Raw genomic sequence first — 57,671 nt, forward strand, 5'->3', positions numbered from 1 at the left:
CCATGGTTCCGGTCACGCCGGGGGAGGAGAGGCCCTGCGCGATGTCGGTCGGGTAGAGGACCTGAAGCCCGGCGGCCTGACCGTAGGCGGCGAGCACGCCCGGCAGGGGACCGCCGGCGATGGCGAAGGCGCGGGTGCCGGTCTGCTGCGCCACCTGCGGAACGGCCGCGGCGGTGGACGCCGCCTGTGCGCCATGCAGCGCGGTCGATGCCAGCAGCATCCCCATCATGACCGGCTTCCAACCGATCCGGCCGGCTGCCCGTTCCATGACCGCCCGTCCCCCGTCCACCCGTCCGCCGACCGCCCGTCCTGTCGGGCGCCCCCCAGTACCAACCATCGCTACGACCCCCAAAAAATGCGAATGAGTTGCATTTGCCATTCGGTGAGTCAGGACGCTGGCCGAAGGGCGGTCCCTCACCCCCCTTCGCAAAAAAACTCTCCGGATCCGGCTAGACGGAACGGATGATGACCAATCCGGGAAAAGGCCGCATCGTGCGCACGGGCAGGGTGCGGATGATGGCGTTAAGCGCTGCGTCCGGGCGGGCGATGTCGACGCTGCCATCGACCCGCAGAGCGGCGAGCGGACGGTCCCACAGCAGGATGCGGGCGGGATGGTAGCGGTTGAGGTCGGCGACCACCGCATCGAGCGGCTGGGCCTGGAAGACTAGGCGCCCCTGCCGCCACGCGGTCTCCGCCGCCAGCCCGTCGCGCAGCAGGGGGCCGGGCCCGTCGGGGCCGTAGCTGCGGCAATGGCCGGCGGCGAGATGGACCGGCGGCCGGTTCCCCGCCGCCAGCGTGGCCGTGCCCTTTTCGACCGCGACCACCACATCGTCCGGCCGGCGGTGCACGGTGACGGTGGCGTCCACCATGGTGACGCTGCCGTCGGCGCAGGCCACCGCGAAGGGGCGCCCGGATCGGGCGCGGCGGCGAAGCGCGCCCGGCCGTCGATCAGGCGGACCCGGCGCTCCGCGGCGGAAAACTCCACGGCGAGCGCGCTGCCGGCGTCGAGCTCGACCGACGAGCCGTCGGCAAGCGCCAGCGAGCGGCGCTCGCCGGTGCCGGTGCGGATCTCGCCCGGCCAGCCGGTCAGGGCCACCGTGCCCCCGAGCCCGGCGGCGCAGGCCGCGGCACCGCCCACGCCGAACGCCAGCAGCCGGCGCCGGGTCGGCTGCGGGCGGACGGCGCGACGCGGGTCCGGCAAGCGCGGTGTCGGCATGCGCGGGTCTGGCAGGCGATCAAGATCGTCCCAGACGCCGGACAGCCGGTCGAACTCCTGCCGATGGGCGGGATCCCGTGCCAGCCAGTCGGCGAAGGCCGCCCGGTCGGCGGTGTCCGCGTCGCCGGACTCCAGCCGGACGAACCATGCCAGCGCCGCCTCGCGCGGGTCGCCGGACGGCTCCGGCGGTCTGCCGTCGCGACCGCTCACAGAGCCAGCCGGTCGCGGCAATGGGCCAAGGCCTTCATCACATGCTTCTCCACCATGCTGCGCGAAATGCCCAGGCGCGCGGCGATGTCGGCATGGCTCAATCCGTCGAATTTGTGAAGCAGAAACACTTCCCGGCAGCGCGGCGGCAGTTCGGCCAGCGCGTGGCTCAGCCGTTCCAGCCGCTGCTTGTGCTCCAGGGCGGTTTCCGCGTCGGGCTCCTCCAGCGGGCGCTCCATCCCCAGCTCGGCCGGGGCGAAGCGGCGTCCGCGCCGGGTCTCCGCCCGCAGCCGGTCGAGCGCGATGTTGTCGGCCATGCGGAACAGGTAGGAGCGCGGGTTGTCGATCTCCGGCAGGGCGGTCAGGCTGCGCAGGCGCAGGTAGGTGTCCTGCACGACGTCTTCGGCAAGGCAGAGCGATCCGAGGCGCCGGGCCAGATGGCCGGTCATCTCCTCGTAATGGACGATCAGCAGACCCAACAGGGAAGACCGGTCTCTTTCAGCCATGACCTCGGCGACACCCGTTCCAGCGATCCATCGGAAATCCAGTCCTAACCATGAATGAGAATCATTCGCAATCAATACATCGTCCTTTGGAAAAAACTTTGCGAAACGGGGGTGAGGGGGTGACCGGCGGCGGTCGTCATGACGTGGAGGCGCTCTGTGCGCCCGTTTCCGTCCGGTGGATGGCGTCGCTTCAGGGGTGAGGATCGAGGGGCCGGCAAACGTCTATGGTTGAGAACGATACGCATTCGCGCATTTCATCTCCACCAGGGACAGCGACCGCCGCCATGACCAGATCACCCCCGCCCGCCCGCCGCCGGTACAGGGCCGTTCTCGCCGTCGGGGTGGTCGTCGCCGGCTTCGCCACCGCCGCCCTGCTGCGACCCGGCGACCCGGCGGCGTCCGCCGAACTGGCGGCGATCGGGCGCGGCACGGTCGAGGACACGGTGACCGCACTCGGCAAGATCCAGCCGCGCGCCTATGTCGATGTCGGCGCCCAGGTGTCGGGGCAGCTGATGCGGCTGCATGTCAAGGTCGGGCAGATGGTGCGCGAGGGCGACCTGCTGGCCGAGATCGACCCCGCCCTGCAACAGGCCAAGGTCGAGGCCGGCCGCGCCGAGCGCGCCCGCCTGACCGCCCTGCTGGACGAGCTGCGGGCGCGCGCCGACTTCGCCCAGGCCCAGCTTGCCCGCCAGACCGCGCTGCGCCGGGTGGAGGCCGGGCGCGGCGAGTCCTACGATCAGGCGCGGATGGAGGCGCGCACCGCCGCCGCCCAGGTCGACGCCACGCTCGCCCAGATCCGCCAGACGGACTCGACCCTCCAGGCCGACGAGGCGCAGCTCGGCTACACCCGCATCTACGCGCCGATGAGCGGCACGCTGATCGCGGTGGACGCCCGCCAGGGCCAGACCATCAACTCGACCTACGAGGCGCCGGTCCTGATGCGGATCGCCGACCTGTCGGCCATGACCGTCTGGACCCAGGTGTCGGAGGCCGACGTCACCCGCCTGACCGACGGCATGCCGCTCTACTTCACCACGCTCGGCCATCCCGGCCGGCGCTGGACGGCGCGGCTGCAGCAGATCCTGCCGGCGCCGCCGAAGCCGGTGACCGGCGGGTCCGCCAACGGCGCGGCCTCGTCGGGCGGCGGGACGGGGGCCAGCACCGTGGTGCTCTACACCGCCCTGTTCGAGGTCGCCAACGAGCGCGGCGAGCTGCGCCCGGAAATGACCGCCCAGGTCTTCTTCGTCGCCGCCGAGGCGAAGGACGCGCTGACCGTCCCGGTCGCGGCGCTCACCGCGACGGACGAGGCGTCGGGGCGGCACAGCGTCGCGATGATCGGGGAGGGCGGCGCCGTCGTGACGCGCGAGGTGCGCATCGGCGTGCGCGACCGCTTCAACGCCCAGATCCTGCAAGGGCTGGCCGAGGGCGAGCGGATCGTCGTGGGCTGGCGGACCGACGACGGCCGGCCGCCCCGCATCGGGTTCCGGCTGTGAGCGCCCCCCTCCTCGTCCTGGAGGACATCCGCAAGACCTACGCCACCGGCGGCGGCGTCGCGGTGGAGGTGCTGCGCGGCGTCTCGCTGACCGTCGAGGCGGGGGAGTTCGTCGCCATCGTCGGCAGCTCCGGCTCGGGCAAATCGACGCTGATGAACATCCTCGGCGGGCTCGACCGCCCGACCTCCGGCAGCTATCGGGTCAACGGGCGCGACGTGTCGGAGCTGGAGGGCGACGAGCGCGCGGCGCTGCGGCGCGACGGTTTCGGCTTCGTCTTCCAGCACTATCACCTGATCCCCGGCACCTCGGCGCTGGAGAATGTCGAGATGCCGGGCCGCTATGCCGGCCTGCCCGCCGCTGTGCGGGAAAGCCGCGCCGCGGCGCTGCTCGGCCGGCTCGGGCTGGGGGAGCGCCGCCACCACCGGCCCAACCAGCTGTCGGGCGGCCAGCAGCAGCGCGTGTCGATCGCACGGGCGCTGATGAACGGCGCGCCGGTGATCCTGGCCGACGAGCCGACCGGCGCGCTCGACAGCGCCAGCGGCGCCGAGGTGGTGGCCCTGCTGCGCGAACTGGCCGCCGAGGGCCGCACCATCGTCCTGATCACCCATGACCGCAAGGTGGCCGAAGCCGCCGACCGGGTGGTGGAGATGCGGGACGGGCGGATCGTCGCCGATACCGTCGCCGATACCGGCACCGATGGCGGCCGGCGGTCCAGACCCGCCGCCCCTGTTTCCGCTCCGGCTCCGGCGGAGCGTCATACCGCCGCGTCCGTCTGCACCAGCGCCGGGGAGGCGTTCACGGCGGCGGTGCGCTCGTTGGGGGCGAACGGTTTCCGGACGGCGCTCACCCTGCTCGGCATCGTCATCGGCGTGGCGTCGGTGATCGCGCTGCTCGCCATCGGCGAGGGCGCCAAGCGGGCGGTGATGGCGCGGGTCGGTGCGCTGGGGGTTAACCTGGTCTATGTGCTGGCCGGCAGCGGCGATCCCCGCCTGCCGACCACGCCGCTGACCGAGGCGGACGGCGAGGCCATCCTGCGGCTTCCCAACGTCGAGAGCGTCATGCCCTATCTCGACATGCCTGTGATGGTGCGGTACGGCAACATCGACCACCGCACCAGCGGGCTGGCGACCTCGGCCTCGCTGCCGCTGACCCACCGCTGGCCGGTGGCGCTCGGCTCCTTCTTCACCACAGCCGACGAGCGGGCCGGGGCGGCGGTCGCCGTGCTCGGCCACAATGTCGCGAAACGGCTGTTCCCGAACGGGGAGTCGCCGCTCGGCCGCCATGTGCAGGTCAACAACATCCCCTTCCAGGTCACCGGCGTGATGGGACAGAAGGGCGATCTCACCGGCAGCCAGGACACCGACGACTGGGTGTTCGTGCCACTGTCCACCGGGGTGCAGCGGCTGGTCGGCAAGCCCGACCTCCAGCTGATCCTGGTGTCGGTCCACAATGTCGGGCGCATCGCCGAGACCCGCGACGCCGTCAAGGCCCTGATGACCAAACGCCATGGTCAGGAGGACTTCCAGATCCGCGACGTGACCGCCCGCATCAGGACGGCGACCGAGACGCAGGACACCATGACGCTGCTGCTCGGCAGCGCCGCGGTGGTGACCCTGCTGGTCGGCGGCATCGGGGTGATGAACATCATGCTGGTCAGCGTGACCGAGCGGACCCGCGAGATCGGCATCCGCATGGCCGCCGGGGCGCGGGCCGCCGACATCGAGCGGCAGTTCCTGATGGAGGCGGCGCTGGTCGCCGGGCTGGGCGGTCTGGTCGGGGTGGCGCTCGGGCTGGCGAGCGGGGCGCTGGTCGGGCTGTTCGTGATGCCGGTGCTGTTCACGGCGACCGCCATCGCCGGGGCGGTGACCTCCGCCGTGGTGACCGGGCTGGTCTTCGGCCTGATCCCCGCCCGCCGCGCCGCCCGCCTCGACCCGGTGGCGGCGCTGTCGAGCGAGTAGGGCGGGGGGAGAAGGCAGGGAGGGGCGGGGCTCAGCGCAGCCCCGCCTCCAGCTGTTCGGCGATCTTCGCCAGGGCGGTGTCGATGGCGGCGGGGGGGCCGCTTTCCAGGCTGTCCAGCACGATCAGGCGGGCGCCGCCGTCGGCGACGGCCTGGGCGATCTCAGGGGCGGGCCGGCGGTGGTGGAGTACCGCCGGGATGCGCTCGGCCCGGAGGAAGGCGGTCAGTTCGGCCAGACGCTCCGGCGTCCAGTCGCGGTCGTCGCGGGTCCAGACCTTGCGCAGGTCGAGGCCGAAATCGGCGGCGAGCATGGCGAAACGGTCGGACAGCGCCGCCACCGACGGGTCGGGCAGCGCGGCGAAGCTCTGCGCCGTCCGCGAGGACAGCGCCAGCAGGCTGCGCTTCACCGTGGCGAGGTTGGCGTCGATGGCGACGGCCGAGGCCGGGTAGAGCCGCCGCAGGTCGGCGGCCAGGATGTCGGCCATCCGCCCGGCGTTGGCGACGCCCAGCCAGGGGAAGGCGGCGCCGTCGCGCAGCGCGATGCCGGGCAGGGCGCCGTCCAGCGGCCGGGCGGCGTCGATCTCGACCAGCCGGATGTTGGCGCGCCGCGCCAGCGGATAAAGCGGGTCTTCCGCCCAGACCGAGCGCAGGGTCAGCACCGCGTCGGCCTTGCGAGCCGCCTCGGCGAACCTGGCCTCGCCGCGCCCGCTGAGGAAGGACTGCTGGCGGCCCATCGGGATGGCGGGCGGCACCGCCGCCTCGACCTCCACCGCCGTGCCGCGGGTCAGCGCTTGGGCCAGCCCGGCGGTGACCGGATGCCCGGCCAGCACGGTTTCGGCGCCGGCGGTCTGCGCGACCGGGGCCGTCGCCAGCAGCAGGAGCGCCGCGAGCGTGACACGTTTCATCCCTCGTCCCCTCTCATGACCAGACGCGCCAGAAGCGCGCCGAGGAACAGCAGCCCGGCCGCCAGGATGATGGCGCCGCCCGACGGCACCGGCAGGGCGAACTGCACCGGCAGCAGGATGCCGGCCACCGCCGCGATGCTGGCGAAGGCGACCGACAGCAGGAAGAAGCCGCGCAGCGACGTGGCGACGACCCGTGCGGCGGCGGCCGGGATCACCAGCAGGGCGCCGACCAGGATGGCGCCGATGATCTTGACCGAAGCGACGGTGACCACCGTCACCAGCACGATGAACAGATAGTCGAGCCCCTTCACCGGCACGCCGCGCACCCGCGCCAGCGCCGGGTTGAAGCTGGCCAGCAGCAGACGGTTGAACAGCGCCAGCATCGGCAGGGTGACGCCCAACGCCACCGCCAGCAGCACCGTCAGGTCGCGGTCGTCCACCGTCAGCACCGAGCCGAACAGCACGTTTTCCAGAATGTGGATGTTGACCCGGCTCGCCAGGACCAGCAGCAGGCTGGCGCCGAGCGCCAGCGACACCGACAGGAAGACGCCGATCAGCGTGTCCGACGTCAGGTTGCTGCGGTTGCGCGTGTAGTTGACCAGCAGGGCGAACAGCAGGCAGTAGCCGAACAGGCTGGCATAGGGGCCGGTGTAGGGCTCCCCCACCAGAATGCCGATGGCGACCCCGGTCAGCGCGGCATGGCCGACCGCCTCGGAGAAGAAGGCCAGCCGCTTGGTCACCACCAGCGTGCCGAGCCCGCCCAGCACCGGGCCGATGACCAGACCGGAGAGCAGCGCGTTGACCAGAAAACCGTGGGTCAGTCCGGCGGGGAGCAACCCGGCCGCGGCCCAGCCCTGGATCAGGGCGCGGAGTGTTTCGAAGCTCATGACGCCGGTGTCCCGGCCATGGTGCGGGGGACGGCGGAGAACAGGCCGAGCACCCGGTCGGGCGAGAGCATCTCCGGCGGCGGGCCGTCGAACAGCACGCGCCGGTTCAGCCCCGACACCCGAGTCGCCAGCCGCCGCACCTGGGCGAGGTCGTGCTCGACCCACAGGATGGTGGTGCCGGCGGCGGTCAGTTCGGCCAGCAGGGTTTCGAAGATGGCGACGCCGGCCTCGTCGAGCGCGGTCATCGGCTCGTCGAGGACGATCAGGTCGGGTGCCGGGATCAGCGCCTGGGCGAGCAGCACGCGCTGGCGCTCGCCGCCCGACAGGGCGCCGAAGCGGCGGCGGCCCTTGCCGGCCATGCCGACGCGGGCCAGCGCCTCGCCGTAGCCGAGCCGGCGGTCCGGTCCGAGGAAGGCGGGGCGGCGCTGGCACAGCACGGCCAGGAAATCCTCCACCGTCAGCGGCAGGCCGCGGTCGAACTCGACTGCCTGCGGGACGTAGGCGATGGTGCCGGGACCATCCCTTCCGCCATCCCCTGGCCAGTCGAGCCGGATAGTGCCGCGGTGCGGCGCCTGTCCCAGCAGGGCGCGGATCAGCGACGACTTGCCGCCGCCGTTGGGGCCGACCACCGCATGGACGGCGCCGGGAGCCACGGCGAGCGAGACCTGTTCGAGGATGGCGGTGCGGCCGAGCGTCAGGTCGACCCGGTCGAACAGGATGGCGGGGCCGTTCGCTCTCCTGCCGCTCACGGCTTGGTCTCCAGCATCGCCTGGACCAGCGTGTCCATGTTGCGGGTCATCTCGCGCTCGAACCGGTCGGCGGTGTAGTCGCCATGCGAGATGTGGGAGAAGCTGTAGAGCCGGATGCCGGTCTCGCGGCGGATCGTCTCGACATAGGCGCTGGGGAAGTTCAGCTCCGAGAAGATCACCTGCACGTCGAGCCTGCGCATCGTCGCGATGGTCTCGGCAAGCTGGGCCGGGCTGGGCTCGATGCCGTGGGCCGGCTCGACGACGGCGGAGACCTCCAGCCCGAACTCGCGCAGCAGATAGTCGTAGGCGCCGTGGATGGTGGCGACCCGCAGGCGGGTGTCGCCGGCGCTGGCCAGCTTGCCCAGCGCGTCGGCGCGCAGCTGGCGCAGTTTGCGGGAGTAGGTCCGGGCGTTGGCGGTGTAGGCCTCGGCGTTGGCCGGGTCGAGCCGTCCCAGTTCGCGGGCGATGGTGGCGACCTGAAGCACCGAGCCGGTGATCGACAGGAAGCTGTGCGGGTTGACGACCTTGGCCGCGCCCCGCGCCGCCGACTGCGCCGCCGACTGCGCCATTGACCCGGCAGCGGGCAGCAGCGGCACGTCGGCGTTGGCCTCGACCACCGGCAGGCCGGGCTTGGACGAGGCGGCGATCATCCGTCCGGCGAAATCGTCGTGGCCGATGCCGTTCAGCACGATGGCGTCGAGGCTGCCGATGCGCTGGATGTCCTCCGGCCGCGGCTCGTAGGCATGCGGGTTGAAGCCGGCGGGGATGATCGGCACCACCTCGGCCCTGTCGCCGACGATGTTGGCGACGTAGGAATAATAGGGGTGCAGGGTGATGCCGAAGCGCTTGCGCTCGGCGGCAGCGCTGGCGCCGGCGGGAAGAACGCCGGCCGCCAGGGTGGCGGCGAGGAAGCGGCGGCGGCTCAGGGAAAGGCTCATAAGGGCACACTCATCGGGTCACGCCGGCGGTGAAGGTGGAGGTGATCCGCTTCCAGCCGGCGGCGGCCAGCGACGCCTCGTCGAGGCGGGCGGGCGGTGCTTCTGCGGCGCGCTTCAGCCAGATTCCGTGGCCGTCGCCATGGTCATCGTCGTGCCCGTCCAGCAGCAGGACCAGCGACCCCGCTATTCCGGGATCGGCGGACAGGCCGGCATAGGCGACCGTCCCGCCGGCTTCCGCCAGGGTCCAGGCATGGCCGCCGCGTGCCGCGGCGCTGGCGTCGGCGGCGAAGGGCGGCAAAGCCTGGGCCGCCAGCTCGGCCGGGGAGGGCGCCCGGCCGTTGGACGTGCCGTCGGCCTTGCGCAGGGCGGCGATCTCGGCGGCGATCTCGTAGGCCGCCATTTTGAGGTCGGCGTGCAGCCCCTGTTCGGCGGCGGTCAGGGCGGTGCGGGAGTCGATCCGGTGGGCGGCCAGGGGGGCCTCCGCTTCCGGTGCCGGCCGCAGCCCGACCGCCGCCGTGGCGGTGGCGAGGATTATGCCGGCGGCGAGCAGGACCCACAAGGTCTCGCGCTCGGCGCCGGCGCGGCGGACGATCTGGCGATGCATGGGGTGGAGAACCCTATTTGATGGCGCTGTGCTCGATCTCGACCGTGTGGCCAGGGCCGGCATCGAACAGCACGTAGAAATCCTGGGCCGGGCGCGGGAAGGACAGGGTGGAATCCGCCCCCAGCCTGCCCTTGACCAGCACCTGCTCGTCATAGGTGATCACGTCCAGCACCACGCCGGGCGCCTTCGAGCCGTCGGAGAAGCCGCCGGTGCAGACCACCGTCTGGCCGTCCGCCATCCTGCAGTCGCAGACCGGGTAATGGGCGTGGGCGGCGGTGGCGGCGCACAGGGCCGACAGGGCGGCGGCGACCGCCAGGGCATGAATACGGGCAGTCATCGCTTTCCTCCCAGAAAACCGGCCAGCGGCGTCGAGGTCTGATGGATCCGTCCGCTCCAGTCCTCGACCGTCACCCACAGCTCCTCGGTCCCGGCCGGCTCGGCCGGCACCGCCACTTCGGCCTCGCGCTCGTACGGGTTGCCGAAGCCGAGCGCGCCCGCGGCGCGCAGGTTCCGCGGCTTGCCGACGCGCAGGAAGACGCCGCGCACCTTGTCGATGTCGGCCGGGCGGAGATGGACGTGATACTCCTTCATCCATTCGCCGTTGCCGGCCCAATGCGGCGACTCGTCGTAGGTGACGAGCGTGATCGGGAAGGGGCCGGCGCTGACGTCCCGCCGGATCTCGGGCGGGGCGAAGATCGGCTTCGGGCTGAAATAGTTCGGCAGGAAGGGAAGCGGCACCAGCATCATCAGCGCGCTGAGATGGAATTTGCCGCGGTGCCATAATTTAGGCATTGAAAATTTACGCATTGGAGGATGCCCTCGCCGTCCTCAGCCCGCGCACCGCCTCGACCGTGGCGCGCGCCGTCCGCTTGGTCCAGATCAGCATGCCGCTGAACACCAGCAGGCTCATCAGCGAGCCGAAGGCGAACCAGATCAGCTTGACCGGCAGGCCGCCGAAATCGCCGGTGTGGAGCGCCCGCATGATGGTGCGGGTCAGCTCGACGCCCGACGCGCCCTCCAGCCCGCCCTCCACGGCGATCACCTCGGCGGTGTAGGGGTTGACGCGGACGATGTCCGGCAGCAGCGGCACCTGCCCGCTGGAGCCGATCACCGACGCCGTGTCGTAGGCGGTGCCGGGCAGCCGCAGGTAGCGCAGCCGCATGTCGGGCAGGGCGGTCATGGCCGCGGCCACCACGGCGTCGGCATCGATCTTCGGCCTGACCGCCGACAGTGGAATCTGGTCGCGGGCCACCATCACCGGCGCCTTGCCGCCGCCCAGCCCGATGCCGAGATGGAACAGGGCGATGTAGATCAGGAACCACAGGCTGGTGACGGCGATCACGGCGATGAACCAGATCGACCAGGTGCCGGCGACGCGGTGCAGGTCGCCCCACATCACGCGGGGCGCCTGCTTCCAGCGGATGCGCGGCTGGTATAAGGATTTCCAGAATCGCTTGTAGACCACGAGCCCGGTGACGAGCGAGCCGGCCAGCGGGATGGCCAGCGCCGTCACCAGATACCAGCCGGTCGGGAAGGTCATCAGCCAGCCGTGCAGCGCCCGGATGAACTGGCGGAACGAATTGCCGGGGGACAGGCCCTGCACCGTGCCGGTCACCGGGTTGACCCAGGCGGTGGTGAAGGTGCCGTCGGGCAGCGCCATCTCGGCGCCCACCGCCATGTGGGATCCGCCCCAGTTCAGCGACTCGACCCGCCCGCCGGGCGCCGCCGCTTCGGCCGCGGCGATCAGCGCGCTCGGCGGCAGCGGCTGCCCCTCGCCCGACGCCCGCATCGACGGATCGACCAGCCACGTGATCTCGGTGCTGACCACGGCGATGGTGCCGGTGACGCAGATGAAAAACAGGAAGGCCCAGATCGGCATCGCCAGCCAGGAATGCCACAGGAACCACAGCCGCGTGCGCGACTTGCCACCACTCATCTCGATCCTCTCCGCACGGGACATCCTCGCCCTTCCCCTTCAGACGAACGGGCGGGCCTCCAGCCTCAGGATGAAATGCGAAGGATTCTCATTTTTTCGGATGAGGGTCGAAATCCGGGCGCACGCCCGTCCGTGGCGGCCGCGCCCCGTTCAGCGGCCCGGCGGCGGCACCAGCGCATCCATGGTGCGGACGATGCGGGGCGCATAATGCAGCGAGGCCATCGTCGCCATGCCCTTGGCCACCATCCGCAAGGGGGCCGGCATCGGGCGCGCGACATCGATCATCAGGATCGCGCGCAGTTCCGGGCTGTCGTTGACCACCTCGTGATCCCAGGAATCGTCGAACAGCACGCTTTCGCGCTCCTTCCACTGATGGATCCGGTCCTTCACCCGGATGTGCGGCGGCCGGACCGTCGGCACGCGCAATGCCAGGTGATAGCGCAGATACATGCGCGACGGCCCTTCATGGGCGCGCACGCTCTTGCCCGGCTCCAGAATCGAGAACATCGCCTGATAGACGCCGGGAATATCCCGGACCAGCTCCAGCGTGCGCGGCGCCAGCGTCCGGGCAGCCTGCGGCACACGGCCGAAACAGGTCAGCATGAACACGCTCCACCGCCGGTCGCGCTGCAGCCGGCCCGACGAGTGGATCACGTCGGTGTCGATGCTGTGGTAGGAGGGCAGCCGCTCGTAGGCGGCCAGCACCTGGTCGAATTCGCCGCGGATGGTGTCGTAGGCCGCATCGATCCGGCGCAGAGCGGGCATTTCCCGGTCGATGTCGTGAAACACCGGACGGGAGGCGCCGCCGGTGTGCAGGTCGAACAGCGGGTTGAACAGCGCTCCGGACTTGTAGAGCGACATGTTGCGGCGCCAGCGCCGCAGGGTCGGGATCAGCCCGTTGGGATCGGTCTTCTGCAGGGTCAGCATACTGGAGTCCCCTTGGAAACAAGGATGATGGGAGGCGGGCCGCCGAAGCACCGGCCCTCGCGGCCTCCTGATCGGCCGGGTTGTGCGCTAATCTCCACTATATAGACATATGTTTTGCTTCGATGTCCACGGGGCGTGGAGATATTTCATAATCATACACAGGCATTGATTTCAAGAATTTGCCCACGTTGGTGTGATTTTAAACAGTACATTCGCATGCAAATAGCCTTTTAATTTCAAATTGTTGTCATAGTTCTGATAATCGAAAAAATTATGTTTGTTTGTTATTGACACAATAAGAGCATCAATTGCACACTTTGCCGGCACATAAAAACAAATACTTTCCCACGAAAGCCGGAACCCGATCGTCAGGCAGCAGCTTGTCGAGCCGAAATGCATCGGCGTGTGTCTGACAAACATCCATATATGAATGGGAGAATAATCGTGAGCTTTGCCTCGTACCGCGAGCAGCATGTCGCATTTCTGAACAAGGCGGTGAAGCCCGTCGACCTGACCCTCGATCAGCTCGAAGGCCGGTCCTTCGGTCCGGAGACCCACAAGGGCCCGATGGTGATCTCCTCCGACCCGTCGGAGGACAATCTGGGCTCCAAGCTGGTCACCCTGCAGTCGGTCCAGCATCTGAAGGACATCGCCGGGATTTCCGACGATCATTTCGCGGCGAACCCGCATGCCGACCGCAGCGTCCGCTACCCGACCCAGCCGGTGCAGACCGATTTCGACAAGGCGATCGAACGGGCGCGCAACGACAACTGCGCGCTGGAGAGCCTGATCCATCCCGCCGACCAGAAGACCATCGGCCAGGCGATGATGGCCTTCATCCACGGCAACAGCCAGAAGGTCAAGGCCTTCGAGCCGGTGATCAACGCCCTGCGCTTCCCCAACCAGGTTCTGCTGACCACCGGTCAGGACATCACCGTCACGCCGGGCAACCCCCTGATCATCGGCCCCAACAGCCCGTACGTCACGCAGGACCCGGTCCTCGGCGCGGTCGCCATCTTCGGCACCGTCACCGTGCAGCAGGGCGGACAGATCCAGATCCTCATCCCGGTGACCTTCAAGGCCGCCCAGATCAATATGCTGTGAGGGCTGCCCAATGGGTGTCATCTACAACATCACCGTCACCGGTACCAATGGGACGAACGGCACCGGCGGCAGCCCCGGCGGACAGGGTTACTGGGGCAACAATGCCACCGCGGGCGTCTGCGGCGGCAAGAACAACGCGTCCTGCACCACGGCGCCGACCAGCGCGACAAACGGCGGCACCGGCGGCAACGGGACGTCCGGTTCGCCCGGCAGTGACGGCAGCTGCCCGGCGAGCCTGACCTTCCTCGTCGGGACCGTCTCCGGCGCCTTCAATGCCCTGGTCACCGGCGGCAACGGCGGAGCCGGCGGCAATGGCGGCAATGGCGGCGCGGGCGGCAACGGCGGTGCCGGCATCACCGTGGTCGGGTGCTGCCAGAGCCAGTACGGGTCCAGCATGCCGGCTGGCAAGACCGGCACCGCCGGCAACGGCGCCAATGGCGGCGCGGGCGGCAACGGCGCGTCCATCGGCACCGCCATCCTGGTTCTGTACGACGAGATCGTCGGCTCGCCGACCTACAGCCTCGACGCGACGACGTTCGGCCAGGCTGGCGCCGGCGGTGCAGGCGGCAACGCCGGCGGTGCGGGCGGCAGTCCGGGGTCGCCCGGTGCCACCGGCAAGAACACGCCGGCCGGCCAGGGACCGACGATGACCATGCGGCCCAACAACGGCTGACCGCCATCCCACGAACATCGTCGAGAACGGACACCTGACATGACGAACTCGATCAACGCGCAGATCCTGATCAGCGGATCCAGCGGAACCGACGGCGCGGCCGGCACGCCCGGCGGTACGGGAACTCCGGGCGTGGCCGGGAGCCCCGGAAGCGCCACTCCCAAAAAAGGCTGCTGCGGCACCACCTACACCTGCACCTGCGCCACCAACGGCACGGCCGGCGGCGGCGGTGCGGCCGGCGGCAACGGCACCGCCGGCACCTCGGGCGGGGCGCCGCCGCCCTTCATCCTCCATTACGGCAGCCTGTCCGGCTCGCTCACCGTCCTGTCGCAGGGCGGCAACGGCGGCAATGGCGGCGACGGCGGTGTCGGCGGCACCGGCGGCACCGGGGGCGACGGTGGAAAGAACCAGGCCGTCTGCACCGACAGCAGCGGCAAGAATCCGCAATGCCCGACCTCGCAGGGCGGTGCCGGCGGCAATGGCGGCACCGGGGGTGACGGTGCGAACGGCGGCAATGGCGGGAACGGTGGATCGGTGACCGTCTATTGGGACACCGATCCGGGCGACATCCTGGTGCTGACGCCGGGCGGCAGCGGCGGGGCCGGCGGCTCTGCCGGCGTGGGCGGTGCCGGCGGTGCCGGCGGCGCGAACGAGGCCGGCGGCAACGCCGTGTCCGGTGCGAACGCCGGCGCGGGCCGTGCGGCAACCCCCGGCAATCCGGGCCAGTCCGGCACCCAGACCATCGTCAAGTATCCCACCGCGGCATCGGCGGCCTGATCGACGGCCGGGAGGCGCCGGGCTCAGCCAATCGCTTTGTCCCGGCGCCTCCCGGCGGTTTTCCCCGCCTTCCTTTCCCCATTCCTTCGCCAACATCCTCACGCCGGGAGCCCTGGTGCCATGGGAAGCGTCAGTCAGTATTCTGCGACCACCGCCAACGCCCTGCTCGATCTGGTCGACATTGCGGGCGGAGACCTCAGCCAGGCCTATCTCCCGGCGAACCTGAATCTCGTGACCACCTTCGCCAATGGCTCCGTCACATCGGGCGGCGGCCAGGGATTGCTTGCCACCGGCACGATGCCCGGCATCGACGGGCCCGTCGCGGTGCTGGCGGTCGCGGTCGACTGGCCCGCCTTCATCACGTTCTTCGAGCAGTCCTTCCTCACCACCACCACCACGCCGCCCCCCTATCTGAATGTCGGCAGCAACGACTCCCTGATCGCCCAGGGCTACTCGCTGGCCTACAACGCGATCCACACGCAGATCTGGGCGGCCATCGCCAAGCTGAAGCTCGTGCCCGGATACGCCTCGAACGTGCCGCTTCTGGTGGTCGGCATGGGTCCGGCCGGGCCGCTGGCACAGCTGGCCGCCCTCGACCTGCGGCCCGGACAGACCGGCCCGGACGGCAACGGCGGCTCAATGACCAGCCCGGTCGGCGCGGCCGGCGGCTACGCCTTCTCGACCCCGGCCTACGGCAACGCCTCCTATGCGGCGGCGGTGACGGCGGCGCTGGGGTCGGTCTTCCTGTGCAACCTCGATGGCATCGACTTCTATCCGTCGATCGCCGGGGCTCCTACCGGCTTCGCCTACAGCGGAGCGGTCCAGACGTTGACCGCGTCGGTCCCCACCACCTCCGACGTGCCCTGGCTGGAGCGCACGCCGGCCTTCTACCAGACCGCCTACGGCGCGCCGCAGCCGCAGCTGGCCGGCGGCGGAACGGTGACGCCTGTATCCGGCTACAGCGGCGACCTCGCCTACACGCTGGCTCTGCTGACGACGGCGACCTATGGGCGCTTCCAGCATCCGGATCTGTCGCAGCCGCTGCCGTCGGGCTACACGCGGGCGGCCGACGTCGCGGTCAACGGCGTGGTCTGGGCGTCGATCTACAGCTCCGGAGACCGCACGGTGGTGGCATCGCGCGGCGCCTGCTCGTGGATCGAGCTTCTGGCCTTCATGGGCAACGGGTCCCTGCTGCCGCTGCCCTGGTTCACCTCCGGCGGCCGTATCCTGCAGGGGTTGTACGCCTTCTATCCAAGCTATGCGGCGGCGCTGTTCGCCGCACTGTCGAGGGTTTCCGGCGTGGCGGGCAAGCCGCTGGTGTTCGCCGGCCATGATTTCGGCGGTGCCCTGGCCGCACTCGCCGCCTACAATCTGAAGCTGGCTCCCCAAAGCGGCATCCCCGCCGCGTCCGCCGTCTACGGTTTCGGCACCGTCCGTTTCAGCGACTATGCCTTCCAGAGCGCCTACCAGACGGCGCTCGGCGGCATCAGCTACCAGCTCCTGCGGCCGAACGACGTGATCGCGGCCAATCCGGGACTGTCGCTGATGGCTCCGCTGCCGACGACCATGCGGCTTTCCGGCGGAATGCTGAGCCCGGTCAACAGCACCACCGGCCATGCGCTGGCCCTCTACACCTCGCTGCTGAACCCCCAGGCATCGGCGACCGCGCAATCCTTCGCCGCGGTGCGGCCTGCCGCCGGACCGGTGGCCGCATTGCCGGCGAATGCGCGCCGGCTCGGCCTGCTCGCCGCCACCGCCGCGCCGCGCATCGTCGCGGCGGCCGGGCCGGAGCTGACGCCCTTCCTGTCCCGGATGGCGGAGTTCCACGGGCTCCATCCCGGGCATCTGGGCGGTCCGGTCCTCGACACCGCGGATCATCAGGGCCGCATCGTGCTGTCCGCCGACGCGAGGGTCAGCACGCTCGCCCCGGCGCAGGTCTTCACCGGAGGAAGCCGGGTTTTCGCCACCAGCACGATCATCGTCCGGGCCGGGCAGACCCTGCATGTCGGCTCGCCCGGCAGCCCGGCCTTCCGGCTGCTCGCCCGCTCCATCCTGCTGGAGCCGGGTGCGACCCTGTCGGTCGAAAGCCCGGCGCATCTTGCCGTCGGCTCCATGACCTCCGTGGCGGCGAGCGCCGCCGCCATCCCCAATATCACCGTGCTGGGAACCGACGGGACCAACGGCAGCCCGGGATGGCAGGGCGCGACAGGGGCTTCCGGTGCTCCGGGCTATCCGGGCGGCAACGGCGGAACGGGACAAAACGGGGGGTGGGGGGCCAACGGCATCCTGCCATCGCCCATTACCTTCTACGCCGGCGCCATCAGCGGCACTTTCATCGTCCGTGTTATCGGCGGCCAGGGCGGCGACGGCGGCCAGGGCGGGGCTGGAGGTGCCGGCGGCAGCGGCGGCTCCGGTGCCGCCGGCGGCAGGGGCGGCACCGGCGGCAATGGTGGCCAGGGCGGCAACGGCGCCAACGGCACCGCGATCGTCATCAAGTACGACACCATGGATCCGGGAACCACCGTCGTGTTCGAGGATTTCGGCGGGCTGCGGGGAGCCGGCGGGGCGAGTGGCGCAGGCGGGCCGGGCGGCGCCGGGCAACCCCCCGGCACATCGGGAATTTCGGGCAATCCGGGTCTGCCGGGGCAACCCGGTACCCCGTCGACCCTGCAATTCATCCCCTCCTCATCCTGACGGCCGGTTCGGAGCGCTGCCATGCCCACCAAGACCCTGCCCGACAAGGCCGAGGCGTCCGCCGCCGTGCCCGACAGGCCCGCCGTGGTCTCCAGCTGGCCCAGGCCGGCGAAGAACCGGGTGATCGATCCCTTCAACCCGCCCTTGCCGCGCTATTCCGGGCCGCAGACCATCGCCCACGAGGAGATGCCGGCGGACGCCCGCGCCTTCATGGACCGCCAGCTGTCCTTCCTCGGCATCGACCCGGAGAGCTTCCGGCGGCGCTGGCTCGACAGCGCCCGGCACGGATCGGCCATCCGGATTTCCTGGGTGCCCGAGCGCTCCTTCGTCGAACCGGCGCAGACCTTCCGCCACACCTGGGTGCGCTATGCGCTGGACGGCATCGTCCTGCGCCCCGGCGCCGAGCTGACGCTGGAAACGCCGTTCGGCGACCCGGTGGAGCTGTATGTGCATCGGCTGACCCTGATGGAGGGCGCGCGGCTGACGGTGCAGGGCGGGGCGGCCCGGCTGGTGGTCGGGCAGCTGGTCGGGGCGCGGCCGGAGACGGCGGACAGCGTCGAACCGGCGACGCTGCTGCTGGCCAGCGCCGACGGCCGCGACGGCGACCCCGGCGCCAGCGGCGGGACCGGTCCGATGGGCAGCCTCGACCGGCCGGACGGCGGCGGGGGCAGCGGCGGGAGTGCCGGCGAGCCGGGTCTGAACGGCATGCCGCTGCGGGACATGGCGGTCACCGTCCACACGGTGACCGGTCGTTCCCGGCTGCTGGTGCGGCCGGGCCGCGGCGGCAATGGCGGCGGCGGCGGCAATGGCGGGCCGGGGGCCTACGGCCATGCCATAGCACTCTACCGCATGGGCCGGGGCGGCGACGGCGGCCATGGCGGCGAGGGCGGCGAGGGCGGGGCCGGCGGCGATGCCGGGCTGTTGCGGCTCGACGTGCATGTCCGTCAGCCGGGGTCCGCCTTCGACCTCGACGTCGCGGACGGCGCGCCCGGCGCCGGCGGCGCGGGGGGAGCCGGCGGGGCCGGGGGGATCGGCCTTCCCGATGGACTGACAGGACATGCCGGACGCGACGGAGCGCCGGGCCGGCCGGGCCGGTCCGCGCTGGTGCAATGGCTTCGCACAGGGGAGTGACACCCGTGACCATAGAGCCCGAGACCACAGAGACCGCGCGCACCGGCATCGTCCCGGCGCGCTCCAATGCGCTGCGGGGGGCCGCAGCCGCGGATCTTCTGGCCGAGAATCTTCTGGCCGTCGACCTGACCAGCGCGACCAGCCCCATCCTGATCGAGGCGGCGGGCGTCGAGGCTCCGGCCATCCAGCTTGCGGTCGCCTGCGGGCTGCTGCTTCCGGTGGATGGGCAGGAGGGGGTCTACCAGCTCAACCCCGACTGGTTCACCGACCCGGTGGGCAAGACCGGCCAGGGAATGAGCGAGAACGCCGTCACGCTGGCCTTGGTGATCGCCCAGCTGATCGGCCAGGCCTCGGGCAGTTCGCTCGGCATTCCGGTGCGGGAGCCGGGAGCGCTGGGAACCTGGTATCCGATCAACAAGCCCGGCACCGACACGCCGAGCGGCCTCTATCTGGCGACCCAGCCGGTGTCGTCCGACAGCAACGGCAGCGGCGAGCCGCCGACGGTGTTCGGCCTCGGCGTGATGTACACCACCACGGTGACGCTGGGGACGGATGAGAAGGCGGAGCTGGATTCTGGTGGCCGACGGCCCCTCCAGCATCGACCTGAAGGTCTGGGGCATGGTGCCGGTCGCCCTGCTCGGCAACGGCGGCGTCGAGGTGGTGGTCGGGCAGGCCGGCCATCCCTTCACCATGGGCTTCGAGGTGACCGGAAGCGACGGGCCGCTGATCGACGCGGCCGGCTTCTCCTTCACCGGCGTGCGGCTGACGGTCGACCTGTCGCCCGCGACCGACCCGGCGGTGAACGTCTCGCTGGTCATCACCCAGCTGACCCTGCCCACCGCGCCGGGCGCCCGCGATTTCACGCTGGCCGACCTCCAGGCGATCAGCGGCGCCGAGATCCTGGCGACGGCCGCGGCGCTGGCGGTGACGGCGCTGGGCAAGCTGGTCGGCGACCAGCCGTCGCTGTCCTACCTGCTGCCGGCGCTGGGGCTGGGCGCCAGCGTGCCCGGCGTCGACGGCGTGCTGCTGCCGATCCTGCGCTGGGACAGCTTCATCGCCCTGGCGGTGAGCGGCGGCGACGTGGCGCGGCCCTTCGTCGACTGGTTCACCGCACTCGCCACCGACGGGCCGACCCTGTCCGCCTGGATGAAGGCGGTGGGCGGGGCCGTCGGCGGGCTGACCGGCACCGACGCGACGGTGTCGGGAAGCGGCACGCGCGACGATCCGTTCGCCGTGCCCGTCCTCAGCGTGAGCAGCGTCGGCACCCTGCGGCTGACCGCGGGTACCGGGACCGACACGGCGGGCTTGCGCCATTTCTATCCCGGTCTGGCCTTCGCCTCGACGGCGCTGGTGCTGGGCAGCTCCAGCGCGGCGGTGACCGGCAGCGCCGGGCTGGAAATCCTCGATTTCACGCTGGCCACCGGCGGCGGGGTGCAGGGCGTCGCGCCCGGCCGCTTCAAGGCCGGCATCCTGCTGGCCAACAAGGACATCGCCCAGCCGCTCTATAGCGGGACCATCCTCGGCGGCACCTACAGCTTCGGCGCGCTGGCCGGCGGCATGTCGGTCATCGTCGCCGACGGCGGCGCCACCGTTCAGCCCGCCTTCTCGCTGCTGTCGGTGACGACGCCCACCGGCAGCTATCCCACCATCGACCTGACCCAGCCCGGCGACCTCGTCGCGGCGGCCGAGGCCGAGCTGAACGCCGCCATCGGCGATGCCTTCAACGCGCTCTTCGGTCTGGGCACCGACAGCGAGGTCGGACCGTCGCTGGCAGCACTGCTCGGCGTCGCTCCGCCGCCGGGCGCCACAGCCTGGCCGTCGTCGCTGACGCCGCCCTTCAGCCTGTCCGGGCTGCCCAATTCCATCCAGTTTCCCGTCGAGGCGCTGAGCCGCTATTGGGCGGCGCTGATCCGCGGCGACGTCGAGGTCGACGGCCAGCCGCCCTTCTCCTTCATGGTCGAAGCGCTGGGCACCGTGCTGCGGCAGGTCGGCGGCGGCAGCGGCGGCGTGACCGGGTCCGGCACCGACAGCGATCCCTGGAGCATGACGCTGGGCCCGGCGGGCAGCCCGGCCGCGCTGGTCGCCTACATCGCCGACGCCCAGACCTCGAACGGTGCGGCCAAGCGGCTGGTGCTGGGCCTCGGCGTCGGGGCGACCCTGCCGATCGCCGGCAACACGCTGGACCTCGCCTTCCGCATCGAGGCGCTGGGGCTCGATGCCGGCGCCTCTGCCGGCCAGGGCATCCAGTCGGCGCAGATCCTGCCGGGCATCGGCGTCTACGGCGCCCTGCCGTCCGGCGTGTCGACGCCCGCGGTGGCCGGAGCCTCGCTGCAGATCGACAAGGGCGGGCTGTCGCTCTACTGGAGCCCCTACGACGGCTGGCACTGGTCGATGTCGGTGGCGGCCCCGACCCTGGTGGTCGACGGCGTGCCCGAGCCGGTCGGCACCGACATGAACTATTCCGACGCCACCGCGCTGTCGCAGCTGGTCACCGAGCAGGCCGCCACCTTCGGTGCGATCCTGACCGGGGTGCTGGGCGTGGCGCTCTACCGCGCACAGCGCCGCGGCGGGCTGGCGCTCGACGGCTGGCTGGGGCTGCTGCCCAACCTGGGGCCGTTCATGCCGCAGGGCATCGACTGGCCCGACGGCATGCCGGTGCTGGCCCCCACCAGCTTCACCGATCCCATCGCTCAGGTCCGGGCCCAGCTGAAGGCGGTGCTGTCCACGCCGGACCGCGCCGCCGCGGTGCTGGGCCTGCTGGGCTGGGCAATCGACGGCACGGCCGAAACCGCGGCACCCGTCGCCGGCACCGGCACCCAGCTGGATCCCTACCGGGTGCCGCTCGACGTGCCGTGGAACCTGCAAGGCACGCTGTGGCAGGATTCCGGCCAGACCATGGCGGTCCCCGGATTGTCGACGCTGCTGTCCTACACGGCGGGCGACGTCACCGCGGTGACCAGCGTGCGGCTGGACCCGATGGGCATCTCCTGGAGCACCGGCGAGCCGGTCGCCGCCTCCGGCGTTCCCGGCCTGTCGGTGCAGACCGTGCTGAGCGGTGCCGGCGGCACCCTGGTCACGGTCGACGGCGTCGCCGTCGAGAGCGTGACGCTGGGCGTCGTGCTGACGATGGACCTGTCGGGCGGAACGGCGAGCTTCGCCGCGACCCCGGTCCTGGCGGCGAAGCAGACCGACGGCACGGTGATCGTGCTGGACGGCACGCTCGATCCGTCGGCCAACAGCACCCTGCTGTCCATCGTCAACGCCGTCATCGGCGTGGCCGCCGCGGCCTTCAAGGGCGACGATACCTTCCAGCTGGTCTATGGCGTCCTCGCCGATCTCGGGCTGGCGGTGCCGGCCGCCAGCGTCGACGGTCCCTACGGCATCGACCCCGGCGGCTTCACGGCGCTGGTGTCCAGCCCCCTGGGCTTCCTGACCGACCGGCTGATGGCGGCGCTGGCCGACGCGACGGTGCGGCCGCTGCTGTTCCAGGCCATCGACGCGACGCTGGGCTTCTCGCTGCCGGCGATGCCGGAGCCGCTGCTGGCGATGCTGGCCGGGCTCGGGCTGGTGACCGACGCGGATCACGGCTATGCCGCCAATGCCGAGGCGATCCTGGCGGTCGCCCGCGCCCCCGCTTCCCAGCTGTCGCAGCGCCTGACCGCCCTGCTGTCCGATCCGGATGCCCGTTCGTCGGTCATCGCGGCGATGACGCACGGCACGCAGAGCTTCACTGTCGGCCCCTGCACCCTGACCACGGCCAACGGCCGGATCATGACGCTGACGCTGCCGCGCGGCGGCTTCACGGTGGGATCGTTCCTCGACCCCTCAATGACCGTGCGCGTCGATCTGCAAACCGGCACCATCGCCGCCACGCTGGACTGCTTCCTGCCCGATGCCGGGTTCAGCGTCCTGTCCACCTTGACCTACACGGTCGGCGGCAGCGCGCCCACGGTGACGGTCTCGCTGGTCTGGGGCGACGGTTCGGTCCCGCAGCCCACGCCGCTGGTGATCTGGCCCTTCGACCAGAGCACCTTCATCGACCAGCTCGCCGCCGTCGGCCCGGCCTATGTGCTGGCGACCTTCGTGGCCGAGGTCGTCGACGACATGCTGCTCGCCAAATATCCGCTGGCGCGCAGCCTGTTCCAGGCGTTCGGACTGGCCGACCCCGATCCCGACACCGGCGTCTGGCAGATGAAGTCGGCGCTCGGGCTGTTCGAGGATCCGGTGGACTGGCTGCTGTCCGACGCGGTGGTCGGCAGCGACGGGCTGCTCAACATCGCGCAGATCCAGAAGGTGCTGGGCAGCCTGCCGTCCGGAACCGCGGGGGGGCTGACCCTGGCGCAGGCGCCCAACGGCGTACTGCTGTCCGGCCTGCCCTATGGGTTGCAGGTTGCGGTGACAGCGGACCCGGCGACCGGCCTGTTCACGGTGGCGCCGGCCCTGAGCGAGGCGATGCCCCTGCTGGCCGGGGCGGAATTGCAGTCGATGGGTTTCGGCCTGTCGCTGACCGCCAATTACCAGCCGGGCCTGAGCGGCAGCGGCCGGCTGACCGCCGCCATCCCCGGCCTGGACCAGCCGCTGTTCCTGCAGGGCGGCTACGACAAGGGCTTCACGCTGACGGTCGGCGAGGAGGGCGACGGCAAGCCGGTGCTCGACCTCGTGCCGTTCGGCGGCTGGCAGACCTTCGTTCTCCAGGTCGCCGCCGAAGTGGCGCAGACGCTGTTGCAGACCCTGACCCAGAAGCTGCTCGACCAGCTCGCCGCCGAGGGCGACACGACGCTGACGCAGTTCGTCACGGCGCTGCGCAGCACCGCGGCCTCGCTGGACATCGCCGGGCTGGTGCAGTCCCTCATCGCGGCACAGCCCGACGCGGCGGCGCTGGAGGCGGCGGCGCTGGCATGGCTGCGCGAAAGATTGCAGCCGGAGCAGGCGGCCGCCACCGCGTCGGCCGTCGCCGGCCTGTTGCAGCTGGCGCTGAGCGGCGTGTCGAGCGACGGCGGCCTCTTGGTCTATGCGCCGTCCAAATCGGTGCCGGTCACCGTCATGGCCGGCGTGCGCACCGTGGGCGCCGAGACGCTCGCCGGCATCTGGGCGACCCTGTCGGTCACCGCCGCCGACAGCGTGGTGGTGGCGCTGACCCCGACCGGCGTCGGCGTGCCGCTGACCGGCACCCCCGAGGCGCGCGTGCAGTTCGGCCTGTCGGCCCAGGCGATCATCGCGCTCGGCCAGGGGCCGGGCCTGACGGTGACCTACGACAGTGCCGGCGGCGGCGTCGCGGCGGCTGTCGACCCGCTGATGAAGGCGGGCGTCTCCAGCAGCCTGAACGCGGAGCTGCTGCCGCTGCCGTTCGGGGTGGCGACGGGCGACGGCTATGCCGGCCGGCTTGAGGCGGCGCTCGCCGTCTGGCTGGAAGGGGTGATGGTGCAGGCGCTGCCGCGCTACGTCTCGGTCGTGGTGCTGAACACCCAGACGGTGGTCAGCTGGCTGAACGCCCCGCTGTTCACCGGTTCGACCCTGACGGCGGGGCAGGTGCTCACCGCCTCGCAGCTTCTGGTGACCGAGGACGGGGCCTATGCGCTGAACGATCTGGCGTCGTTGCAGTCGCTCGGCGTCGAGGGCTTCCTGGCCGGCTTCCTCAAGGCGCTGACCCAGACGCAGATCCAGGTGCTGTCCTTCCCCGACGGCGGCGGCATCTGGCTGGAGCCCGGACCGGACGGCAGCTATGGCGTGCGCTTCGCCGCCACCGGCCTGTCTTTGAAGCAGGTGCCCTATCTGGTCTTCCAGCTGGGCGCCACCGACACCGAATGGATCGCGCTGACCGGGGCGGACCCGTCGCAGTACCAGCCGGGCGTCGCGGCCTATCTGCCGGTCGACGGGCTGATCCCCGACTTCACCGCGGTCAAGCTGCGCCTGATCAACATCGGCGTCGATTTCCAGGGGAAGGCGGGCGCGCCGCTGGTCGATCTCAGCCGCTTCCAGCTGGCGAAGATCAAGCCGCGCGGCCTGCTGACCTTCGACTTCGCGCAGTCCAACCCCATCACCGCCTATGGCGGCGGCGTCGATGTCGAGGACATCGCCATCTCGCTGGCCCCCGACACGCTGACGCCGGGTGCCAACACCAACCCGGTCGCCCAGAACCTGCTGGGGTCGGGCGACACCGCCTCGGCCGGCAATCCGGCGGCGAATCCCGGCTTCTCGATGCGTGCCGGCTGGATGTCCGGCCATGACCTGGGCGTCGACCTGTACGACAGCAGCGGCAGCAGCCAGACCCGCATCTGGCTGCCGGTGCAGCGCAGCTTCGGCCCGGTCCATGCCAACAAGGTCGGCATCGGCTGGGACAACCCGACGAAGATCGGCAGCGTGCTGTTCGACGGCGGCCTGACGCTGGCCGGGCTCGACGTCGAGCTGATCGACCTGTCGGTCAGCGTCAACGTCACCCAGATCACCGACTACAGCCAGTACAGCCTGGATCTGGCGGGATTGTCGGTGTCGTTCAGCGGCGGCTCGGTCAGCGTGTCGGGCGGGCTGCTGAAGCAGAACGACCCGCTGCGCTACGACGGCCAGCTTCTGGTCAAGGCGGGGAGCTTCTCGCTCTACGCCGTCGGCTCCTTCGCGCTGATCCCGGTCGATCCGGACAAGCCCGACGGCGACAAGGCGGTGTCCTTCTTCGTCTTCCTGAACCTGAACGCGCCACTGGGCGGCGTGCCGGCCTTCTTCGTCAACGGCGTGGCCGGCGGCTTCTCGGTCAACCGCAACATCATCGTTCCCGATGCCGGGAACATCATGTCCTTCCCGCTGATCCAGGGCGCCATTTCCCAGGCGACCTTCGGCAGCGACCCGACGCCGGCCAGCGCGCTCGCCGTGCTGTCGCAGGACGTCTACCCGCAGATCGGCAGCTATTGGGTCGCCGCCGGCCTGAAATTCTCCAGCTTCCAGATCCTCGACGTCTTCGCCATGCTGCTGGTGAAGTTCGGGCGGGAGTTCGAGATCGACGTCATCGGCGTCGCCACCGCCACACTGCCGCCGCAGGTCTCGCCCTCCGCGGCGCTGGCCTACATCGAGCTGGCGCTGGTCGCCTCGTTCAAGCCGGACGAGGGCGAGATCTCGGTCACCGCCCAGCTGACCCCCAGCTCGTTCCTGCTGGCGAAGAACTGCAAGCTGACCGGCGGCTTCGCTGCCAAATTCTGGTTCGGCTCGAACCCCTATGCCGGCGACTTCGTCATCACGCTGGGCGGCTACAACCCGTCCTTCCAGCCGCCGGACCATTATCCCAACGTGCCGCGCCTGGGCTTCGACTGGCCGGTGCTGAGCACCTCGGCCATGACGGTCGGCGTGTCGGGCGGCACCTATTTCGCCCTGACGCCGTCGATGATCATGGCCGGCGGCTATCTCAAGGCGCTGTTCAAGGCCGGGCCGCTCAAGGCTTGGTTCAACGCCGGGGCCGACTTCCTGATCGCCTGGCAGCCCTTCTACTATTATGCCGGGGTGCAGGTGTCGGTCGGCGTGTCCTTCGGCTTCGAGGTCGCAGGCGTCAAGGTGACGCTGACCGCCGAGCTGGGGGCCGGGCTGGAGCTGTGGGGGCCGCCCACCGCCGGCAAGGTCAAGGTCAGCTGGTACGTCATCTCCTTCACCATTCCCTTCGGCAACCAGGATCAGGACCTGTCCAGCACCCAGCCGCTGAGCTGGGAGGAGTTCGAGGCGCGGATGCTGCCGCAGCCGGACTCGCAGACGGCTCCCCTGGCCACCGCGCGCACGGCGTCGATGATGCTGGCGGCGGAGGGGGAGGGCACATCCTCCGGCAACACGGACGGTGCGGACGCCACCCAGGTGGTCGTCAACATCCAGGTCAGCAGCGGCCTGCTGAGCGAAACCGGGGAGTTCGGGCCGACGGTCCAGTCCGCCCCCTTCGCCATCGACCTGCGGTCGGTGATGCCGGCCTCCACCGTCACCGTGGCGGAGTCCAGCTATCAGGCCTCCAGCCCGTCGCTGGGCATCCCGCCGATGGATTTGCCGGACATCGCGACCGGGATGGCCGTCACGCTGGAATCGCAGGACGATCAGGGGGCCTGGACCACCCTGTCCATCGACCGGCCCGGCCTGACGCCGGCAACCCTGTCCGGCGGGGCGGCGGCGGCGATGTGGTCGACGCAGGCCTTCGACCCGGTGGGCAAGCCGTCCTCCGACTTCATCGCCGGTGCCGCCTTCGGCATGACCCTGGCCGCCACCGGCGACCATGTGGTCGACACGCTGGAGCCGATGGACCTGCTCACCTCCTTCGGCTACGAGCAGGCCGACCCGCTGCCGCTGCCCTTCGCCGTCACCCCGGTCTACACCGCACCGGCGGCGCTGTCGCAGGACGGCCGCTTCGCCGTCCTGATGGGAAGCATCATGGCGCCGACGCCCTCGACCCTGCGCAGCCAGGTGATGCAGGCGCTGGAGGACGCCCAGGTCGCGGTCATCGTCGACCAGAACCTGTCGGTGATGGCGAGCTTCGCCGACCAGATCTTCCAGGCGGCGCCCAGCCTCGCCAAGCTCGGCTTCGACCTCGCGACCTCCGGTCCGCAGGCGCTGGCGGCGCCGCAGCCCAAGCGCGCCGCCAGGGCCGCGGCGGTGGAGGCACCGCTCGCGCCGCGGCTGCTCGTCACCTCGCAGGCCTACGCGCTGCCCGCAACGGCGCCGCGGCGCATCCAGTTGACCGGTGGCGCCGCCCGCAAGGGATCGGTGCTGCTGCCGGCGCCGCGGGTGGCGATGCGCTGGGCCGATGCCGACGTCCGCCCGACGCGCGGCGGTGCCCGGACGCTCACCGGCGCAGGAACCGCGCCGTCCGCGATCGAGGCCGGCCTGAGCCTCCAGCCCGGATCCGTCGCGGTGTTCGATGCCGGACGGGGTGCCGGAGCGCCGATGCTGGAATTGCAGGGAGGAACCCCGGTGATGGTCCACGCCTTCGACAAGGCCGGCCGCATCCTGTCCAGCCGTCTGGTCTCGCCGGCCGCCGGCGCTGCCGAGCCCCTGCCTGCCGACACCGCCCGGGTGACGCTGGTCGGGGTGGACAGTGCCGGAACGGCGCCGGTCGCGGGCTGGAACCGGCACAGCACGCTGATCCAGGCCGACCGCTACACCCTGCTCGGCGGCGGCTGCACCGTGCGGCCCCAGGCCGGACCGCGCCCGCAGCGGGTCTCGCGCGATGCGGCTCCGATTGCAGCACCCATTGGGACACGGGGACCGGTGGAAGGTGCGGCGATGCTGACCCGCAACCGCGTCCAGACCGGCGTCGGCACCACCGCGCCGGGCTGGGTGGAGACGGTCTTCAGCCACACCGTCGGAACCGTCGCGGTGGTGCTGGACCGCAAGGCGGACGCCGATGCGGTGACGGTGAAGATCGCCGCGACCGGTTCCCCCTGGACGGTCGAGTACGGCGTCGCGGCGACCCCGGTGGCCCGGATTGCCGCCGGCGACGGCACCATCCTGCTCTACGACGCCGCGGCCTTTGCCGCGGTGGCCGGTGACGATGGGCGGCATGCCGTTCTGGTGCGCGGCGTCGAGGGTCTGGCCGGCGTCTACGGGCTGGCCGGCACGCCGGCCGAGGTGGAGGCCGGTTGGGACGGGCTGTCGCTCCCGGCGCTGGGGCGCAGCGTGGCGCCGCGTCCGGGCCTGGGCCAGGGCCTGGGACGGGCCGGATCGGCGAAGGCCGGCGGCCCGACCGTGCTGCGGTTCGTCCGCAGCGACGCGGCGTAGGGGTGCGGGTGCCCCCGCCCCGGCGGGGTGGGGACGATTGGCAGGACAGGTTCGTGAGGAAGGGGATCCCACATGTCGAACGCGATCGCGCTGGCCGGTGACGGCGACGCGCTGCAACCCGGCCAGATCCGGTTCAGCCAGGCGGCCCTGCCGCCGCTGCCTGCCGGGACCTATCGGCTGAGCGCCACCCAGACCGTGGATGGCATCAAGGATCAGGACACGCCCCCCACCTACACGGCGGTGCAGACGCTGCAGATCCAGGGGCCGCGCTTCGCCCTGGCGCCCGGCGACCTGCAATCGGTGATGCCGCCGGCCAACCAGACGGGCTCCTGGGAAAACACGCTGCCCAATGTGGTGCTGCGCCGGCGCACGCTGCCGTGGGAACGCACGCTGGACGGCAGCGTCCCGCCGGCGGACAGCGTTCCGGCGCCGTGGATCGGCCTGCTCACGGTGACCGCCGCCGAGCTGGGCGGCGATGCCGGCGCGGTCGCCGCCCCCTCGCCCGTGCACAGCGGAACGGTGTCCGATCTGGTCCAGCCGACCAACCCGGCGGTGCTGGGACCGCAGCTGTCGGGCGTCTCGCAGGCCGAGATGCAGACGGGCCTGCTGCTGCTGGATTTGCCGGTGGCGCTGTTCCAGTCGGTGGCCCCGACGCTGGCCGACCTGTCCTGGCTGGCCCATGTGCGCGAGGTCAACACCGATCACAAGGAGATCCTGGGGCTCGACGAGGATGGCACCTTCTCCATCGTCGTCGGCAACCGGACGCTTCAGCCGGGGGCGGTGAACTATCTGTTCCTGGTCTCGCTGGAGGGGCACCAGGACCATCTGGCCGGCAGCACCATTCCCTCCTCCTACACCACCATCCGCTTCGCGTCGCTGGCGTGGTGGAAGGTGCAGGCCGATGTCTCCAAGGGTGACTTCATCGAGATCATGCAGGCCCTGCCCGACAATGGCGGCGTCGATCTGGTGCAGATGCCCCACCTGCCGATCCCAGGCTCCGGCAGCGGCAACGGTTCCGGGGACGCCGACGACCCGTCCGCCATCGCCGCCATGGGGCTCGGGATGGGCTATGTGCCGCTGACCTACCGCATGCGGGTGGGCGAGCAGGCGACGGCCTGGTATCGCGGCCCGGCCAGCGCGGTGCCGACCAAGGCCGACGGGCTGGGACCGTTCGTCTTCAGCGATCAGGCGATCCGCTACGACCCGACCACGGCGCTGTTCGACGTGTCGCAGGCCGCCGCCTGGCAGATCGGCCGGCTGCTCGCCCTGTCGGACTCCACCTTCGCCCGCCTGATGTTCCTGTGGCGCAAGGAGTTCCACCAGGCGGTCGCCGCCAATGTGGTGCTCGGGCAGGTCGCCGGTGCACTGCCGGTCACGGCGGAGACGATGCGCGCGCTGCCGGCCGCCGGGCCGGGGAGCGGCGGGCGCACGCTGGCCCTCTCGCACCAGACCGCCGCCGTGGCGCTGGCCGAGGCGTTCGCCGGGCTGGCGGGGCGGGAGGTGGCGGTTCCCGCCGCCGACGGCGGAAGCCTGTCCGGCATTCCCCGCCGGATTCCGCCGCGAGGACCGGCCGCCGGTCGCGGCGGCTCCCGGCCTGAGGAATAACGGCCCGAGGACAACCGGCGTGAAGGCTGCCACTGCCGCGGAGTCCGCGGCGGGCGCCGCCGATCCGCTGGAGGCGCTGCTCGACCACGTATTCGGCCCTTCCGCGGAGTGATCGTCATGGACCGTGCCATCAGCAACCGCGCCGCCACCTTGCAGGCGCTCATCGACACGGCGACCGCCCCGGCGCTGGCCGCGCTGCGGTCCGGCCCGGCGCATGCCCGCGTCGCCCTGCCGGCCGCCGTCGCTCCCGCCGCCTCCGGTGCGGCGGCCACGCAGCCCACTGTCGAGCTGCCGGACCCGCCTCCCGCCGTCATCGACTGGCTGGCCCGCGCGGCGCTGCTCTACGGCGTGCCGTTCGAGTACATCACGCCCGACGGGCGGATGCTGCCCAAGGAATCGATCCGCTTCTTCTACGTCGATCTGAACTGGATCCACCGGCTGCTGGAGGGGGCGGTGAGCATCGGGCTGTCGACCAGCGCCGATTCCGTGCAGATGATGGCGACCATCGAACAGCTGGTCGATCAGGCGCTGTCGCACAGCTCGACGGTGCGTCCGTCCTTGCGCGCCAAGGCGACCAGCGGCCACAGCCGCGCCGGTGCCGCGCTGAAGGCCGCGGCGGCCCAATCCAATGCGGAGGGCGGAACGGCGACCGGCCCGATCACCGGGCTGCTGATCCGCTCGGCCGCGGTTTCCGGCTGGCCGGGGGTGGAGGTCAGCGCCTATGCCGACGATGCCGCCACCCAGAAGCTGCCGCTCCTGCGGCTCGACCGCTTGTCGGACGATGTGCTGATCGCCCTGTTCGACGGGCTGCCCCGGGTGGTGAACTTCCTCCAGCCGCCGGAAAGCCTGCATTTCGGCGTCCGCCCGACCACCAGCTTCGCCAGCGGCTACATGAGCTTCCTGCGCGGACTCGGCTATGGCGGCTATCCCGCCGGCCAGCAGATCCAGGGCCAGCAGGCGGCGGTCGCCATGCGCAGCGGCGCGGCGGCCGGCGTGCTCGACGTCGCCGCCTCGGCCGCGTCGCTTCAGACGGCCATGAAGACCCTGGGCGCGCTGGACAGCGCCGGCACCTTCACCGCCGCCGAGTTCGCCGTGCAGATGGTGCGGGCGGCCGGCATGCAGTCTTTCCAATGGGGCGTTACCGCCCCAACGGGCCAATGGGGCGTCAGCGCCCCGGCCGAAGCCACCGCCCCCGCCGTGGGCCGGATCGCGGGTTGATCGGAGCGCAGACCATGACGGATACCCAGTCCAACACCGCCGCCGCCTCTGCCGCCGCCGCGTCCGACACCATCGTCGACCCGCTGTGGCCCGGTCCCAGCCTGTTCGTGCCGATCGGCATCGAATGCCTGCTGGTCGGCGTTCCCAACCAGCAGGGCAGCTGGGCCGCCCTCGGCATCGACTACCGCAAGGTTCCGGCGAACGTCGATCCCGAGCCGCAGCCCTTCCAGCTCCGTCCCGCCAACGCCCCGCCCGGCACCGGCGCCCATTTGCAGGCGACCCTGCCGATGGGCTACCGCCAGGGGCAGCAGCAGCCCGACGGATCGGTCCTGTTCCCGCCGATCCCGAACCGCTGGCTGGTGGCCCGCTCGGTGGTGACGACGCCCGGCGCCGCTCCGGTGTTCACCGTGTGGGTGTTGCAGGGCGATTTCCTGGGCGACATGGGAGAGGGCAGCAACACCTATCCCGATCCCGTCCAGACCGGCAACACCCAGTGGGTCGGCCGCGCCTTCACCTTCGACGCCTGGACCAATCCCGCCGGTCCGGCGCAGCCGCTGCTGCGGTCGGTCGGGCCGGGCTCCGTCAGCTGGGTGGTCACCTACGACAACACGCTGAATGTGCTGAGCTTCTACGACAGCCTGTCGGACGTGTCCTCGGGCAGCGTCACCTACGCCATGCTCGGCTGGTACAGCCCCTCGGGCTTCGATCCGCTGCTGGGCGTCACCGACGCCGACCCGCAGGGCTTCACCACCCAGGACGAGTGGCAGTCGATCCTGAACACGCTGCTGCTCAACGTCCATGGCGAGTCCGGGCTGGCGGCGGCGGAGGCGGCCTGGCAGGCGTGGCAGGCGGCCAATCCGATCAGCGGCGGCGCCACCATCCCGGCGATCCAGATGCAGCTCGCCAGCCAGACGCTGTGCCACGGCATGGTGTTCGGCATGGCGTGGAACGGACCGCAGCAGAGCTATCCGCGCGACCCGGTGCTGAACGGCCAGAATCCGGTGTCGGTCGCCGTCGGCGGCACCGGCGTCGAGGCGATCGCCGCCTGGATGGCCACCATCCTGAAGCAGCCCGATCTGGAGGATCTGATCCTCGCGGTGCAGCAGGATCTGGTGTTCGACTATCTCCAGCAGCCCTCGGTGTTCGCCACCCGGACGCTGGAGGCGCGCTTCGCCAAGGCCGACGGCGGCACCGTCTGGCTGGTGGCGCGGCCCGACTACGACCCCTCCGACCGTGGCCGGACCCTGCAGACGGTGGATTTGTCGCCGGCCCAGACCCAGGCGCTGACCGCGCTCAACGACGATCAGGCGGCGCTCGACGGCACCAGCCAGCTGATCGCCTCGAATGTCTGGCAGCTCTTCGCGCTGGTCTACAAGCTCCAGCAGCTCGGCCCCTTCTCGCCGGATACCCAGACGGTCCAGGACGCCATCGACGCCGTCATGGCCACGCTGACGACGCTCGACGCCCAGCGCACCGCCCAGGCCGCCGCCGTCGAGACCGACAAGACGACCCTGCTGGGCCTGATCGGCACCGAGTTCGTGCTGTCCAGCAACGGCGACACGCGGTTCCACGCCCCGGCGGCGACGACGGTCATGGTGGCCGGCGCCCAGCAGGACACCCGCCTGCTGCCGCCCGGAACCGACGGCGGCCCCGAGGACAGCCTGTTCAGCCGCTTCACCGGCCAGACGGTGTCGGCGCTGACGGTGATCGAGCCGGTCGGCGGCACCACCCAGACCATCGATGCCGGCGATCTCACCAGCCGCGTCCCCACCCTGCCGCCGGCCAGTTCCGGCGTGCCGAAGGAGATGACCGACTATCTGGTCGAGGTGATGCTGTTCGACACCTCGAACGCCCGCTTCCTGGCCGCCATCGCCTATCAGAAGGCCGGGGTCACGCCGACATCCGCGCAGCTGGACACGCTGGCCGCTACCATCGCCGCCCAGCAGACGGCACCGTGGAACGCCACCCCCGCCACCCCCTACAACGAGGAGACGGTGGGCGCCGCCGTCGGCTTCACCGGCGTCGTGCCGCTGAAGCGGTCGGTGCTGCCCTGGTCGCCGCCCTGGACGCCGCTCTACATCGACTGGCAGGTCACCTGGTATCCGACCGCGGACGCCGCCGCCGGCATGCTCGACGGCTGGACGCTGGAGGGATTCGACTACAGCTGGACAGGCACCGCCATCGGCACCGCGAGCGAGACCATCAGCGGCCGGTCGCTGGTGGGCACCCAGATCGCCGCCGGGCTGGCGGAGAAGCTGAACGATCTGGTCACGCTCAATCCCAATTTCGACGAGCTGCCGCAGTACCAGCAGGACGCCCTGACCCAGGCCGCCGCCGACATCGCCGAGTATGACATCGTCACCGAGGCGCTGAGCGGTTTCGGCGGGTTCATGCTGATGCAGCAGGGCCAGATGACGGAGCTGACCAGCGACGATCCGGCGGTCGAGAGCTGGCTGGAGCTGGCGCCGTCCATCGTGCCGCTGCCGGGCAGCGGGACCGACGGCAGCGCGCCGGCCTTCTACCCGGTGCGGTCCGGCCATTACGTCATCAACCAGCTCTGGGTGGTGGACGCCTTCGGACAGATCCTGCGCACCACCAACCCCGGCCAGGACGTGCTGCCGATCCGCTCCAAGAGCGTCACCACCCCCGACGCCGGCGGTCAGGACAACAAGCGCTTCGTCCAGGTGGCGCCGCGCATCCAGCAGCCGGCCCGCGTGGCGCTCAACCTGCTGGACGCCGAAGACGACGCGATCCCCACCAACTCGTCCAACCTGACCAGCCCGGTCGCCGGCTGGCTGCTGCCCAACCATCTGGACAACAGCGTGCAGGTGTTCGCCGCCGACGGGACGCCGCTGGGCGAGATCCTGCCGGTGGAGACCGACAACGGCCGCGGCATCCGCTGGGATCCGGCGCCGGGGCTGAACCTGCCGCTGGGCTCGCCGCCGGCCATCGGCAACGCCCACCTTCTCGGCTTCGTGCAAGGGCTGCTGGCCCAGGGACCGGTCTCCGGCGATCAGGCGTTGCAGGATCTGCTGGACGTGATCGACGTCACGCTGTGGCGCACCACGGCGACGCCGCAGCCGGACGGCGACAATCTCGCGGTGCTGATCGGTCAGCCGGTGGCGGTGGTGCGGGCGGACATCTCCCTCAATCTCGACGGCGACCCGGCCTACGACCAGTCCTGGGCGGCCACCGGCAAGAACGACGACGGCGGCGTCACCGCCATGCCCTTCCCCGTCTATGTCGGCGACATCGCCTATGACGGCAACGGTGCGCTCGGCTTCTTCCTCGACGACGTTTACTCGCTGCTGAATCCGCTGCGCGGCTTCGACACCGCCTTTGGCACCGTGCGCCGCGCCCTGTCCTCGCGGACCGGCAACCCGCGCAGCAACCTCGGCAGGGCGATGGCACGGCTGCCGACCCTGCTGGCGGCGGGCGGCCCGGCCGCGACCTCGGGCTATCTGAACCCCGATCCGTCCTTCACCCTGCTGCCCGACGGGCCGGTCCACCGGCTGACGGTGCTGATGGACCCGCGCGGTTCCATCCCCGCCGTCTCGGGCATCCTGCCGGTGGAGACGGTCTCGCTGCCGCCGGGGGTCGTTTCGGCGATGAACACCCTGCTGGCCACCTTCCGCGTCGGGCCGCTGCTGATCGACCCGCGCGAGGTGCAGATGCCGCTGCCCGGCAACGTCTCCGGCACCTGGTCGTGGATCGCCAGGACCGGCGTCACCGTGTGGGAGACGGTCGCGAACCTGAAGAGCAGCCAGCCCCAGGCGCTTCTGCCGACGGCCATACCGGCGGCGCGCGAAGGCTGGCTGGGGCTGGTTCCCACCCCCTCCAGCGGCCAGTCCGGCGGATCGCTCGCGACCGCCCGGCCCGTCGCCGACCAGAAACTCGCCCACATGCAGTTCCATGAGAGGTACAAGACCATGGCAGCGGCCCCGACGGCGACCACACCGCCCTATTACCAATACCGGTTCGACCCCAACAGCCTGATCATCGGCGCGACGACCGCGCCGACGCTGACCGTCACCAACCCCAACGCGACCACCGCGCTGACGGGCACCCAGACCATCTACGTCAAGATCCCGGTGGGCACCGGCGCAGACTCCATCGCCACCAGCCTGGGCGGGGTTTCGGTGACCACCAGCACCACGGCGTGGCTGGCCCTGCCCTTCTTCAGCACCAACCCGCCCTACATCAAGCTGACCGGCCCGGCCCTGGCGGCGGGAGCCAGCCTGTCGGTCTACATCAACAATCTGGTGGTCAACGACGCCGTCGGCACCGCCGCCTTCCCGATCCAGGAGAGCTTCACCGGCGGCGGCACCACGGCCGTCACCATCGCCAAAACCAACCAGCCGCTGGCGATCCAGCAATTCTACGCCAACCCCATCACCGTCGCGCAGGGGCAGTCGACGACGCTGAACTGGACGGTCTCGGGCGGCAGCTACGTGCTGATCCAGCCCGGCAACATCAAGCGCCCGGTGCAGGGCAGCAGCTTCACCGACAGTCTGCAGATGCCGGTGTCGCAGGCGCAGACGATCTACACGCTCCAGCTCTACACCGACGACCGTCAGTTCAAGCAGGCCGTCACCACCGCCTATCTCGGGCCGGTCAGCGCCACGCTGTCCTGCGATCCGAGCGGCCCGATCGACACCGATGCCAGCGCGGTGCTGAGCTGGAGCAGCACCTACGCCGTCACCCCGCTCTATCTGTCCACCCCCAACGGCGCGCAGCGCGTCGGCGCCCAGGGGCAGCAGACCGTGGTTCCCGGCAGCTACCTGAGCGGCAACCAGTCCAGCGTGACCTTCTCGTTGCAGGCGCTGGGCTACCAGGGGCCGGTCAACCGGACGGCGACGGTCACCTTCAACCCGGTGCGGATCCGCTGGTTCCGCTACACCGACTCCACCCTGACCCAGGTCACCTACAATGTGGTCAATCCGTCTCCCGGATCGCCGACCGTGAGCAGCAGCGGTCAGGACTACACGCTGACCGCCTATGGTCCGGGTGCGGGAAGCGGGCCGCTGGTCGCCCATCTCGGTCCGGGGCCGTATCTCCAGGTCCAGCTCCTCAGCGCGACGCCGAGCCCGGCCACCCCCGGCGCCACCGTGACGGTCAGCTACCAGACATTGAACGCGACGTCGGCAACCCTGGCAATCGGCAACCAAGCCGCGATGTCTGTTCCGCTCGACACGACAAAACAGACGGGACAGGCAACCATTACAGCGCCATCGGCCTCGACTGTGCTAACATTGACCATCTCCGGTAACGGGCAGGCGCCGGTCTCCAGCGAGCTGGACCTGCCAGTCACCACCGGCTGACGCGGCCAGCGCCGCCGCCGTCCCGCTACCCGATCGACCTCAACCGAAGGAACCCCGATGCCCGACTCCACCCCCTTCGCCGACAGCCCGGTCTGGGGCGGTATCAAGGACTGTATCGTCAAGGTCGTGCCCAGCCTGCGCGAGACCGAGTTCACTCCCGACACCCGTTTCGACCGGCTGGGGCTGGCGTCGATCCAGGTCATCACCATCACCTTCGAGATCGAGGAGCTGTTCGGCGTCGGCATCGTCGACGAGGGGCTGGACGTCTTCGAGACCTGCGGCGAGCTGGAGGTGCTGGTCCGGCGTCTGGCCGCCACCAGAGAGGTGACGGCATGACAGGCGGTCGGTACCGCCGCCCCGACGGCTCGCACCGGGTGGTGGTGACCGGCGTGGGCGCCGTCACCGGCTTCGGCGTCGGCCTTCCGGCCTTCTGGCAGGGCGTGACCGAGGCGCGCACGGCCATCCAGCCCACCCGCCGGACCTTCGAGGCGATGGAGGTCGTCCGTCCCGCCGCGACCGTCGCCGGCTACCGGCCGCTGGATCATTTCAGCGAGGCGCAGCTGCTGACCTGCGAACCCTTCGTGCAGTATGCGCTGCTGGCCGCAAGGGAGGCCATCGCCGCCGCCGGCCTGACCTCCGCCGACCTGACCGATGCGGCCATCGTGCTCGGCTGCGGCGGCGGCGGCGAGATCTCGCGCGAAGAGACGGCCATCCACCTGTTCGCCAACCGGCGGCCGCGCGCCCATCCGACCACGGTGCCGCGCACCAACCATCAGGCCGCCTGCGGCATGATCGCCATCGAGCACGAAATCCTCGGGCCGTCCTTCGTCATCGCCACCGGCTGCGCCTCGGGGTCGCACGCCATCTCGCAGGCGGCGATGATGGTGCGCCACGGCTATGCCGAACGCGCGCTGACCGGCGGGACCGAGGCCAACGTCATCTATGCGGTGATGCGCGCCTTCGACGCGGCCCGGACCATCGCCTCCGACACCTGCCGCCCCTTCTCCTCCGGCCGCTCCGGGCTGGCGCTGGGCGAAGGCTCCGGCATCCTGGTCATCGAGACGATGGAGTCCGCCGACAGGCGCGGCGCCCCGGTGCTGGCCGAGATCGCCGGCTTCGGCATGTCGAGCGACGCCACCGACACCGTGCAGCCGACAATCCGCGGCCCGGTCCGGGCCGTGATGCAGGCCCTGGCCGATGCCGGGCTCAACACCGATGAGATCGGCTATCTCAATGCCCACGGCACCGGGACACCGCTGAACGACCGGGTGGAAACGGCGGTGGCCCATGCGGTGTTCGGTCCCCATGCGGCGCGGCTGATGATGTCCTCCACCAAATCGCAGATCGGCCACACCTTCGGCGCCGCCGGTGCGCTGGAGCTGATCGCCACCATCCTCGGCCTCACCCACGGCGTGGTGCCGCCGACCGTCAATTATCAGGGCGCCGACCCCGACTGCGACATCGACTGCGTTCCGAACGAGGCGCGTGCCCATCGCTTCGGCGCCGCCGTCTCGCAGTCCTTCGCCTTCGGCGGCGTCAATGCGGCCATCGCCGTGCGGGCGGTGTGAGGCGGCGATGGCGGGGCTTCTGAACTGGCTCGACCATGGCGGGACCGACGGCGACCCGCTGTGGCATTTTCCCGCCGAAGGGATCGACCGGCGGCTTTCGGAGCTGCGGACCCGCTCCGGCGCCATCGCCGCCGGGCTGGCGGTCCGCGGCATCCGGCCGGGCGACCGCGTGGTCATGCTGCTCGACACCGGCTCGGCCGCGATCTGCCTGCTGCTGGCGCTGTGGCAGCTGCAAGCCGTGCCGGTGCCGCTGCGGCCCTGGTCGGGGGCGGCTTCGGGTGAGGACTCGGGAACGGGTTCGGAGAGGGCCGGCGGTACCGACCGGGCGGGCGGCTTCCTGCGCTTCCTGCTGGAGGTGACGCGGCGAAGCGATGCCCGGCTGGTGGTGACCGACCGTCCCGCCGCCGTTCCGCAGCTCGAACCGCTGCTGACCACGGTGGAAGCGCTGGAGGCGTCGCTCGAACGGTTACCGGCGGCGATTGGCGATGGCGAGTGCAGGGCCGACGGGCTGGCGCTGATCCAGTTCAGTTCGGGCAGCACCGGCCGGCCGAAGGGCGTGATGGTCACCCACGCCATGGTGATGGCGCAGCTCCGCCAGCTCGCCGACAATTATGCGGCTGCCGGCAGCGGCCGGCAGCCGGGCTCGATTGCGTCCTGGCTGCCCTTCTATCACGATATGGGGCTGTTCATCGGCATTCTGCTGCCGCTGTTCACCGGCGCCGATGCCATGGTCGCACCCCCCGCCTGGTACATGCGCAATCCGGCACGCTGGTTCGCCGCGATGGCCGCGCGGGGCAGCGATCTGACGTTCTCCACCAGTTCGGTGCTGGCGGCGACGCTGCGCGGGGTGCGCCGTCTGCATGGCCGCGGCTGCGATCTGTCGGCGCTGATCCTCTATGTCGCCGCCGAGAAGATCAGCCCGGCGGTGCTGGACGAGGCGGCGGCGGTGCTGGCGCCGCTGGGGATGCCGCCGTCGCAGCTGCGCGCCGGCTATGGCATGGCGGAATACACGCTGGGCTGCACCCACAGCCGCGAACCGGGGCTGCGCCGGCTGCGCGTGCGCATCGCTCCGGGGGGCCGGGTGTCGACGGACGGTGGCGACGGCTGTGATGGTGGTGATGGTGAAGCGCTGGAACTCGTCTCGGTCGGCCGGCCCAACGACGCCTGCGACCTCGTCGTGCGCGACGAGGCGGGATGTCCGCTGGGCGAGATGAGGCTGGGCGAGATCACGGTCGCCGGCCCCTGCCTCACCCCCGGCTACTGGCGGGACGAGGCGATGACGCAGCGGGCGCTCGGCCGGGGATGGATGCGCTCCGGCGATCTGGGCTTCCTGCACGATGGCGAGCTGTTCTTCGTCGCCCGCAAGGACGAGATGCTGGTGGTGGGCGGCCGCAACGTCATTCCCGCCGATGTCGAGCTGGAGGTCGAATCGCTGCCGTTCGTCGGCCCCGGACGCGCGGTGCTGTTCGCCGCCGACGAGCCCGGCGGGCCGCGTCAGGTGCTGCTGGTCGAAGGAAACGCCACGTCGCCGCCGCCGGTCGTGAGCGGACGGCTGACGGCGATCCGGCGCTGCATCCTCGACGGCTTCGGCTTCGTGCCGACCGACATCGCCGTCGTGCCCAAGGGAACCATCGAGAAGACCTCCAGCGGCAAGAAGCGCACCGCGGTCATCCGCCGCCGCTGGCAGGCCGGTGCGATCCCGCAGCTGGCCTGACCGGCCTTGCTGCGGAAAGCCGGGTCAGGCTGCGGGTGCCTGGGCCTGGAGGACGATCCGCTCCCCCGGCTGGGCGAGACTCACCCGCGTGTCGCCAGCGCAAGTGGCGGCGCAGGCGGCGGCCAGCCGGTCCCGTTCGCCCATGCGGACATGATAGAGGCGCATCGCGCGGACGCCGAGCCGCTCGGGGAAATCGGCGAGCTGGCTGAAAGCGGCGTGGAAGGGCTGGAGCGGATCCGGCTCCACCGTCAGGCATTCGTGGAACAGCAGGTCGGCACCGCGGAAGAGATCTTCCGACTCCGCTGTGGTCCGGCCGTCGCCGGAATGGGCGAAGGCGACGCCGCCCGCCTCCAGCCGGATGGCACGGTTGGGCATGGAATGGCGGGTGAGCGCGGTGCGCAGGCGGAAGGGGCCGAGCGTGCCGTCCTCCGGGGTTTCGATCCAGCGCAGGGGAAAGGAGAGCGACCGTTCGGGATCGGTGGCGCCGGCCTGGAACAGCAAGGCCAGCTGCTTCCACCCGCCGACGGTGGTGACGATGTCCAGCGGCTTGCTGCGGCGGTCGTCGGTCCAGCGGATCAGCGTCGGCACCAGTCCGAAGCAATGGTCGGGGTGATGGTGGGTGAAATAGAGCGCGTCGATGGCGTCGGGGTCCGGCACGTTGCGCCACAGCACGGGCGGCACCGAATGGCCGCAGTCGATCATCAGGCGGAAGCCGTCGGCGGCGACGATCAGCGAGGAATTGGCGAAGGAGGGGTCGGCTGCTTCGCCGACGCCCAGAACCTGGATGTCCATGGGGGTCAATGTCCGACTTTGGCCAGCACGTCGGCCTTGAGGAAACGTTCGATCACCAGCATGAAGCCCACCGAGGGAACCAGCAGGATCAGGGCGGTGATGGCGGCGATCTGGAAATTGCCACCCATGCCGGCGTTGAACATGAGCAGCGGCAGGGTGGAGATGTCGGGCACCCCGACGAAATAGGTGCCGGTGAACTCGTCCAGCGATTCCAGGAAGACGAAGATGGAGCTTGCCATCACCCCCGGTGCCGCCAGCGGCAGGGTGATGCCGAAGAAGGTCCGCAGGGGACCGGCGCCCATGTCGCGCGCTGCCTCCTCCAGCGAGCGGTCGACGGCGCCGAAGGCGGCGGCGGTGATCCAGACGGAGAAGACCAGCCCATGGACGTGTGGACGAGAACCACCCCGGCCACCGTGCCGTTCAGTCCCAGCGTGTAGAAGATGCGCGCCACGTTGATGTAGACGGCGACGCTGGGAAAGGCCTGCGGCAGCAGGAAGGCCAGCAGGATCGCACCCCGCCAGGGCAGCCGCAGCCGGGCCAGCGCATAGCCGGCGGGAACCGAGACGGCGAGGCAGGCCGCCACCGTCAGCAGAGCGATGGTGACGCTGGTCGCCAGCGACGCCATCGCGTTGGAGCGCGGGGCGAACACCCGTTCCCAGAAGGAGAAGCCGTATTGCAGGGGCAGGGTGTGGGGGAAGTACCATTTCTCCGCCACCGCCCACAGGCCGAGATTGGTCAGCGGCCCGAAGATGACGAAGGCCAGCAGCCCAAGGGCCAGCCCGCGCGGAATCCAGGCGAGGGCCCGCGCCGGTGCAAGAGTGGTGATCATCGCGCACCGCCCTGGCGCACGCCGTGCCGCAGGTAGAACCAGCCGACCAGGCCGGCCATGGCGTAGGAGACGAAGCCGAGAGCGTTGGCGACACCGTAATCGCCGTGGGCGTTGATGCGATAGGCCATGTCCACCGTGATCATCGTCGGGCTGTTGGGGTTGATCATCATCGGCACCGACATCACCGACAGCATGGTCACGAAGCTGAGGATCAGCCCGACGACCAGCGTCGGCCTGACCTGGGGAACGACGATCTCGCCCAGGATGCGCAGCCGCCCGGCGCCGAGATCGCGTGCCGCCTCGATGGTCGAGCGGTCGAGCGAGGCCATGGCGCCCGCCACCATCAGCGCCACGAAGGGCGTCTGCTTCCAGACGAAGGTCACCACCACGCCGCGCCAGTCGAGCAGGCTCGCCGCCTGCAACGGCTCGATGATGCCGCCGCCGATCAGCAGGTTGTTCATCAAGCCGTTCTTGGCGAGGAAGGAGCGCATCATCTGGGCGGCGACGATGAAGGGGATGAACAGCGGCCAGCGGTAGAGCCAGCGCAGCAGGGTCACCGCCAGCCGGTTCTCGCCGAGAGTCAGATAGCCGCCGATGGCCACCGACAGCACGGCCACCAGCGCCGAGGACAGCAGCACGATGGCCAGCGTGAAGGCCATGTCGAGGCTGTACAGCTCGAATGCCTTCACGACGTTCGCCAGCGTCCAGCCGCCGTCACGGCCCTGGAAGGCGCTGACCGCCGACAGGCCGAGCGGATAGAGGAAGAACAGCGCCACCATCGCCAGCGCCGGCAGGACCAGAAGCACGCCCCACAGCCAGTCGGGACCAGTCCTGGCGGCGGGCAGGGCGGGGGCGCCGTCTCCCCCGCACGAGCGGGGGAGGGCAGCGGGACGGCCGGCCGCCTCAGTTGGCAACGGTGCGCTCATAGGCTTCCATGATGTCGGTGAAATAGCCCGACAGCGGGAAGGGCTTGCCCTTGCTCGCCAGCTCGTCCGGCTTCACGTCGGTGAACAGCTTGGCCCAGGTCTGGGCATCCAGCTTCGGCTGCACGTAGGTGGCGTCGATGCCCGGATACCAGTTGAAGCGCTTGACGATGCCGTCGGCCTGCACCTCGGGGCTGGTCGCCAATTCGATGAACCTGCGGGCGGCGTCCTGGTTGGCGGCCTTGGCCGGGACCGCGTAGTACATCGGCTGGCCGGGCATGCCCGGACCGATCAGCTGGAGCTTCATCGCCGGGTTGAGGCGGCCGTCGGCCTGCCAGCTGTAGAACATGTCGACCCACACCGGCCCCATGGCGATCTCGCCGCGGTTCAGCATGTCGAGCGTGCCGGCATTGCCGGGGGTCAGCGTGACGCTCCTGTTGAACTCCCTCAACCCGGACAGCGCCTTTTCGATCGCCGGCTTCATCGCGGCGTCGTAGGGGCCCTTCTCCAGCCGGGAGGCATCGCCGATGTTGGCGGCGGCCCAGCCGGTGACGAAGCCGACGCCGGACATGCCGCCCTTGATGCCGTTGTAGCCGAAGGACTTCGGGTTGGCCTTCACCCATTCCGCCAGCTCGGCGTAGGTCTTCGGCGGCGCCTTCACTAGGTCCGGGTTGTAGGCCAGCGCGATCTGGCTGTGGAACATCGGCAGGACATAGCCGGTGACGTCGGTGCCGAGCGCGTTGCGTGCGCTGTCGCGGCTGGCGAGCGTGCCGGTCTTCACATCGCCGACATAAGCCGACAGCATCTTCTCCTGCACCATCTGGCCGGCCATCTTCTGGTGGATGACGGCGACGTCGACGTCCCACCTGGCGGCACCGGCGGCGGCCTCGGCGCTCAGCTTCTCGTAGATCTTCTGCGATCCGCCATCGCCCGGCCCGGTGCCGGCGGCGCGCACCTTGACGCCCGGATTCTGCGCCTCGAACTTCGGCGCCAGATACTCGTTGACGTAATCGACCATGTTCTGGTCGCCGGCGGTGAGCACGGTCAGCACCGTCTCGGCCTTCAGCGGTGCGGCGGAAAGACCGGCGGCGAGCGCCAGACCGGCGGCCCCGGCGAGCAGCGTCCTCAGCGTCGTGAGCGTCATGGAAAAATCCCCCTTCTTTCCTGATGGTGGACCGGATGGTTGAGATCGCCTCAGGCCGTTCCCGCCGCCTCCTGGCGGAGCGGGAAGCAATGCAGGGCCGAAGGCGGGATGACGATGGCGACGGCGTCGCCGACCGTGCGTCGGTCGTCGTCGTCGACCAGGAAGACCGTGCCGCCGACCGCGACGCCGTAGCGCCAGCGGCCGCCGGGATAGGCGGCCTGCGTGATGCGGCCGCGCAGGACCAGCGCGTCGGGCGGAACCTGTCCGGCCGCTGCCAGCCGTACGGACTCGGTGCGGAAATGCGCGGCGACCGGGCCGCTGCCCGGCATCTCGACCTGTGCGCCGCCCTGTTCGCCACCCTGCACGCCATCGCCGCCGAGCGGCAGGCTGACGGCGTCGTGGTCCGGGCCGGCGGCGATCTCCAGCGTCCGCTCCGTCCGTGTCGCCTGCAAGGGCACCACATTGTCCGCGCCGAGGAAGCTGGCGACGAAGGCGCTGGCCGGACGGCGGTAGATTTCTTCCGGCGTGCCGATCTGGGCGATGCTGCCGGCATTCAGGATGACGATGCGGTCGGCCATCACCATGGCCTCTTCGCGGTCATGCGTCACATGGACCGCGGTGATGCCGAGCCGCTGTTGCAGCGCGCGGATTTCGTGGCGCAGTTCGAGCCGGATGCGGGCGTCCAGGTTGGACAGCGGCTCGTCCAGCAGCAGGATGTCGGGATTGACCGCCAGCGCCCGGCCGAGCGCTACGCGCTGGCGCTGGCCGCCCGACAGCTGGGTGACGTTGCGGTCGGCCAGCCCGTCGAGCTTCAGCAGCCGCAGCATCTCGGCCACCCGCTCGGCGATGCGCGGGCGGGGCCAGCGGCGCAGCTTCAGGCCGTAGCCGATGTTCTGGGCGGTGGTCATGTGCGGCCACAGCGCATAGGACTGGAAGACCATCGCGGTGTCGCGGCGCTCCGGCGGGGCATTGGTCACGTCGCGCCCGGCGATGGCGATGCGCCCGCCGTCCATCGGCACGAAGCCCGACACCGCCCGCAGCAGCGTGGTCTTGCCGCAGCCCGACGATCCCAGCAGCGCCACGAATTCGCCGGGGCGGACATGCAGGCTGACGCCGTTCAGCACGCGCGAGTCGCCATAGGCGACGGTCAGATTCTCGACATGCAATTCCGCCATCGCCGCAGACTTCCCGCATTTCCCGAAGTGGTCAGCGTCGTTGCATGCGTATGCAAAGCCGCTGACGCAGGGTTTAGGCGGGAAGCGTGAAGCCAGAATGATGGAATTGTGATGCTTTGGTGAATGCGGCGGAGTGTGGCGTCAAAGCCGAGTCAAAGGCGCGCCGATCCACGCCTGACCAGCAGCGGGGGCGGGCGGTGCAGGACCGGCGGGGCGTCGGGGTCCGCCAGCCGGCGTTCCAGCATGTCGAGCAGGGTCGCCACGATGTCCTCGACCGGATTGCGGATCGTGGTCAGGGAGAAGCTCGGCCAGCCGGCCATCGGCACATCGTCGAACCCGACGATGGACAGGTCGTCCGGCACCCGAAGGCCGAGCGCGGTGCGGGCGGCGTCGAGCGCGCCGAAGGCCATGGCGTCGTTGCCGCAGAACAGGGCGTCCGGACGGTCCGGACCGGCCAGCAGCCGCAGGGCCTCGCGATGGCCGCTGTCGTAGGTGTAGTCGCCCTCTCCCACGGCGGCCAGCGGCAGACCAAGCTCCGCCAAGGCCGCGCGGAAGGCGCTGCCGCGTTCCTGTTCGGAAAAGGCGGTGGGGCGTCCGCCGAGATAGGCGATGCGGCGGTGGCCGGCCGCGACCAGAGCCTGCGCCACCAGACGGGCGCCGAGCGGATTGTCGCAGCAGATGCTGTCCACCCCGTCCGCCTCGACCGCCCGGCCGTAGAGAAGCAAGGGGACGCCGAGCGCCATCAGGCCGCGGATCGCCGCCGGAGAGACGCTGCCGGCCGTCACCACCACCGCATCCACCTGATAGTCGAGAGCGGCCATCGCCGTGCCGTCCAGCGCATCCGCCGGGTCACCGCGCACCAGCAGCGGCTGTTTGCCGCGCGAGGCCAGGCCGCGGGTGAGCGTTTCGAACAGATAGGGCTGGAACGGCCCGTCCAGATCGCCCATGACGACGCCGATCAGGTTGGTGCGCCGGGTCGTCAGGCTGCGCGCGATGGCGTTCGGGCGGTAGGACAGCTGCCGTGCCGCCTCCAGCACGCGGCTGCGCGTCTCGGCCGAAACGCTGGCCCCCTCGGTAAAGCACCGTGACACGGCGGACTGCGATACCCCCGCCAGCCGCGCCACATCCACTGCGGTCGCCCGCCTCCGCTCCCCCGCCACTGTTCCTCCGGCCGCTCGGTCGCGGGGCGAGTGTAAGGGCTTCGCGGCCGGGGTGCCAGACCGCCTTTGCCCAAGCCGCCGACACTGGGGACATGGACATGATCGGCGACAGGTCTTTGACAGCTGCGGTCTTTACCATGGTGTCCGGCACGATGTCCGTGGGCCGGATGCACCGGCGAACGATCCGGCAGTCGGCCTTTTCCGAAGTCGAGGTGGTCTTATGATTGGGGTCAATGCCATGGTGGATGGCGGTCTGGTATTCGATCGGGCCGTCGAGGTTCTCGGCACGGCCGAGCGCGCGGCGGAGTGGATGGGCTGCAAGGAAAGCCTGCTCGGGGCCAAGCCCGGCGAACTGGTGGAGACCGGCGACGGGACGGCGCGGGTGCTGCATTGCCTGCGCAGGATCGAACTGGGCCAGCCTGTCTGAAGCGGCGCCGGGCACCGGTGATCCGCGCCTTTTGATGGTGTCGCGAGGAGCGGTTCCCCCGCGGACGCAGCGGCACGGCCGGTTCTGTCGACGGAGGCTGGTAACATGCGCATATTGGTGGTCGAGGACACCGAGGATCTCGCCGACGCGATCATCCAGCGCCTGCGCAAGCATGGCTATGCCATCGATTGGGCCGCCGACGGCTATCAGGCGGAGGAGCTGCTGGCGGGCGAGACCTATCAGCTCGTCATCCTCGACCTGATGCTGCCCGGCCCGGACGGGCAGACGCTGCTGCGCCAGCTGCGCCGCAAGGGCGACCAGACGCCGGTCCTGGTGGTCACCGCCCGGTCGCGCGTCGACACCAAGGTCGATGCGCTCGACCTCGGCGCCGACGATTACGTCGTCAAGCCCTTCGATTTCCGCGAGCTGGAGGCGCGCTGCCGCGCCCTGCTGCGCCGCCATCACGGCATCGCCGCCTCCGAACAGGTCTTCGGCAACATGGTCTTCGACACCGCCACCAAGAAGGTGACGGTCGAGGCCCAGGCGGTGGATCTCAGCGCGCGGGAGTTCCGCCTGCTGGAGCTGTTCCTGTCGAACCTGAACCGGGTGATGGCCAAGGACACGCTGATCGACCGGCTGTGCAGCCTCGACCAGCCGGTGGCGCCCAACGCCATCGAGCTGTACGTCTCCCGTCTCCGCCGCAAGCTGGAGCGCGCGTCGGTCGTGATCCGCACTGTGCATGGCCAGGGCTATGTCGCGGAACGGCAAGATGCCCCCTGACGGCCGGACCGCGGGGTCGCTGCAACGGCGGCTGATGGTGCGGCTGGTGCTTGTGCTGGCGCTGGTCGCCGGCTGCCTGTTCCTGCTGATCCGCAGCGATGCGCGGCGCGCCGCCGACGGCGCCTACGATCAGCTTCTCCTCGCCTCCGCGCTCGCCATCGCCGATGCCGTGCGGGTGGAGGAGGGGGCCGTGGTGGTCGATCTTCCCTATTCCTCGCTCGGCATCCTCGCCATGGCGCAGCGCGACCGCGCCTTCTACAAGGTGCTGGACACCGACGGCAGCCCGGTCATCGGCTATCGCGACCTGCCCGGCGCCGTGCGGCAGGACGACGTCGCCAGCTTCACCGACACCGTCTATCGCGGGGAGCCGGTGCGCGTCGTCGCCCTGGGCCATCTGATCGTCCAGGCGCGGCGGACCAACTGGGTGACCATCGTCGTCGCCCAGACGCGGGAGGAGCGCGACACGCTGGCCCGCGGGTTCTTCCTGAACTCCTTCCTGCCGGTGATGCTGATGATGCTGGTCAGCATCGGGCTGGTGTGGTTCGGCGTGCGGCAGGCGCTGGCGCCGCTGGGGTTTCTGGAGCGGCTGATCCATGCCCGCCGGCCCAACGATTTCAGCGCCATCGAGGTGTCGGCCCCGGCGGAGGTGCGCCAGCTTCTGGGCGCTATCAACATTCTGATGGCGCGGCTGCACGGCAATCTGGAATCGACCAAGACCTTCCTGGCCGACATGGCGCACCAGATCCGGACGCCGCTGGCGGCACTCCGCTCGCAGTCGGAACTGGCGTCGGAGGAGACCGATCCCGCCCGGCTCCAGCGCATCGTCGGCCGCATCCACCGCAACGCCGTCGAGGCGAGCGAACTGACGACCCAGCTGCTCAGCCATGCCATGGTCGTCCACCGCAGCGAGGCGCTGCACCCCGATTTCGTCGATCTGACGGTGCTGGCCCGGCAGGTGGTGCAGCGGGCCGCCGCCATCGCCGAGGACACCACTCTGCGCGTCGAGCAGGAGGGCGAGGACAACATCGCCGTCTGCGGCGACGGGGTGATCCTGCGCGAGGCGCTGGTCAACCTCGTGGACAATGCCATCAAATATGGCGGCGACGCCGGCGCGGTGGTGGTCCGGCTGTGCCCCGCCAACGGCGAGCGCGGCCCGGCGGTCGAGGTCGCCGACCGCGGCCCCGGCGTGCCCGATGACGAGAAGCCCAAGGTGTTGAGCCGGTTCGGCCGCGGCAGCTCGGCGGCGGGGACGGTGGGCAGCGGGCTGGGGCTCGCCATCGTCGCGGCGGTCGCCGACGGCCATGGCGCGTCCTTCTCGCTGATCGACCGCCCCGGCGGCGGGCTGATCGCCCGCATGGCGTTCCCGCTCGACCATCGCTGCCAGTCCTGTCGGACAGGTGAAGGGGCGGACGGCCCGGCGGGGCATGGCGGCACGGGGCAAACCGCGGGAAAGGCGCAGCGCTGCTGGCTGCCGTCGCTGATCCTGCTGCTGTCGATCCTGCTGTTCTGGCCGGGGGAGAGTTTCGCCAAGCGCACCCTCTATGCGGCGGAGGGGGCCGGCACCGCGACGCTCGTCATCGCCTCCACCACCGACCGGCCGGTGATGGAGGGGCTGATCCAGGATTTCCAGCACCGCCATCCCGGCATCGCCATCCAGTATGACGAGATGACGGCGGTCGAGCTTTACGACGGCATCGTCAATCCCGGCGAACGGCTGCCCGATCTGGTCATCAGCTCCTCGGCCGATCTGCAGGTGAAGCTGGTCAATGACGGCTACATGCAGCGCCATCTCTCGCCGGCAACCGCAGCCTTGCCGCGCTGGGCCAACTGGCGGGACGAGGCGTTCAGCTTCGCCCAGGAACCGGCGGTCATCGTCTACAACCGCGACCGGGTGCCGGAGGCCGACGTGCCGCGCACCCGCGACGACCTGATCCGCCTGATCCGCGAGAAGGACGTCTACGATGGCCGCATCGTCACCTACGACATCGCCCAGAGCGGCATCGGCTTCCTGCTCGCCACCCAGGATTCGGTGCTGAACAGCCAGTTCTGGCAGCTGGTGGACGCCATGGCCGACCGGCACATGGACCAGCGCTGCTGCACCGGCGAGATGCTGGACCAGATCGAGCGCGGCGAGCGGCTGATCGGCTACAATCTGCTGGGATCCTACGCGCGGGCACGGCAGCTGGCGGGGGCGCCCATCGGCATCGTGCTGCCCAGCGACTACACGCTGGTCACCTCGCGCGTCGCCTCCATCCCCAAGGGGGCGGCGCTCGCCGGGCTGGGCGGGCTGTTCATCGATTATCTGCTGTCGCAGGAGGGGCAGACCCAGATCGCCAACAGGACGCCTTTCTACGCCATCTCGCCCAGTGTGGAGGGGCCCTTCTCGGCGGCGCATCTGCTGGCCGAGCTGAACGGTCCGCTCCAGCACACCACGCTGAACCCCGGCCTTCTCGTCTTTCTCGACGACAGCAAGCGCGCCCGCTTCCTGCGACAATGGCGCATGATGACCAACAGGTACTGACAGGCTTCTGACAGATATCGCGCCTATAACCCCAAGACTTCGTCAAAAAGCGGACAGGCAAGCCGCAGAAATGCCGCCTTCGGCATCGACATGCGTCCGCGAGACAATCAATATTGGGGAATGCCATGTCGGGCGATCTGAAGGAGCGCGCACTCGATTACCATCGCCTCGGGAAACCGGGCAAGCTGGCGATCGTACCCACCAAGCCGATGATGACGCAGCGCGATCTGGCGCTGGCCTATTCGCCGGGTGTGGCCTTCGCCTGCACCGACATCGTCGCCGATCCGGCCAACGCGGCGGAGGTGACGGCGCGCGGCAATCTGGTGGCGGTGATCTCCAACGGCACCGCGGTGCTGGGGCTGGGCGACATCGGGCCGCTGGCCGCCAAGCCGGTGATGGAGGGCAAGGCCGTCCTGTTCAAGAAGTTCGCGGACATCGACGTCTTCGACATCGAGCTGGACGAGAAGGACGTCGATGCGCTGGTCGACACCATCGCCCGGCTGGAGCCGACCTTCGGCGCCATCAACCTTGAGGACATCGGCGCCCCCGCCTGCTTCGAGGTCGAGCGCCGGCTGAAGGAGCGGATGAGGATCCCGGTCTTCCACGACGACCAGCATGGCACCGCCATCGTCGTCGCCGCGGCCGTCTACAACGCCTTGCAGGTGGTCGGCAAGCGCATCGGCGATGTGCGCATCGTCTCCACCGGCGGCGGGGCGGCGGGCATCGCCTGCCTCGATCTGCTGGTCGGCATGGGGGTGAAGCGCGCCAACATCATCCTGGCCGACCGCGAGGGCGTGGTCTATCAGGGCCGCAATGCCGGCATGAACCCCTACAAGGACCGCTACGCCACCGCAGGCGCCGTGCGCAGCCTGGACGAGGCGATGGTCGGCGCCGACATCTTCCTCGGCCTGTCGGGGCCGGGCGTGCTGACCGGTGCCATGGTGAAGACGATGGCGGCCAAGCCGCTGATCCTGGCGCTGGCCAACCCCGATCCGGAGATCACCCCGGAGGAGGCGCGCGCCGCCCGCCCCGACGCCATCATCGCCACCGGCCGCTCCGACTATCCCAATCAGGTCAACAACGTCCTGTGCTTCCCCTTCATCTTCCGCGGCGCGCTGGATGTCGGGGCGACCACCATCAACGAGGCGATGAAGATCGCCTGCGTCAAGGCCATCGCCGACATGGCGCGCATCGAGGCCTCCGACGTGGTGGCCGCCGCCTACACCGGCGAGCAGCTGCGCTTCGGTCCCGACTATATCCTGCCCAAGCCCTTCGACCCGCGCCTGATCGTCGATGTGGCGTCCGCCGTCGCCGAGGCGGCGATGGAGAGCGGCGTCGCCACCCGGCCGATTGCCGACCTGCGCGCCTACCGCGAGCGTCTGGGCCAGTATGTCTTCCGTTCCGGCCTCGTGATGAAGCCGGTGTTCCACAAGGCGGCCCAGGCGCCCAAGCGCGTCGTCTATGCCGAGGGCGAGGACGAGCGCGTCCTGCGCGCCGCCCAGGTGGCGGTGGACGAGGGCATCGCCCGGCCGATCCTGCTCGGCCGTGACGAGGTGGTGGCGCGGCGGATCGAACAGCTCGGCCTGCGGCTGGTTCCCGGCCGCGACGTCACGGTGGTCGATCCGGTGCGCGACCCGCGCTGTCACGAGTATGCCGACGTCTACCGGCAGGCGATGGGCCGGCGCGGCGTGTCGCCGACTTTCGCCGCCACCATGGTGCGGGCCGACGCCACCGTCTTCGCCAGCCTGATGGTGCGGCGCGGGGCGGCCGACGCCATGGTCTGCGGCACCGCCGGGCGCTATGCCGAGCATCACCGCCATGTCCGCGACCTGCTGGGCCGCCGCGGCGACGCGCCGGTCTCCGCGGCGATGACGCTGCTGATCCTGGGCAAGGGCACTTATTTCCTGACCGACACCCACGTCAACCCCGACCCGAGCGCCGGGGAGATCGCCGAGATCGCCGTGCTGGCGGCGGAGAAGGTCCGTCATTTCGGCATCGAGCCGAAGGTGGCGCTGCTGTCCCACTCCAACTTCGGCAGTTCGGACTCGCCGTCGGCGCAGAAGATGCGGGCGGCCTGCGACCTGCTGCGCCGTCGGGCGCCGGAGCTGGAGGCCGATGGCGAGATGCAGGCGGGGGCAGCGCTGTGCGAGGCGGTGCGCGACGCGGCCCTGCCCAACGGCCGGCTGCGCGGACAGGCCAACCTGCTGGTGATGCCGACGCTGGACGCCGCCAACATCGCCTTGGAGATGCTGAGGGTACTGAGCGACGGCCTGTCGGTCGGCCCGATCCTGCTCGGCGTCAGCGCCCCGGCGCACATCGTGACGCCGGAGATCACCACCCGCGGCATCGTCAACGTCACCGCACTGGCCGTCGTCGACGCCCAGATCGACACCACCCCGGTTCCGCTGCGGCAAGCGGCTGAATAAGGGCGGCAGTTTTGCGGACCGGTGGTGATGCCAGTCCGCGAACCCGCGACAAAATGGACCAACAGGGGAACCGGGCCTGACAGCGATTTGACAGAAGTCCGGTCCACACTGGGTTCCATCGGACGCCGCGGAGGCGTCATTACCGGCGCGGGGGAAGGGAGTGCCCAACCCAAAAAAGCCGCGACCACCCTGTCGGAAGCTCCAGAAGGAGCATGAATCCGTGACTGACGAACTCGACTTCTACGCCGTCGATCCGGCGACCAGCGCCAGGGAGCGCCGGGACATCAGAGCGCTCTTGGGCCGCTGTGGCCTGGATTACGAGGAGCACATCCAGGTCTTCGTGGTCTGCCGCGACGCCGGCCGGCTGGTGGCCTGCGCCGGGCTGGAAAGCAACATCGTCAAATGCTGCGCCATCGACCCGGATCTGCGCGGCGGGTCGCTGAGCCTGACCCTGCTGAGCGAGGTGGTCCATCTCGCCTACGAGCGCGGCCATTCGCACCTGTTCCTCTACACCCGGCCGGAAAACGTCTCCTTCTTCCAGGGCTGCGGCTTCTATGCGCTGGCGGAGGTGCCGGGCTACGTCACGCTGATGGAGAACACGCCGGTCGGCATCCGCGCCTATTGCGACCGGCTGCGCGCCCAGCGTCCGCCGGGCCTGCGGCCGGATGCCAGGATCGGCGGCGTCGTCATCAACGCCAATCCCTTCACGCTGGGCCACCAGTATCTGGTGAGGCTGGCGGCGGCGCAGTGCGACTGGCTGCACCTGTTCGTGGTCAGCGAGGACGTTTCCTTCGTCTCCTACCGCGACCGCTATGCGCTGGTCGAGCAGGGGGTGCGCGGGATCGAGCGGCTGACCCTGCACCACGGCTCGCAATACATGGTCTCGCGCGCCACCTTCCCCGACTATTTCTTCAAGGAGAAGGGGGTGGTCGGCGATTGCTGCACGGCGATCGACCTGCTGCTGTTCCGCAACCACATCGCGCCTGCGCTCGGCATCACCCACCGCTTCGTCGGCACCGAGCCCTTCTGCGAAACGACGCGCAAATACAACGCCGACATGAAGTTCTGGCTGCAAGGGGCCGGCAGCACGGCCCCGGCGGTGACGGTGATCGAAGAGGCGCGCACCCGGTCGGGCGGCACGCCGATCTCGGCGTCGGAGGTGCGGCGCCTTCTGCGCAGCCGCGACCTCGACCGCATCCGCGCCCTGGTGCCGGCGCCGACCTTCGAGCTGCTGCGCGAGAAATACCTGTCGAAAATCCTGCCGTTCGCGCCCGACCCGCTGGGTCATGGCAGCGAGCCCGACGCGCCGGCGCGCCGGGCCGTGGCGGCCGGCATCTGAACCGGCCCGGCGGCGCGACGCTTGGTGCGCCCGCCGCCGGGTCCTCTGGAGTGGGACCGATGAAGATCGTCAAGGAGGCCCTGGCGGGCACGCTCGAATCGAGCGACCTGCTGGTCAAGGTATCGCCCGGCCCGGGCGCCGGGCTGGAAGTCGTCATCAGCAGCGAGGTCATGCAGCAGTTCGGTCTCCAGATCGACCGCGTCGTGCGCGACACGCTGTTCCGGCTCGGCGTCACCGCCGGGCTGGTGGTGGTCGAGGACAAGGGCGCGCTCGACTGCGCCATCCAGGCCCGCGTCCAGACGGCGGTGATGCGCGGGGCCGAGGCCCAAACCATCGACTGGAGTGCGCTGTCATGAAGCTCCGCCGCAGCATGCTTTTCCTGCCCGGCGCCAACGCCGCGATGCTCAGCACCGCGTTCGTCTACAAGCCGGATTCGATCATGTTCGACCTGGAGGACGCGGTCTCGCTGCGCGAGAAGGATTCCGCCCGCCTGCTGGTCTTCCATGCCCTGCAACTGCCGGTCTACCGCGAGACCGAGACGGTGGTGCGCATCAACCCGCTCAACACGCCCTTCGGTCATCTCGACCTGGAGGCGGCGGTGCGGGCCGGCGTCGATGTCGTCCGCCTGCCCAAAACCGACTGCGCCGAGGATGTCGAACTGCTGGAGCGCGAGGTCGAGCGCATCGAGCGCGCCTGCGGCCGGGAAATCGGCTCGACCAGGCTGATGGCGGCCATCGAGAGCGCCAGCGGCGTCATCAACGCGCTGTCCATCGCCAAGGCGTCGCCGCGGCTGATCGGCATCGCGCTGGCCGGCTTCGACTATGTCATGGACATGCAGACCGAGCGCGGCGACGGCACCGAGCTGTTCTATGCCCGCTGCGCCGTGCTGCATGCCGCCCGTGCCGCGAAGATCGACGCCTTCGACGTGGTGTGGTCCGACCTGAACGACGAGGCCGGCTTCCTCAAGGAGGTCGACCTGATCAAGCGGCTGGGCTTCAACGGCAAGTCGCTGATCAACCCGCGCCAGATCGAGCTTCTGCACAACGCCTACGCCCCGACCGAGGAAGAGGTCGAGTATGCCGGCCGCGTCGTCGCCGCGGCGGCGGAGGGCGAGCGCAAGGGGCTCGGCGTCGTCTCGCTCAACGGAAAGATGATCGACGGTCCCGTCATCGACCACGCGCGCCGTGTGCTGCAGCGGGCCGAGGCGTCGGGAACCCGCAAGTGAACTGGAGTGCTCTGCCGTGACCGACCTCGCTTTCGACCTGCTGGACCGGCTGCCCCGCTTCGACGGGTTCGCCAGCCGGACCCCCCATCTGAAGGACCCGGAGCTGAAGCGCTCCCGCAAGGTCTGCCCGTCGCTGGAGGACGCCATCCGGCGGTCCGGCCTTAAGGACGGGATGACCATCTCCTTCCATCACGCCTTCCGCGAAGGCGACAAGACGATCAACACTGTGGTCGATCTGCTGGCCCGCCTGGGCTTCAGGGATCTGACGCTGGCGCCGTCCTCGCTGCTCAGCTGCAACGCGCCGCTGATCGAGCATATCCGCAACGGCGTCATCAGCCGCATCTACACCTCCGGCATGCGCGGCAAGCTGGCCGAGGCGATCAGCCACGGGCTGATGGCGCATCCCGTCAACATCCACTCCCACGGCGGGCGGGTGAAGCTGATCCAGGATGGCGAGCTCAAGATCGACGTCGCCTTCCTCGGCGTCTCGACCGCCGACTGCTTCGGCAACGCCAACGGCATCAGCGGGCGGTCGCGCTGCGGTTCGCTCGGCTATGCCAAGGTGGATGCCCGCCATGCCGGCACGGTGATCCTGCTGGCCGAGGAGATCGTGCCCTTCCCCAACGCGCCGGCCAGCCTGTCGCAGGACGAGGTCGATTATGTGGTGAAGGTCGATCAGATCGGCGACCCGTCGAAGATCAGCGTCGGCGCCGCCCGCATCACCACCAACCCGCGCGAGCTGTTGATCGCCCGGCTGTCGGCCGAGGTGATGGTGCATTCCGGCTATTTCGAGCAGGGCTTCTCGATGCAGACCGGCTCCGGCGCGTCGGCGACGGCGACGACCCGTTTCCTCGAAGGCTACATGCGCAAGAGGGGGATCACCGCCAGCTTCGCGCTGGGCGGCATCACCGGCGGCATCGTCGATCTGCACAGGAAGGGCCTGATCGAGCGGGTGATCGACACCCAGAGCTTCGACGGCGACGCGGCGGAATCGCTGCGGACCTCGCCCAACCACATCGAGATCTCGACCAACGAATATGCCAATGCCGGCTCCAAGGGCGCCTATGTCGACCAGATGGATCTGGTGATCCTGAGCGCCCTGGAGATCGACCTCGATTTCAACGTCAACGTCATCACCGGGTCGGACGGGGTGATGCGCGGGGCGTCGGGCGGGCATTCCGACGTGGCGGCGGCGGCCAACCTGTCCATCGTGGTGGCGCCGCTGATCCGCAGCCGCATCCCCACCGTGGTGCGCCGCTGCACCACGGTGGTGACGCCGGGCGAGTGCATCGGCGTGCTGGTGACCGACCACGGCATCGCCGTCAACCCGCGCCGGCCGGAGATCGCCCAGCGGCTGAAGGCCGCCGGCCTGCCGGTGATGACCATCGAGGCGTTGCAGCAGCGTGCCGACTCCCTGACCGGGGAGCCGCGGCCCATCGAGTTCCTCGACAAGGTGGTCGGGATCGTCCGCTACCGCGACGGCAGCGTGATCGACATCGTCCGGCAGGTGAAGGGCTGACCGTCATGGACGAGGTGGGCATGGACGAGGTGGGCATGGACGGGATAGCCGTCTCGCTGGCCGACATGCTGGAGGCGCGCGACCGCCGGGCAGAACGCCAGCAGGTGCTGTTCGCCCGCCATGGCCTGCCGCTGCTGTCGGTGACGCTGGTGACGCCGGGGCCGGTCAAGGTGACGGCGACCAGCCGTTTCGTGATGGAGACGGCGGCCGACGAGCTGGACCGGCTGTTCCGCCGCACCGGCTGGACGGTGCCGGCCCGTCTGCCGGTGCGGGAGCCGACCGGGCTGGAGGCGCTCTATGCCGTCGACACCGAGGCCCGCGTGCTGAAATGGGCGGCAGCGACCCTGGAGGACGACCATCCGCTGGGCCGGCTGTGGGATCTGGACGTGCTGTGTCCGATGCAGGGCGGCCTGTCGCGCAGCGCGCTGGGGCTGGGGCCGCGGCGCTGTCTGGTGTGCGGGGAGCCGGCCCATGGCTGCGCCCGCTCGCGCCGCCATCCGCTGGACGAGCTTCTGGCGGCCATCGAGGAGAGGGTGAATGCCTATCGCATCCATTGAAGACCGGCTCGGGGCTGTGGGGGAGCCGCTTGCGGCCCCTGGTCCCGGCGGGATGGAGGGCGCTCGCTCGCTCGGCAACCGGCTGGCCCGTCTGGCCCACCGCTCGCTGCTGCATGAGGTGTTGCTGACGCCGAAGCCGGGTCTGGTGGACCGCCGCAATTGCGGCTCTCACCGCGACATGGATCTGTCGAGCTTCCTGGCGTCGGCCCGCGCCATCGCCCCGTGGTTCCGCCGGTTCTTCGAGCGCGGGCTGGACGGCTGTGCCGTGCCGGCCGATCTGTTCCTGGCGGGGATCCGCGCCGACGGCATGGCCTGCGAGAGGGCCATGCTGCATGCCACCGGCGGGGTCAACACCCACAAGGGCAGCATCTTCGCCTTCGGCCTGCTCTGCGCCGCCGCCGGCCGGCTGGTGGGGCAGGGGCGGGCGCTGCGCCGCGAGCCGCTGTGCGCGGAGGTGGCGGCAATCTGCGCTGAGGTGGTCGGGGAACTGCGGCGGCCGGGGGAGGCCGGTACGGCGGGCGAGCATCTCTACCGCCGCCACGGCCTGACCGGAGCGCGCGGCGAGGCGGCCTCCGGCTTCGCCACCGTGCGAAACCATGCCCTGCCGGCCTTCGAGCGGCAGCGCCCCCACGGTTCGCGGACGGCGCTGCATGGGGCTCTGCTGGAACTGCTGGCCTTCAACGCGGACACCAATGTGGTGTCGCGCGGCGGACTGGCGGGGCTGGCCTTCCTCCAGGGCGAGGCGATGCGCCTGCGCCGGGACGGCGGGGTCGCGGCACCGGACTATCTGCGCCGGCTGGCGGCGCTGGACGACGAGGCGATCCGCCGCGACCTCAGCCCCGGCGGCAGCGCCGACCTGCTGGCGGTGACGTGGTTCCTGGCCCACCTGCCGGCGATTATGCCCCACCATGTGCCGTGCCGCCGGGCGCCGTGCCACTGACCGTTGCGGACAAGAAGGGGGCGGGCCGACGACCGCCGGGGCCGATGGA

44 protein-coding genes and 2 pseudogenes (2 of these 46 running past the window's edge) are annotated in these 57,671 nt (G+C 70.4%); 26 read left to right on the plus strand and 20 right to left on the minus strand.

All coding sequences use genetic code 11. The annotated features are described in order from the left end of the window. From ABNQ40_RS05175 to ABNQ40_RS05190, 4 genes and pseudogenes are all read right to left on the minus strand, one after another. Positions 1-268, minus strand: partial view of a TonB-dependent siderophore receptor gene (locus ABNQ40_RS05175; RefSeq protein ID WP_247879487.1) — the 5' portion only. It extends 2,186 nt beyond the left edge of the window; 268 of the gene's 2,454 nt are visible here — the first part of the coding sequence; it begins with the start codon at positions 266-268; its stop codon lies beyond the left edge, outside the window. Positions 269-449: 181 nt separating this feature from the next. Further along, on the minus strand, positions 450-896 hold the full coding sequence (locus tag ABNQ40_RS05180; RefSeq protein ID WP_391345729.1) for a FecR family protein: 447 nt from the start codon (positions 894-896) through the stop codon (positions 450-452). A gap of 65 nt (positions 897-961) precedes the next feature. Next, a pseudogene (locus ABNQ40_RS05185) lies at positions 962-1,426 on the minus strand (DUF4880 domain-containing protein); the annotation flags it as partial. Further along, positions 1,423-1,929 (minus strand): sigma-70 family RNA polymerase sigma factor, encoded by a 507-nt coding sequence (locus ABNQ40_RS05190; RefSeq protein WP_109047448.1) that lies wholly within the window; start codon positions 1,927-1,929, stop codon positions 1,423-1,425. The gene ABNQ40_RS05190 and the pseudogene ABNQ40_RS05185, both read right to left, overlap by 4 nt. Before the next feature lie 284 nt (positions 1,930-2,213). Between ABNQ40_RS05190 and ABNQ40_RS05195 the strand changes: the two genes are divergently transcribed. Together ABNQ40_RS05195 and ABNQ40_RS05200 are read left to right on the plus strand one after the other, a co-directional pair. Continuing rightward, positions 2,214-3,422: an efflux RND transporter periplasmic adaptor subunit gene (locus tag ABNQ40_RS05195; protein WP_109047449.1), complete on the plus strand. Its 1,209-nt coding sequence runs from the start codon at positions 2,214-2,216 to the stop codon at positions 3,420-3,422. Continuing rightward, positions 3,419-5,380: a MacB family efflux pump subunit gene (locus ABNQ40_RS05200; RefSeq protein WP_109047450.1), complete on the plus strand. Its 1,962-nt coding sequence runs from the start codon at positions 3,419-3,421 to the stop codon at positions 5,378-5,380. The genes ABNQ40_RS05195 and ABNQ40_RS05200 overlap by 4 nt, the downstream gene beginning before the upstream one ends. A 31-nt stretch (positions 5,381-5,411) precedes the next feature. Here the strand turns inward: ABNQ40_RS05200 and ABNQ40_RS05205 are convergent, their stop codons facing one another. The 9 genes from ABNQ40_RS05205 to ABNQ40_RS05245 form a co-directional block, all read right to left on the minus strand. Further along, positions 5,412-6,284 carry a metal ABC transporter solute-binding protein, Zn/Mn family gene (locus tag ABNQ40_RS05205; protein ID WP_109047451.1) on the minus strand — a complete coding sequence of 291 codons (873 nt, stop codon included), beginning with the start codon at positions 6,282-6,284 and terminating at the stop codon, positions 5,412-5,414. Then, entirely contained in the window at positions 6,281-7,171 is an 891-nt protein-coding gene (locus ABNQ40_RS05210; RefSeq protein WP_109047452.1) for a metal ABC transporter permease, read from the minus strand. Before ABNQ40_RS05210 ends, ABNQ40_RS05205 begins: the two co-directional genes overlap by 4 nt. Next, on the minus strand, positions 7,168-7,920 hold the full coding sequence (locus ABNQ40_RS05215; RefSeq protein WP_109047453.1) for a metal ABC transporter ATP-binding protein: 753 nt from the start codon (positions 7,918-7,920) through the stop codon (positions 7,168-7,170). Before ABNQ40_RS05215 ends, ABNQ40_RS05210 begins: the two co-directional genes overlap by 4 nt. Further along, entirely contained in the window at positions 7,917-8,858 is a 942-nt protein-coding gene (locus ABNQ40_RS05220) for a metal ABC transporter solute-binding protein, Zn/Mn family (protein WP_109047454.1), read from the minus strand. The genes ABNQ40_RS05215 and ABNQ40_RS05220 overlap by 4 nt, the downstream gene beginning before the upstream one ends. A gap of 10 nt (positions 8,859-8,868) precedes the next feature. Beyond that, positions 8,869-9,462 (minus strand): DUF6162 family protein, encoded by a 594-nt coding sequence (locus ABNQ40_RS05225; RefSeq protein WP_109047455.1) that lies wholly within the window; start codon positions 9,460-9,462, stop codon positions 8,869-8,871. Between the two features lie 13 nt (positions 9,463-9,475). Further along, positions 9,476-9,799 carry a hypothetical protein gene (locus ABNQ40_RS05230; RefSeq protein ID WP_109047456.1) on the minus strand — a complete coding sequence of 108 codons (324 nt, stop codon included), beginning with the start codon at positions 9,797-9,799 and terminating at the stop codon, positions 9,476-9,478. After that, positions 9,796-10,254, minus strand: a complete 459-nt coding sequence (locus ABNQ40_RS05235) for a hypothetical protein (protein ID WP_109047457.1) — start codon at positions 10,252-10,254, stop codon at positions 9,796-9,798. The genes ABNQ40_RS05230 and ABNQ40_RS05235 overlap by 4 nt, the downstream gene beginning before the upstream one ends. A 7-nt stretch (positions 10,255-10,261) precedes the next feature. Beyond that, positions 10,262-11,398 carry a PepSY domain-containing protein gene (locus ABNQ40_RS05240; protein ID WP_109490657.1) on the minus strand — a complete coding sequence of 379 codons (1,137 nt, stop codon included), beginning with the start codon at positions 11,396-11,398 and terminating at the stop codon, positions 10,262-10,264. 150 nt (positions 11,399-11,548) lie between these two features. Next, entirely contained in the window at positions 11,549-12,325 is a 777-nt protein-coding gene (locus ABNQ40_RS05245; protein ID WP_109047458.1) for an aspartyl/asparaginyl beta-hydroxylase domain-containing protein, read from the minus strand. 444 nt (positions 12,326-12,769) lie between these two features. Here ABNQ40_RS05245 and ABNQ40_RS05250 point away from each other — a divergent pair, with 444 nt between their 5' ends. The 5 genes from ABNQ40_RS05250 to ABNQ40_RS05270 all read left to right on the plus strand — a co-directional run bounded on the left by ABNQ40_RS05250 (position 12,770) and on the right by ABNQ40_RS05270 (position 18,704). Next, a complete protein-coding gene (locus ABNQ40_RS05250) occupies positions 12,770-13,429 on the plus strand; it encodes a hypothetical protein (RefSeq protein WP_109047459.1) in 660 nt (219 codons plus the stop codon). A gap of 10 nt (positions 13,430-13,439) precedes the next feature. After that, complete coding sequence (locus ABNQ40_RS05255; RefSeq protein WP_109047460.1) at positions 13,440-14,102, plus strand: hypothetical protein; 663 nt, start codon at positions 13,440-13,442, stop codon at positions 14,100-14,102. A gap of 39 nt (positions 14,103-14,141) precedes the next feature. Next, positions 14,142-14,879 (plus strand): hypothetical protein, encoded by a 738-nt coding sequence (locus ABNQ40_RS05260; RefSeq protein WP_391345683.1) that lies wholly within the window; start codon positions 14,142-14,144, stop codon positions 14,877-14,879. A 120-nt stretch (positions 14,880-14,999) separates the two neighbouring features. Continuing rightward, complete coding sequence (locus ABNQ40_RS05265) at positions 15,000-17,573, plus strand: hypothetical protein (RefSeq protein ID WP_391345685.1); 2,574 nt, start codon at positions 15,000-15,002, stop codon at positions 17,571-17,573. A gap of 21 nt (positions 17,574-17,594) precedes the next feature. Further along, a complete protein-coding gene (locus ABNQ40_RS05270; RefSeq protein WP_109047462.1) occupies positions 17,595-18,704 on the plus strand; it encodes a hypothetical protein in 1,110 nt (369 codons plus the stop codon). Positions 18,705-18,942: 238 nt separating this feature from the next. Here ABNQ40_RS05270 and ABNQ40_RS05275 read toward each other — a convergent pair whose 3' ends face one another. Beyond that, positions 18,943-19,119, minus strand: coding sequence for a hypothetical protein (locus ABNQ40_RS05275; RefSeq protein WP_391345687.1), 177 nt, complete (start codon positions 19,117-19,119; stop codon positions 18,943-18,945). A 161-nt stretch (positions 19,120-19,280) separates the two neighbouring features. On the opposite strand from ABNQ40_RS05275, the gene ABNQ40_RS05280 reads away from it, so the two are divergent. The 7 genes from ABNQ40_RS05280 (at position 19,281) to ABNQ40_RS05310 (ending at position 39,865) form a co-directional block, all read left to right on the plus strand. Continuing rightward, positions 19,281-28,439 carry a DUF6603 domain-containing protein gene (locus tag ABNQ40_RS05280; protein ID WP_391345689.1) on the plus strand — a complete coding sequence of 3,053 codons (9,159 nt, stop codon included), beginning with the start codon at positions 19,281-19,283 and terminating at the stop codon, positions 28,437-28,439. Positions 28,440-28,511: 72 nt separating this feature from the next. Beyond that, positions 28,512-30,044: a hypothetical protein gene (locus ABNQ40_RS05285; protein WP_391345691.1), complete on the plus strand. Its 1,533-nt coding sequence runs from the start codon at positions 28,512-28,514 to the stop codon at positions 30,042-30,044. A gap of 117 nt (positions 30,045-30,161) precedes the next feature. Next, positions 30,162-31,262 carry a hypothetical protein gene (locus tag ABNQ40_RS05290; protein WP_146255388.1) on the plus strand — a complete coding sequence of 367 codons (1,101 nt, stop codon included), beginning with the start codon at positions 30,162-30,164 and terminating at the stop codon, positions 31,260-31,262. Positions 31,263-31,276: 14 nt separating this feature from the next. Next, the gene (locus ABNQ40_RS05295) at positions 31,277-36,583 is read left to right on the plus strand and encodes a hypothetical protein (protein ID WP_146255389.1); all 5,307 of its coding nucleotides are present in this window, start codon (positions 31,277-31,279) and stop codon (positions 36,581-36,583) included. A gap of 57 nt (positions 36,584-36,640) precedes the next feature. Then, positions 36,641-36,919 carry an acyl carrier protein gene (locus tag ABNQ40_RS05300; RefSeq protein WP_109047467.1) on the plus strand — a complete coding sequence of 93 codons (279 nt, stop codon included), beginning with the start codon at positions 36,641-36,643 and terminating at the stop codon, positions 36,917-36,919. Next, a complete protein-coding gene (locus ABNQ40_RS05305) occupies positions 36,916-38,151 on the plus strand; it encodes a beta-ketoacyl synthase (protein ID WP_109047468.1) in 1,236 nt (411 codons plus the stop codon). The genes ABNQ40_RS05300 and ABNQ40_RS05305 overlap by 4 nt, the downstream gene beginning before the upstream one ends. Positions 38,152-38,158: 7 nt before the next feature. Then, positions 38,159-39,865, plus strand: coding sequence for an AMP-binding protein (locus tag ABNQ40_RS05310; protein WP_158285524.1), 1,707 nt, complete (start codon positions 38,159-38,161; stop codon positions 39,863-39,865). 24 nt (positions 39,866-39,889) lie between these two features. Here the strand turns inward: ABNQ40_RS05310 and ABNQ40_RS05315 are convergent, their stop codons facing one another. The 6 genes and pseudogenes from ABNQ40_RS05315 to ABNQ40_RS05340 form a co-directional block, all read right to left on the minus strand. Further along, positions 39,890-40,657, minus strand: a complete 768-nt coding sequence (locus tag ABNQ40_RS05315) for an MBL fold metallo-hydrolase (RefSeq protein ID WP_109047470.1) — start codon at positions 40,655-40,657, stop codon at positions 39,890-39,892. Positions 40,658-40,662: 5 nt separating this feature from the next. Further along, positions 40,663-41,486, minus strand: a pseudogene (locus tag ABNQ40_RS05320) (ABC transporter permease). Further along, entirely contained in the window at positions 41,483-42,265 is a 783-nt protein-coding gene (locus ABNQ40_RS05325; protein ID WP_391345727.1) for an ABC transporter permease, read from the minus strand. The pseudogene ABNQ40_RS05320 and the gene ABNQ40_RS05325 overlap by 4 nt, the downstream one beginning before the upstream one ends. A gap of 124 nt (positions 42,266-42,389) precedes the next feature. Beyond that, on the minus strand, positions 42,390-43,553 hold the full coding sequence (locus ABNQ40_RS05330) for an extracellular solute-binding protein (RefSeq protein ID WP_109047472.1): 1,164 nt from the start codon (positions 43,551-43,553) through the stop codon (positions 42,390-42,392). 50 nt (positions 43,554-43,603) lie between these two features. After that, positions 43,604-44,728, minus strand: coding sequence for an ABC transporter ATP-binding protein (locus ABNQ40_RS05335; RefSeq protein WP_109047473.1), 1,125 nt, complete (start codon positions 44,726-44,728; stop codon positions 43,604-43,606). A 152-nt stretch (positions 44,729-44,880) separates the two neighbouring features. Next, positions 44,881-45,888 (minus strand): LacI family DNA-binding transcriptional regulator, encoded by a 1,008-nt coding sequence (locus tag ABNQ40_RS05340; protein WP_109047474.1) that lies wholly within the window; start codon positions 45,886-45,888, stop codon positions 44,881-44,883. 92 nt (positions 45,889-45,980) lie between these two features. Here ABNQ40_RS05340 and ABNQ40_RS05345 point away from each other — a divergent pair, with 92 nt between their 5' ends. The 12 genes from ABNQ40_RS05345 to ABNQ40_RS05400 form a co-directional block, all read left to right on the plus strand. Next, a complete protein-coding gene (locus tag ABNQ40_RS05345; RefSeq protein WP_282187147.1) occupies positions 45,981-46,112 on the plus strand; it encodes a hypothetical protein in 132 nt (43 codons plus the stop codon). After that, a complete protein-coding gene (locus ABNQ40_RS05350; RefSeq protein ID WP_109047475.1) occupies positions 46,109-46,315 on the plus strand; it encodes an antitoxin Xre/MbcA/ParS toxin-binding domain-containing protein in 207 nt (68 codons plus the stop codon). Before ABNQ40_RS05345 ends, ABNQ40_RS05350 begins: the two co-directional genes overlap by 4 nt. A gap of 105 nt (positions 46,316-46,420) precedes the next feature. Beyond that, positions 46,421-47,095, plus strand: a complete 675-nt coding sequence (locus tag ABNQ40_RS05355; protein ID WP_109047476.1) for a response regulator transcription factor — start codon at positions 46,421-46,423, stop codon at positions 47,093-47,095. Continuing rightward, complete coding sequence (locus ABNQ40_RS05360; protein WP_109047477.1) at positions 47,085-49,616, plus strand: sensor histidine kinase N-terminal domain-containing protein; 2,532 nt, start codon at positions 47,085-47,087, stop codon at positions 49,614-49,616. Before ABNQ40_RS05355 ends, ABNQ40_RS05360 begins: the two co-directional genes overlap by 11 nt. 125 nt (positions 49,617-49,741) lie before the next feature. Beyond that, positions 49,742-52,042, plus strand: coding sequence for an NADP-dependent malic enzyme (locus ABNQ40_RS05365; protein WP_109047478.1), 2,301 nt, complete (start codon positions 49,742-49,744; stop codon positions 52,040-52,042). Positions 52,043-52,262: 220 nt separating this feature from the next. Next, positions 52,263-53,381, plus strand: a complete 1,119-nt coding sequence (citC, locus tag ABNQ40_RS05370) for a [citrate (pro-3S)-lyase] ligase (RefSeq protein ID WP_109047479.1) — start codon at positions 52,263-52,265, stop codon at positions 53,379-53,381. Positions 53,382-53,440: 59 nt separating this feature from the next. Beyond that, positions 53,441-53,737: a citrate lyase acyl carrier protein gene (gene citD / locus ABNQ40_RS05375; protein ID WP_109047480.1), complete on the plus strand. Its 297-nt coding sequence runs from the start codon at positions 53,441-53,443 to the stop codon at positions 53,735-53,737. Further along, on the plus strand, positions 53,734-54,606 hold the full coding sequence (citE, locus tag ABNQ40_RS05380) for a citrate (pro-3S)-lyase subunit beta (protein ID WP_109047481.1): 873 nt from the start codon (positions 53,734-53,736) through the stop codon (positions 54,604-54,606). The genes citD and citE overlap by 4 nt, the downstream gene beginning before the upstream one ends. A gap of 16 nt (positions 54,607-54,622) precedes the next feature. Continuing rightward, entirely contained in the window at positions 54,623-56,125 is a 1,503-nt protein-coding gene (gene citF, locus ABNQ40_RS05385) for a citrate lyase subunit alpha (RefSeq protein WP_109047482.1), read from the plus strand. 5 nt (positions 56,126-56,130) lie between these two features. Then, entirely contained in the window at positions 56,131-56,682 is a 552-nt protein-coding gene (gene citX / locus ABNQ40_RS05390; RefSeq protein WP_247879490.1) for a citrate lyase holo-[acyl-carrier protein] synthase, read from the plus strand. Continuing rightward, positions 56,663-57,622: a triphosphoribosyl-dephospho-CoA synthase CitG gene (citG, locus tag ABNQ40_RS05395; protein WP_109047483.1), complete on the plus strand. Its 960-nt coding sequence runs from the start codon at positions 56,663-56,665 to the stop codon at positions 57,620-57,622. Before citX ends, citG begins: the two co-directional genes overlap by 20 nt. Positions 57,623-57,666: 44 nt before the next feature. Then, on the plus strand, positions 57,667-57,671 hold the 5' end (the start) of the coding sequence (locus ABNQ40_RS05400) for an alpha/beta hydrolase (protein WP_109047484.1). Its footprint extends 589 nt past the window's final position; only the first 5 of its 594 coding nucleotides appear in the window; the start codon lies at positions 57,667-57,669; its stop codon lies beyond the right edge, outside the window.

The sequence above is a fragment of the Azospirillum sp. A23 genome, from assembly GCF_042938965.1.
Classification (GTDB): domain Bacteria; phylum Pseudomonadota; class Alphaproteobacteria; order Azospirillales; family Azospirillaceae; genus Azospirillum; species Azospirillum melinis.

Coding starts and splice junctions, on each gene's coding strand:
- ABNQ40_RS05235 (WP_109047457.1), bottom strand. CDS start 10,254: ATGCCTAAATTATGGCACCGCGGCAAATTCCATCTCAGCGCGCTGATG.
- ABNQ40_RS05360 (WP_109047477.1), top strand. CDS start 47,085: ATGCCCCCTGACGGCCGGACCGCGGGGTCGCTGCAACGGCGGCTGATG.
- ABNQ40_RS05365 (WP_109047478.1), top strand. CDS start 49,742: ATGTCGGGCGATCTGAAGGAGCGCGCACTCGATTACCATCGCCTCGGG.
- ABNQ40_RS05210 (WP_109047452.1), bottom strand. CDS start 7,171: ATGAGCTTCGAAACACTCCGCGCCCTGATCCAGGGCTGGGCCGCGGCC.
- ABNQ40_RS05300 (WP_109047467.1), top strand. CDS start 36,641: ATGCCCGACTCCACCCCCTTCGCCGACAGCCCGGTCTGGGGCGGTATC.
- ABNQ40_RS05295 (WP_146255389.1), top strand. CDS start 31,277: ATGACGGATACCCAGTCCAACACCGCCGCCGCCTCTGCCGCCGCCGCG.
- ABNQ40_RS05335 (WP_109047473.1), bottom strand. CDS start 44,728: ATGGCGGAATTGCATGTCGAGAATCTGACCGTCGCCTATGGCGACTCG.
- ABNQ40_RS05350 (WP_109047475.1), top strand. CDS start 46,109: ATGATTGGGGTCAATGCCATGGTGGATGGCGGTCTGGTATTCGATCGG.
- ABNQ40_RS05290 (WP_146255388.1), top strand. CDS start 30,162: ATGGACCGTGCCATCAGCAACCGCGCCGCCACCTTGCAGGCGCTCATC.
- ABNQ40_RS05285 (WP_391345691.1), top strand. CDS start 28,512: ATGTCGAACGCGATCGCGCTGGCCGGTGACGGCGACGCGCTGCAACCC.
- citE (WP_109047481.1), top strand. CDS start 53,734: ATGAAGCTCCGCCGCAGCATGCTTTTCCTGCCCGGCGCCAACGCCGCG.
- ABNQ40_RS05305 (WP_109047468.1), top strand. CDS start 36,916: ATGACAGGCGGTCGGTACCGCCGCCCCGACGGCTCGCACCGGGTGGTG.
- ABNQ40_RS05255 (WP_109047460.1), top strand. CDS start 13,440: ATGGGTGTCATCTACAACATCACCGTCACCGGTACCAATGGGACGAAC.
- ABNQ40_RS05265 (WP_391345685.1), top strand. CDS start 15,000: ATGGGAAGCGTCAGTCAGTATTCTGCGACCACCGCCAACGCCCTGCTC.
- ABNQ40_RS05325 (WP_391345727.1), bottom strand. CDS start 42,265: ATGGTGGCGCTGTTCTTCCTCTATCCGCTCGGCCTGTCGGCGGTCAGC.
- ABNQ40_RS05330 (WP_109047472.1), bottom strand. CDS start 43,553: ATGACGCTCACGACGCTGAGGACGCTGCTCGCCGGGGCCGCCGGTCTG.
- ABNQ40_RS05315 (WP_109047470.1), bottom strand. CDS start 40,657: ATGGACATCCAGGTTCTGGGCGTCGGCGAAGCAGCCGACCCCTCCTTC.
- citG (WP_109047483.1), top strand. CDS start 56,663: ATGCCTATCGCATCCATTGAAGACCGGCTCGGGGCTGTGGGGGAGCCG.
- ABNQ40_RS05345 (WP_282187147.1), top strand. CDS start 45,981: ATGGACATGATCGGCGACAGGTCTTTGACAGCTGCGGTCTTTACCATG.
- ABNQ40_RS05205 (WP_109047451.1), bottom strand. CDS start 6,284: ATGAAACGTGTCACGCTCGCGGCGCTCCTGCTGCTGGCGACGGCCCCG.
- citX (WP_247879490.1), top strand. CDS start 56,131: ATGGACGAGGTGGGCATGGACGAGGTGGGCATGGACGGGATAGCCGTC.
- ABNQ40_RS05220 (WP_109047454.1), bottom strand. CDS start 8,858: ATGAGCCTTTCCCTGAGCCGCCGCCGCTTCCTCGCCGCCACCCTGGCG.
- ABNQ40_RS05195 (WP_109047449.1), top strand. CDS start 2,214: ATGACCAGATCACCCCCGCCCGCCCGCCGCCGGTACAGGGCCGTTCTC.
- ABNQ40_RS05355 (WP_109047476.1), top strand. CDS start 46,421: ATGCGCATATTGGTGGTCGAGGACACCGAGGATCTCGCCGACGCGATC.
- ABNQ40_RS05190 (WP_109047448.1), bottom strand. CDS start 1,929: ATGGCTGAAAGAGACCGGTCTTCCCTGTTGGGTCTGCTGATCGTCCAT.
- ABNQ40_RS05245 (WP_109047458.1), bottom strand. CDS start 12,325: ATGCTGACCCTGCAGAAGACCGATCCCAACGGGCTGATCCCGACCCTG.
- ABNQ40_RS05230 (WP_109047456.1), bottom strand. CDS start 9,799: ATGACTGCCCGTATTCATGCCCTGGCGGTCGCCGCCGCCCTGTCGGCC.
- ABNQ40_RS05260 (WP_391345683.1), top strand. CDS start 14,142: ATGACGAACTCGATCAACGCGCAGATCCTGATCAGCGGATCCAGCGGA.
- ABNQ40_RS05240 (WP_109490657.1), bottom strand. CDS start 11,398: ATGAGTGGTGGCAAGTCGCGCACGCGGCTGTGGTTCCTGTGGCATTCC.
- ABNQ40_RS05310 (WP_158285524.1), top strand. CDS start 38,159: ATGGCGGGGCTTCTGAACTGGCTCGACCATGGCGGGACCGACGGCGAC.
- ABNQ40_RS05225 (WP_109047455.1), bottom strand. CDS start 9,462: ATGCATCGCCAGATCGTCCGCCGCGCCGGCGCCGAGCGCGAGACCTTG.
- ABNQ40_RS05270 (WP_109047462.1), top strand. CDS start 17,595: ATGCCCACCAAGACCCTGCCCGACAAGGCCGAGGCGTCCGCCGCCGTG.
- citD (WP_109047480.1), top strand. CDS start 53,441: ATGAAGATCGTCAAGGAGGCCCTGGCGGGCACGCTCGAATCGAGCGAC.